45 protein-coding genes and 1 tRNA gene (2 of these 46 running past the window's edge) are annotated in these 57,671 nt (G+C 60.0%); 23 read left to right on the forward strand and 23 right to left on the reverse strand.

Annotated elements, in window-relative coordinates; all coding sequences use genetic code 11:
• A protein-coding gene (locus tag ACN0SY_RS02585; RefSeq protein ID WP_417684195.1) for a GcvT family protein crosses the window boundary here: on the reverse strand, positions 1-2,431 show its 5' portion. 131 nt of this gene lie to the left of the window's left edge; only the first 2,431 of its 2,562 coding nucleotides appear in the window; the start codon lies at positions 2,429-2,431; the stop codon falls past the left edge of the window.
• 302 nt (positions 2,432-2,733) lie between these two features.
• On the opposite strand from ACN0SY_RS02585, the gene ACN0SY_RS02590 reads away from it, so the two are divergent.
• The 5 genes from ACN0SY_RS02590 to ACN0SY_RS02610 all read left to right on the forward strand — a co-directional run bounded on the left by ACN0SY_RS02590 (position 2,734) and on the right by ACN0SY_RS02610 (position 13,429).
• Positions 2,734-4,305, forward strand: a complete 1,572-nt coding sequence (locus ACN0SY_RS02590; RefSeq protein ID WP_417684196.1) for a trimethylamine methyltransferase family protein — start codon at positions 2,734-2,736, stop codon at positions 4,303-4,305.
• A 211-nt stretch (positions 4,306-4,516) separates the two neighbouring features.
• Positions 4,517-5,626 carry an AGE family epimerase/isomerase gene (locus ACN0SY_RS02595; RefSeq protein ID WP_417684197.1) on the forward strand — a complete coding sequence of 370 codons (1,110 nt, stop codon included), beginning with the start codon at positions 4,517-4,519 and terminating at the stop codon, positions 5,624-5,626.
• A gap of 124 nt (positions 5,627-5,750) precedes the next feature.
• Positions 5,751-6,662 (forward strand): bifunctional methylenetetrahydrofolate dehydrogenase/methenyltetrahydrofolate cyclohydrolase FolD, encoded by a 912-nt coding sequence (folD, locus tag ACN0SY_RS02600; protein ID WP_417684198.1) that lies wholly within the window; start codon positions 5,751-5,753, stop codon positions 6,660-6,662.
• Between the two features lie 271 nt (positions 6,663-6,933).
• Positions 6,934-8,928, forward strand: coding sequence for an autotransporter assembly complex protein TamA (locus ACN0SY_RS02605; RefSeq protein WP_417684199.1), 1,995 nt, complete (start codon positions 6,934-6,936; stop codon positions 8,926-8,928).
• 142 nt (positions 8,929-9,070) lie between these two features.
• Positions 9,071-13,429 carry a translocation/assembly module TamB domain-containing protein gene (locus ACN0SY_RS02610; RefSeq protein ID WP_417684200.1) on the forward strand — a complete coding sequence of 1,453 codons (4,359 nt, stop codon included), beginning with the start codon at positions 9,071-9,073 and terminating at the stop codon, positions 13,427-13,429.
• 36 nt (positions 13,430-13,465) lie between these two features.
• Here the strand turns inward: ACN0SY_RS02610 and ACN0SY_RS02615 are convergent, their stop codons facing one another.
• Positions 13,466-14,470, reverse strand: coding sequence for an Ldh family oxidoreductase (locus tag ACN0SY_RS02615; protein WP_417684201.1), 1,005 nt, complete (start codon positions 14,468-14,470; stop codon positions 13,466-13,468).
• 410 nt (positions 14,471-14,880) lie between these two features.
• On the opposite strand from ACN0SY_RS02615, the gene ACN0SY_RS02620 reads away from it, so the two are divergent.
• Positions 14,881-16,338: an NAD-dependent succinate-semialdehyde dehydrogenase gene (locus ACN0SY_RS02620; RefSeq protein ID WP_417684202.1), complete on the forward strand. Its 1,458-nt coding sequence runs from the start codon at positions 14,881-14,883 to the stop codon at positions 16,336-16,338.
• 99 nt (positions 16,339-16,437) lie between these two features.
• Here the strand turns inward: ACN0SY_RS02620 and ACN0SY_RS02625 are convergent, their stop codons facing one another.
• The 3 genes from ACN0SY_RS02625 to ACN0SY_RS02635 all read right to left on the reverse strand — a co-directional run bounded on the left by ACN0SY_RS02625 (position 16,438) and on the right by ACN0SY_RS02635 (position 21,237).
• Entirely contained in the window at positions 16,438-19,272 is a 2,835-nt protein-coding gene (locus ACN0SY_RS02625; protein WP_417684203.1) for an EAL domain-containing protein, read from the reverse strand.
• Between the two features lie 41 nt (positions 19,273-19,313).
• Complete coding sequence (locus ACN0SY_RS02630) at positions 19,314-20,384, reverse strand: FecR domain-containing protein (RefSeq protein WP_417684204.1); 1,071 nt, start codon at positions 20,382-20,384, stop codon at positions 19,314-19,316.
• Between the two features lie 142 nt (positions 20,385-20,526).
• On the reverse strand, positions 20,527-21,237 hold the full coding sequence (locus ACN0SY_RS02635; RefSeq protein WP_417684205.1) for a glycerophosphodiester phosphodiesterase: 711 nt from the start codon (positions 21,235-21,237) through the stop codon (positions 20,527-20,529).
• Positions 21,238-21,637: 400 nt separating this feature from the next.
• Here ACN0SY_RS02635 and ACN0SY_RS02640 point away from each other — a divergent pair, with 400 nt between their 5' ends.
• From ACN0SY_RS02640 to ACN0SY_RS02660, 5 genes are all read left to right on the forward strand, one after another.
• Positions 21,638-22,222 (forward strand): YceI family protein, encoded by a 585-nt coding sequence (locus tag ACN0SY_RS02640; RefSeq protein ID WP_417684206.1) that lies wholly within the window; start codon positions 21,638-21,640, stop codon positions 22,220-22,222.
• Positions 22,223-22,368: 146 nt separating this feature from the next.
• On the forward strand, positions 22,369-22,953 hold the full coding sequence (locus tag ACN0SY_RS02645; RefSeq protein WP_417684207.1) for a cytochrome b: 585 nt from the start codon (positions 22,369-22,371) through the stop codon (positions 22,951-22,953).
• Between the two features lie 22 nt (positions 22,954-22,975).
• Positions 22,976-23,554 (forward strand): YceI family protein, encoded by a 579-nt coding sequence (locus tag ACN0SY_RS02650; RefSeq protein WP_417684208.1) that lies wholly within the window; start codon positions 22,976-22,978, stop codon positions 23,552-23,554.
• A gap of 297 nt (positions 23,555-23,851) precedes the next feature.
• Positions 23,852-25,489, forward strand: coding sequence for a fumarate hydratase (locus tag ACN0SY_RS02655; RefSeq protein WP_417684209.1), 1,638 nt, complete (start codon positions 23,852-23,854; stop codon positions 25,487-25,489).
• A 318-nt stretch (positions 25,490-25,807) separates the two neighbouring features.
• A complete protein-coding gene (locus tag ACN0SY_RS02660) occupies positions 25,808-26,512 on the forward strand; it encodes a VIT1/CCC1 transporter family protein (protein ID WP_417684210.1) in 705 nt (234 codons plus the stop codon).
• A gap of 142 nt (positions 26,513-26,654) precedes the next feature.
• Here ACN0SY_RS02660 and ACN0SY_RS02665 read toward each other — a convergent pair whose 3' ends face one another.
• From ACN0SY_RS02665 to ACN0SY_RS02680, 4 genes are all read right to left on the reverse strand, one after another.
• The gene (locus tag ACN0SY_RS02665) at positions 26,655-27,038 is read right to left on the reverse strand and encodes a hypothetical protein (protein WP_417684211.1); all 384 of its coding nucleotides are present in this window, start codon (positions 27,036-27,038) and stop codon (positions 26,655-26,657) included.
• 228 nt (positions 27,039-27,266) lie between these two features.
• Positions 27,267-27,503, reverse strand: a complete 237-nt coding sequence (locus ACN0SY_RS02670; protein ID WP_417684212.1) for a hypothetical protein — start codon at positions 27,501-27,503, stop codon at positions 27,267-27,269.
• A 117-nt stretch (positions 27,504-27,620) separates the two neighbouring features.
• Complete coding sequence (locus ACN0SY_RS02675; RefSeq protein WP_417684213.1) at positions 27,621-27,830, reverse strand: cold-shock protein; 210 nt, start codon at positions 27,828-27,830, stop codon at positions 27,621-27,623.
• A gap of 327 nt (positions 27,831-28,157) precedes the next feature.
• The gene (locus ACN0SY_RS02680; RefSeq protein ID WP_417684214.1) at positions 28,158-29,261 is read right to left on the reverse strand and encodes a COX15/CtaA family protein; all 1,104 of its coding nucleotides are present in this window, start codon (positions 29,259-29,261) and stop codon (positions 28,158-28,160) included.
• A 132-nt stretch (positions 29,262-29,393) separates the two neighbouring features.
• On the opposite strand from ACN0SY_RS02680, the gene ACN0SY_RS02685 reads away from it, so the two are divergent.
• Positions 29,394-29,609: a DUF2842 domain-containing protein gene (locus ACN0SY_RS02685; RefSeq protein ID WP_417684215.1), complete on the forward strand. Its 216-nt coding sequence runs from the start codon at positions 29,394-29,396 to the stop codon at positions 29,607-29,609.
• Here the strand turns inward: ACN0SY_RS02685 and ACN0SY_RS02690 are convergent.
• Positions 29,569-30,669, reverse strand: a complete 1,101-nt coding sequence (locus ACN0SY_RS02690; protein ID WP_417684216.1) for a polysaccharide deacetylase family protein — start codon at positions 30,667-30,669, stop codon at positions 29,569-29,571. The genes ACN0SY_RS02685 and ACN0SY_RS02690 overlap by 41 nt on opposite strands.
• Before the next feature lie 105 nt (positions 30,670-30,774).
• On the opposite strand from ACN0SY_RS02690, the gene ACN0SY_RS02695 reads away from it, so the two are divergent.
• Complete coding sequence (locus ACN0SY_RS02695; RefSeq protein WP_417684217.1) at positions 30,775-32,004, forward strand: GNAT family N-acetyltransferase; 1,230 nt, start codon at positions 30,775-30,777, stop codon at positions 32,002-32,004.
• Between the two features lie 54 nt (positions 32,005-32,058).
• Here the strand turns inward: ACN0SY_RS02695 and ACN0SY_RS02700 are convergent, their stop codons facing one another.
• Positions 32,059-34,350 (reverse strand): GumC family protein, encoded by a 2,292-nt coding sequence (locus ACN0SY_RS02700; RefSeq protein WP_417684218.1) that lies wholly within the window; start codon positions 34,348-34,350, stop codon positions 32,059-32,061.
• A 193-nt stretch (positions 34,351-34,543) separates the two neighbouring features.
• Between ACN0SY_RS02700 and ACN0SY_RS02705 the strand changes: the two genes are divergently transcribed.
• The 5 genes from ACN0SY_RS02705 (at position 34,544) to ACN0SY_RS02725 (ending at position 39,501) form a co-directional block, all read left to right on the forward strand.
• Positions 34,544-35,101 carry a polysaccharide biosynthesis/export family protein gene (locus ACN0SY_RS02705; protein ID WP_417684219.1) on the forward strand — a complete coding sequence of 186 codons (558 nt, stop codon included), beginning with the start codon at positions 34,544-34,546 and terminating at the stop codon, positions 35,099-35,101.
• 106 nt (positions 35,102-35,207) lie between these two features.
• Positions 35,208-36,446: a glycosyltransferase family 4 protein gene (locus ACN0SY_RS02710; protein WP_417684221.1), complete on the forward strand. Its 1,239-nt coding sequence runs from the start codon at positions 35,208-35,210 to the stop codon at positions 36,444-36,446.
• 164 nt (positions 36,447-36,610) lie between these two features.
• On the forward strand, positions 36,611-38,098 hold the full coding sequence (locus ACN0SY_RS02715) for an undecaprenyl-phosphate glucose phosphotransferase (RefSeq protein ID WP_417685853.1): 1,488 nt from the start codon (positions 36,611-36,613) through the stop codon (positions 38,096-38,098).
• On the forward strand, positions 38,095-39,351 hold the full coding sequence (locus tag ACN0SY_RS02720; protein ID WP_417684223.1) for an O-antigen ligase family protein: 1,257 nt from the start codon (positions 38,095-38,097) through the stop codon (positions 39,349-39,351). Before ACN0SY_RS02715 ends, ACN0SY_RS02720 begins: the two co-directional genes overlap by 4 nt.
• A gap of 73 nt (positions 39,352-39,424) precedes the next feature.
• Positions 39,425-39,501, forward strand: a tRNA-Pro gene (locus ACN0SY_RS02725).
• A gap of 336 nt (positions 39,502-39,837) precedes the next feature.
• Here ACN0SY_RS02725 and ACN0SY_RS02730 read toward each other — a convergent pair.
• From ACN0SY_RS02730 to ACN0SY_RS02740, 3 genes are all read right to left on the reverse strand, one after another.
• Positions 39,838-40,311 (reverse strand): hypothetical protein, encoded by a 474-nt coding sequence (locus ACN0SY_RS02730; RefSeq protein WP_417684224.1) that lies wholly within the window; start codon positions 40,309-40,311, stop codon positions 39,838-39,840.
• 191 nt (positions 40,312-40,502) lie between these two features.
• Positions 40,503-41,489: a hypothetical protein gene (locus ACN0SY_RS02735; RefSeq protein ID WP_417684226.1), complete on the reverse strand. Its 987-nt coding sequence runs from the start codon at positions 41,487-41,489 to the stop codon at positions 40,503-40,505.
• A gap of 827 nt (positions 41,490-42,316) precedes the next feature.
• A complete protein-coding gene (locus tag ACN0SY_RS02740; RefSeq protein ID WP_417684228.1) occupies positions 42,317-42,976 on the reverse strand; it encodes a hypothetical protein in 660 nt (219 codons plus the stop codon).
• Between the two features lie 281 nt (positions 42,977-43,257).
• Between ACN0SY_RS02740 and ACN0SY_RS02745 the strand changes: the two genes are divergently transcribed.
• The 4 genes from ACN0SY_RS02745 to ACN0SY_RS02760 all read left to right on the forward strand — a co-directional run bounded on the left by ACN0SY_RS02745 (position 43,258) and on the right by ACN0SY_RS02760 (position 48,086).
• Positions 43,258-45,003: a diguanylate cyclase gene (locus ACN0SY_RS02745; RefSeq protein ID WP_417684230.1), complete on the forward strand. Its 1,746-nt coding sequence runs from the start codon at positions 43,258-43,260 to the stop codon at positions 45,001-45,003.
• Between the two features lie 101 nt (positions 45,004-45,104).
• A complete protein-coding gene (locus ACN0SY_RS02750; protein ID WP_417684232.1) occupies positions 45,105-46,331 on the forward strand; it encodes a cytochrome P450 in 1,227 nt (408 codons plus the stop codon).
• A 51-nt stretch (positions 46,332-46,382) separates the two neighbouring features.
• On the forward strand, positions 46,383-47,612 hold the full coding sequence (locus ACN0SY_RS02755) for a glycerophosphodiester phosphodiesterase family protein (RefSeq protein WP_417684234.1): 1,230 nt from the start codon (positions 46,383-46,385) through the stop codon (positions 47,610-47,612).
• Between the two features lie 66 nt (positions 47,613-47,678).
• Complete coding sequence (locus ACN0SY_RS02760) at positions 47,679-48,086, forward strand: hypothetical protein (RefSeq protein WP_417684235.1); 408 nt, start codon at positions 47,679-47,681, stop codon at positions 48,084-48,086.
• 28 nt (positions 48,087-48,114) lie between these two features.
• Here ACN0SY_RS02760 and ACN0SY_RS02765 read toward each other — a convergent pair whose 3' ends face one another.
• The 6 genes from ACN0SY_RS02765 to ACN0SY_RS02790 form a co-directional block, all read right to left on the reverse strand.
• Entirely contained in the window at positions 48,115-48,717 is a 603-nt protein-coding gene (locus ACN0SY_RS02765; protein ID WP_417684237.1) for a MerR family transcriptional regulator, read from the reverse strand.
• A gap of 93 nt (positions 48,718-48,810) precedes the next feature.
• Positions 48,811-49,122: an integration host factor subunit alpha gene (locus ACN0SY_RS02770; RefSeq protein ID WP_417684239.1), complete on the reverse strand. Its 312-nt coding sequence runs from the start codon at positions 49,120-49,122 to the stop codon at positions 48,811-48,813.
• Positions 49,123-49,274: 152 nt separating this feature from the next.
• On the reverse strand, positions 49,275-50,252 hold the full coding sequence (locus ACN0SY_RS02775) for a beta-ketoacyl-ACP synthase III (protein ID WP_417684241.1): 978 nt from the start codon (positions 50,250-50,252) through the stop codon (positions 49,275-49,277).
• Positions 50,249-51,313, reverse strand: a complete 1,065-nt coding sequence (gene plsX / locus ACN0SY_RS02780) for a phosphate acyltransferase PlsX (RefSeq protein ID WP_417684242.1) — start codon at positions 51,311-51,313, stop codon at positions 50,249-50,251. The genes ACN0SY_RS02775 and plsX overlap by 4 nt, the downstream gene beginning before the upstream one ends.
• A gap of 198 nt (positions 51,314-51,511) precedes the next feature.
• On the reverse strand, positions 51,512-52,072 hold the full coding sequence (locus ACN0SY_RS02785; protein WP_417684244.1) for a YceD family protein: 561 nt from the start codon (positions 52,070-52,072) through the stop codon (positions 51,512-51,514).
• Entirely contained in the window at positions 52,062-52,652 is a 591-nt protein-coding gene (locus ACN0SY_RS02790) for a ubiquinol-cytochrome C chaperone family protein (protein WP_417684245.1), read from the reverse strand. The genes ACN0SY_RS02785 and ACN0SY_RS02790 overlap by 11 nt, the downstream gene beginning before the upstream one ends.
• Before the next feature lie 86 nt (positions 52,653-52,738).
• Here ACN0SY_RS02790 and ACN0SY_RS02795 point away from each other — a divergent pair, with 86 nt between their 5' ends.
• A complete protein-coding gene (locus ACN0SY_RS02795) occupies positions 52,739-53,176 on the forward strand; it encodes an outer membrane protein assembly factor BamE (RefSeq protein WP_417684247.1) in 438 nt (145 codons plus the stop codon).
• Between the two features lie 98 nt (positions 53,177-53,274).
• Here the strand turns inward: ACN0SY_RS02795 and ACN0SY_RS02800 are convergent, their stop codons facing one another.
• The 3 genes from ACN0SY_RS02800 to thiL all read right to left on the reverse strand — a co-directional run.
• Entirely contained in the window at positions 53,275-55,413 is a 2,139-nt protein-coding gene (locus ACN0SY_RS02800; protein ID WP_417684249.1) for a sodium-translocating pyrophosphatase, read from the reverse strand.
• A gap of 241 nt (positions 55,414-55,654) precedes the next feature.
• Positions 55,655-56,890, reverse strand: coding sequence for an MFS transporter (locus tag ACN0SY_RS02805; protein ID WP_417684250.1), 1,236 nt, complete (start codon positions 56,888-56,890; stop codon positions 55,655-55,657).
• Between the two features lie 211 nt (positions 56,891-57,101).
• Positions 57,102-57,671: the 3' portion of a thiamine-phosphate kinase gene (gene thiL, locus ACN0SY_RS02810; protein WP_417684251.1), read on the reverse strand. The gene runs 453 nt beyond the window's last position; 570 of the gene's 1,023 nt are visible here — the last part of the coding sequence; the start codon falls outside the window, past its right edge — the gene reads right to left on this strand; its stop codon occupies positions 57,102-57,104.

Below are 57,671 nucleotides of genomic sequence, written 5' to 3' on the forward strand. Positions count from 1 at the left end.
GATAGGCGAGCGCGATGTTTTTTCCAATCGAGGGACCGTAGGCGACCGAGGTGGTGTAGGAACGCCTGCCCAGCGCATCGACCAGGGTCTCTCCGGTGGCAGGATCCATGACCGGCATGGTCCCAACCGGGAAACGCTTCACGCCGGACGCATCCTCATTCTCAAGCATGACCAGCGTGCAGAGCATGGCGGGCTGGTGGTCGCGCGCACGGTATTCGAGGTGTTTCATCTTGCCTCGGAAATCGGCTTCCTTGACCTTCGGGCGCGCCAGATCGGCTTCATAGAGATTGTACTGGGTGAGCAGATCGGCATTCTGCAGACGCAGGCTCTTTTCCATGCGGCGCGAGTTGGCATAGGTCTCCACGCCGACAGCCATGACGCCCAGCGCCCTCAGCGCATCCCAGACGGCCAGCCCGTCCTCGTACTTCATGTGCAGTTCCCAGCCCTGCTCCCCGACATAGGAGAGCCTCAGGGCCGTGACCTTCCTGCCTGCGATCTCGATCTCGCGGATCGCGGCAAAGGGAAAGTTTTCAGGGTCGAGAGATTCCGGATCGGCAACTGCCTTCTTCAGGTTTTCTCTGGCGTTCGGGCCCCAGATGCCAATTGTGGTGAACTCTTCGCTGACGTCGGTGACGGTCACGTCGAAGCCCTTGTCCTGAGCAACGCGCCGCACATAGTGCAGATCTCGCGGACCGGCATCGGCGCCGTCGATGACGCGGCAGCGGTCGGCCATTCGGATGACGGTCAGATCGGAGCGGACCATGCCCTCGTCGTCGAGGAAGTGCGTGTAGATGCCCTTGCCGATCATGGTCTCGCCGCCAATCTTCGCGGCACAGAGCCATTCCATCAGTGCGACTTGATCAGGGCCTTCGACGTCGAACATGTAGAAGTGGGACAGGTTGATCAGGCCGCAGTCCTCGGACAGGGCCAGGTGTTCGGCGTTGGAGACGCGCCAGAAATGGCGGTTGTCCCACTCGTTCTCGCGGACCGGTACCCGGTCGGCGTATTTCTCAAGCAGGTGCTCATTTGCGGCATAGCCATGGGCGCGCTCCCAACCGCCAAGCTCCATGAAGTAGCCGCCGAGTTCGACCTCGCGCTCATAGAAGGGTGAGCGCTTGGCGTTCCGGCCGGACCCATAGGGCTCACGCGGGTGAACGGCCGGATAATAGATTTTCTGGGCCGCCTCGTAGCAGCGTCCCTCGATGAACTTTTCTTCCAGCTGATGAGGATAGAAGCGCGAATAGTCGATGGAGTTGTGGTCGATTTCAGTCCGCCCATCCGTGATCCAGTCGGCGATCAGCTTGCCGTAGCCCGGACCGTCCTTGACCCAGATCGCGACGCAATACCATAGGCCGCGCAGCTTCTGGCTTTCCCCGCAGGACGGCCCGCCGGCCGCAGATACCTGCAGCAGCCCGTTGAAGGAATGGCCCTCATTGTAGCCGAGTTCGCCGAGGATCGGTGTCAGCTCCATGGCCCGTTCCAGCGGCTCGATCACCTGCTCCATCTCAAGATCGCGCTGGGAGGGCGACAGGCGGGCCTCCTCCTTGGACTGGAGATCGCGCGGATGGCACATGCGCGGGTTGTCGGTCTCGTAGTAGCCCCACTCTATCTGGCCGCCCTCGGTGGTCTTCGGATCTCCTGTATCGCGCATGTAGGCCGAGTTGCCCTGATCGCGCAGGAGCGGGTAGCCGATTTCCTTGCCGGTGCCCTCGAACGCGTTGTACGGACCGAAAAACGTCAGCGGGTGATCGACTGGCATGACGGGCAGATCCTCGCCGACCATTTCGGCAATCTGCCGCCCCCACAGACCCGCACAGACGATGACGTGATCCGCCCGGATGGTGCCGCGATGTGTGACGACGCCTGCGATGCGTCCGTTCTCCACGACAAGCGATTGCGCCGGCGTATTTGCGAAGGCTTTCAATCTGCCGGTTTTTTCGGCTTCGTCGACCAGCTTGCCCGCCACGGTCTGCGAACGCGGAATGACCAGACCCGCATCGGGATCGAACATCCCGCCCATCACCTGATCTTCTTCGATGAGGGGAAACAGCTGCTTGATCTCGGACGGTGTCGCAAGACGAGCATTGGTGCCGAACGCTTTTGCAGAAGACACCTTGCGCCGGATCTCCTCCATCCAGGTTTCGTCACCGGCACGGGCAACCTCAAGCCCTCCGATGCGGGCGTAATGGCCCATCTTCTCGAAGAAATCGATGGAATATTGCGTGGTCCAGACCGAGAGGAAATCGTGGCTGGTCGTGTAGCAGAAGTCCGACGCATGGGCCGTCGAGCCGATGTCCGTCGGGATGCCTGACTTGTCGATCCCGACCACGTCGTCCCAACCGCGCTCAAGGAGATGGTGGGCGACCGAGGCTCCGACGATTCCACCCAGACCGACGATGACGATCCTTGCCTTGTCAGGAAACGCAGACATCTTCTCCCCTTCTCCTCAACACCCCGACACAGACCCTTGCACAAGGCTGCCGTCTTCCTGCCCCCCGCCGGAAGGACAGTGTTCCGTCAACAAGTTAGGCAGCCCCAAAGGCAGCAGAGTGCGGTGGACCGACATCCGTTGTTCTGGAGCCGCCATAAGGACATTCAAAGGCTCTGCGCAGCTCTCAAGCCACATGCCGTTTTTAGGTCAGCGCGCGACGTTTCGAGACGATGTGCAACGTGGCTTCCGCGCCACTATCGCGGTCTGATCATTGCCTGCTTGAGCATCCGGAACCTTGTGACATGACTGACCTTGGCGAAATCCAATTGTCCTCAGAGACCCCGGAACGTACCGGAGGCCGCCGTGGCCGCTCCGCGCGGCGCGAAAAACGGCAAGCCGGAGGCTCGGAGCTCGCCGCCCCGTATCTGACGCGGCAGATACCGGTCCTGGAGTATCTCGACGACGAGGGCTGTGAGAAAATCGAGGCACAGGCCGACCGCATCCTGGCCGAAATAGGTCTTGAGTTCCGCGATGATCCGGAAGTGCTCTCCATCTGGCGAAGTGCCGGGGCACAGGTTGACGGCGAGAGGGTCCGTTTTCCAAAAGGAATGTTGCAAGAGCTGGTGAAGACGGCCCCCAAAACCTTTACCCAGCACGCCCGCAATCCGGCGCGCAACGTCGAGATCGGCGGCAACAATACGATCTTCGCGCCTGTCTACGGCCCTCCCTTCGTCACCGATCTGGACCGTGGTCGCCGCTATGGAACGATCGAGGACTTTCGGAATTTCGTGAAGCTGGCCTATGTCTCGCCCTGGCTGCACCATTCCGGAGGGACGGTGTGCGAACCGGTCGACCTGCCCGTAAACAAGCGGCACTTCGACATGGTCCATGCGCACATGAAGTATTCCGACAAGCCGTTCATGGGCTCGGTGACGGCGCCGGAACGCGCAGAAGATTCCGTCGAGATGGCACGCATCCTGTTCGGCCGAGACTTCGTCGACCAGAACTGTGTCATGATCCAGCTGATCAACGCGAACTCGCCGCTGGTTTACGACGGAACGATGCTCGGGGCCCTGAAGGTCTATGCCAGAGCGAACCAGGCCTGCATCGTTTCTCCCTTCATCCTGGCAGGCGCCATGAGTCCGGTGACGGTCGCGGGCACACTGTCCCAGGTCCTGGCAGAAGCCCTTGCGGGATGTGCCCTGACGCAGCTGCTGCGGCCCGGCGCTCCAGTCGTCTTCGGCGCCTTTGTCAGCTCCATTTCCATGCAGTCGGGCGCTCCGACCTTCGGCAGCCCGGAAGGCACCTTGCTTCTGAACGGCGCGGCCAAGCTTGCCCGAAGGCTCGGCCTACCCTACCGGTCCGGGGGCTCCTTCACCTCTTCCAAGCTACCCGACTCACAATCGGCACAGGAATCGGCCCACACCATCACCGCAACCCTTCAGGCAGGCGTGAACTTCTGCCTTCATGCGGCCGGCTGGCTCGAGGGCGGGCTTTGCTCCTCGTATGAAAAGTTCATTCTGGACGCCGATCAGCTCGGGATGATGCATGTGCTGGCCAGGGGCATAGACCTTTCCGATGAGGCCATGGCGATGGACGCCCTGGAAGAGGTCGGGCCCGGCGGGCACTTCCTGGGGGCGGCGCACACCCAGCGAAATTTCGAAAGCGCCTTTTTCCGCTCCAAGGTCGCCGACAACAATTCCTTCGAGCAATGGCTGGCAGACGGTCAACTCGATGCGGCCCGCCGCGCGAATGCGATCTGGAAGAAGCAACTTCAGGACTATGTTGCTCCGGCACTCGATCCGTCGGTCGACGCAGCGCTTGAAGGCTACATTGCCGAACGCAAGGCCTCCTTCCCCGACAGCAACGTCTGATCCGGCTCCGAAACCGCGAAACTGCGTGTTTGCAAAGTTCGATCTTTGATCCGTCTCCACGAGCGTATTAATGTGGAACGGCACCAATATTCTCGATTCGACTTTCGCATTTTGGAGTTTGGCCTTGGCCGCCACGCAATTGCCCTCGGAACGGATTTCCGGGGCGTCCCCTCTTTGCCAAAAACTCAAGTCATGGCTTTTGAACGATGCCATGCCGGTGTGGTTTGAAAAGGGTATCGATCGTATTCATGGAGGCTTTCAGGAAGCCCTTGATCCAAAGACCGGTGAAGGTTTGGATCACGCCAAGCGCGGCCGGCTTTGCCCTCGGCAGGTGTACAGCTTTCTTGCAGCCGGAGCGCTGGGCTGGGATGGCCCGTGGAGAGGGGTCGCAACCGACGGCCTTGCATGGTTCCTCCGTCACTACCGCAAAGAGGACGGCACCTTTGCCGCGCTCGCTTCTGCAGACGGAACGATCCTCGACTCTTCCTTTGACCTGTATAATCAGGCCTTCGCGCTTTTTGCCTTCAGCCAGGTGGCCTCGGCCCTCCCGGAGCGCCACGGCGAGATGACCGGTGAAGCACGTCAGCTGCTTGCAGTCCTGCGCGAAAACTATGGTCATGACGAACGCGGGTTTCGGACCGACAATCCCGACCGCCTGCCACTCTGCTCGAACCCGCACATGCACCTGTTCGAGGCCTGCCTTGCCTGGGAGAGCGTTGACCAGGAAGGCCCTTGGCAGGCACTTGCCGACGAAATCGCAGAGCTTGCGATGGACCGTTTCATCGATCCGGTGACCGGAGGCATCCGGGAGTTTTTCGATCTGGACTGGTCGCCGATGCCCGGGGATCCGGGGCGGGTGATGGAACCGGGTCATCAGTTCGAATGGGCCTGGCTGCTTGTCAGGTGGGGACGCACACGCGATAGCGAGCGAGCGCTTGCCATGGCACGCCGCCTCTACGAGATCGGCGAAAGATACGGGCTTAATGACGATCGCACCGCCGCGATCATGGCCCTCAATGACGATTTCTCAAGGCGCGACCCGGTCGCCCGTCTCTGGGGCCAGACGGAATGGCTCAAAGCAGCACTCATTCTCGCACAGATCAGCGAGGGAGAGGAGCAGACAGCCTATTTGCGGGATTTGAATCGAGCTGGCGACGCGCTGCTTATCTATCTCGACGCTGCCCCCGCCGGGCTATGGCGCGACAGGCTCCTGCCGGACGGCAGCTTCGCGGTTGACCCGGTCCCGGCAAGCTCCCTTTACCACATCATCTGCGCCATCGCCGAGTTCGATGCCGCCGTATCAAGGCTCGATCACCGGTAAGGCCCACCGCCCACCAAAAAAGGCATCAACTGGCCCCTTGGGACGGAAAAATGTAGGTCGCGGGCTTTTCGGATGGCTCACCGCTTTTTATAGAGGGCGCAGCGACACCTCACGAGGATAACCTATGTCCCAAGCCCGCATCATCGATGGCAAGGCGATTGCCGCTTCCGTCCGCGACGAAATTGCCAGCCGGGCGGCTGCTCTGCTTGCCGAGAGCGGCGCTCGCCCCGGGCTTGCAGTCATTCTGGTCGGAGAAGACCCCGCCAGCCAGGTCTATGTGCGCAACAAGGACGCCACGGCGGAAGCCTGCGGTTTTCACTCGGTGAAGCACACTCTGCCCGAAAGCACTTCCGAAGCGGATTTGCTCAACCTGGTCGAGACGTTGAACAATGATGCCGCCATCCACGGCATCCTTGTGCAGCTGCCCCTGCCCGGCCATATCGACGAGAGCAAGGTGCTGCGCCTGATCAAGCCGGAAAAGGACGTCGACGGCTTTCATCCCGTCAATGTCGGGCTGCTCAACGCCGGTGAAATGAAAAGTGCCCTGGTTCCGTGTACGCCTGCCGGTAGCATGGTTCTTTTGAAGCGCACCCTTGGCGACAAGCTTTCCGGACAGAATGCCGTGGTTATCGGCCGGTCCAATATCGTCGGCAAGCCGATGGCGAGCCTGCTGCTGCAGGAAAGCTGTACGGTCACGATCGCCCATAGCCGCACGCGCGATCTTCCTTCTGTTGTCCGGGCAGCCGATATCGTGGTTGCTGCCGTTGGCCGTCCCGAAATGGTAAAGGGTGACTGGATCAAGCCGGGTGCAACCGTGATCGACGTCGGCATCAACCGTATCCCTGCGCCAGAACGCGGTGAAGGCAAGTCCCGTCTTGTCGGCGATGTCGCATTTGACGAAGCCGTTGGCCATGCGGGTGCGATCACCCCTGTGCCCGGCGGTGTCGGTCCCATGACCATTGCGATGCTCATGGCCAATACCCTGACCGCTGCCCGTCGCCAGCTTGGCCTCAAGGACGAAGCACCGCTATTCTGAACGCCTCGGTCCCATTACGGGCATGGTCACGCGGTAGCCGCTCGGCCAGGGGGATTGTGTTTCGTGTATCTACGTGGTCTACGAAGGGTCAGCTTCTCTTAACCAAGAGAGGCCTAGACTTCGCCCGGGTGGATTCATACCTGCGACACGTTCGGTAGCCTCGGCGCGGCCTTGCCCTTAGCGGCGGCAGCGATCGGGTCCGCCTGAAGGGCAGAACAACCGGGCGGAGTATTCAAGGTTCGGCAACGCACTCGTGCGGCGGTAACAAGTGGTGAGTAGACCGTCTGAAAGCAGCGAAGAGACCCTTCGCGAACGCGCAATCTGGCACGCTTCCGGCATCAGACCGCGAGGTGCGATCAAGCACGCGCTGATTTCAGGTGCATCCTTGATCGCGCTGGCTACCGCTTTCTCTCTTGCCCTGCCCCTGGCCACTGCTGCCCCTGCTGCGGCTTTCGAACTCTTCGGCTTCACGTTTTTCGAACCTGAGCAGCAGCAAGGCGAGGCCGTGCCGGATCCGCTCGCCTATAACCCGGTGCTGAATGTTGCCGGGGATGACAGCGATCTTGAGGCAAGCCTTGAGGCCAGCTCACTTCTGATCTCCCGCGAAGACCAGTCTCCCTCCGGCCAGTCGGGCTTGATATCCCGTGCCCTTGGAGACGTGGAGCGCCTCGTGGCCCGGCTGTATGCCAACGGCTATTACGGCGGCACGGTCGACATTTCTCTGAATGGCACGGGCCTGCAAACGGCGCTTGAAACCGGCCAGATCCCCGGACCTCGCCCGGTTGCGACCGTCATCCAGGTAACACCCGGATCGCGTTTCACCTTCGGACGCATAGAGCTGGACCTTGCCGATGGCGGCGAAAGCCTGGCGGAGAGTCCGTCCTTCTGGGGTCTGTCGTCCGGTGAAACGGCCGGCTCCGGCAAGATCCTGACCGCCGAAAGCCGCATCGTGCAGATGCTGCGCCAGCGCGGCTATCCAAAGGCGCGGATCGGCGAGCGTGTGATTGTAGCGGACCATGCGACGAAAACGCTGGATGTCCGCCTTGCCGTTTCAGCCGGCCCGAAGGCGAGCTTTGGCGCCGTCACCGTTTCGGGAACAGAAATAACAGACCCGGAATTCGTGGCCCGGCAAGCCATGTTGCCGGAAGGCGATACCTATTCACCCGAGGAACTCGAAAAGGCCCGCAAGCGCCTCAACGAACTCGGCATCTTCTCCTCCGTACGTCTCGTCGAGGGAGATGTCGCCGCCGATGGCGCATTGCCGATCACCATCGAGGTAAGCGAGCGCAAGCGCCACGTTCTTGGCGCCGGTGCGTCCTGGTCGAGCACAGAAGGGTTCGGCGTGGAGGCCTATTGGCGCCGGCGCAACCTGTTCGGCCGCGGCGAGTTGTTGTCGGTCGAGGGATCAGTGGGCCGGATCGGCAATGCCGAGCTGACGGACATGGAATATGCAGCCCGCATTGCCTTTGAAAAACCCGGTGTCTTCGGTCCCCTGACCAAGTTCACCACCAGCCTCGGCGCGAAGCAGGAAGCCCCGGATGCCTATACCAGCCGGACAGTGACGCTCGATGCCTACCTGTCTCGCCAGTTCTCCGATCAGCTGACCGGCCGGGCAGGCGCTGAAGTCTTTTACGCCAATGAAGAAGACGCGTTCGGCAATTCGGACTACCTGCTGGTGGGCCTGCCCGTCGACCTGACCTACGACAGCCGCGACAGCAAGCTCGATCCCTCAAGCGGCATCTATGCAGCAGCGGCCCTGGAACCGGCATACGATACGCTCAACAACACCGGCATGGTCTTCGCGAAAGCGACCGCATCGAGCTACGTCGCGCTGGACGAGGCAAAGCGCTTCATCCTGGCCGGGCGCATCTCTGCCGGCAGCATACTTGCGCCTTCCGTCGATGACGTTCCCGCCAGCCGCAGATTGATTGCCGGCGGTGGAGGTTCCATCCGCGGCTACGCCTACCGCAATGTCGGACCGCGCGTGAACGGTGAGGTTGTCGGCGGCCGCAGCCAGGTCGAATTTTCCGGCGAGGTGCGCATCAAGGCGACGGACACGATCGGTTTCGTCGCCTTCATCGATGGCGGTAATGCCTTCGAAGAGTCCATTCCCGACTTTTCCGAGCCGATCAAGCTCGGCGTAGGTGCGGGCGTGCGCTACTACACCCCCATCGGCCCCTTGCGTGTTGATGCGGCTATTCCGCTGGATCCGGGCAAGGATGACCCGGATTTTGCGCTCTATGTCGGCCTGAGCCAGGCCTTCTAACCGGCGTCGGCGCGCACCACGTCCTTTCTGCTCTCCCAGCGGCAAAAATGCACCGAAACCCAATTGCGCCCCATTTATCGGCTGATATCCAGGGCCATATAGTGCGTAAGGGGATTCGCCCGCTTAACTTCGGATTGATGGTTTGAAACGATTGCTCAAGGGCCTGATCGGCCTGATCCTTTTTCTGGCTGCCCTGCCCTTCCTTGCAGTTCTGTTTCTGCAAACGGAATTCGGCCGCGAATTTGCCGGACGCACCCTGGGCTCTCTTGCCAGTTCCGAAGACCTGACAATCGAAACGGAATCGCTCCGCGTCGGCTGGAACGGCGACGTGAGCCTTGGCTCCGTCACCTTGTCGGACCGGCAAGGGCCGTGGCTGAACGGGCGGGACATCAAGGTCGAGTGGTCGCCCCTGTCGCTTTTGAAGGGCCATGTCGATGTCGACCGGCTGCATGCTGGAGAACTCAGCCTGATCCGCAAACCTGCGCCCTCGGCATCGGTGCAGGATGCAGCGCCCCATGATGGCAACGGGGACAGTTTGAACCTGGTGCCGGTAGAGCTGCGTGACCTGGAAATCGGCTCCCTGCGCATCGGCTCTGCCATCGTCGGCGAGGATCTCGACTTCCAGGTGGACGGGTCCGCATCGCTTGCCGACGGTCCGAAGCGCCTCGCTGCGAGAATTGATCTCGTGCAGCTGGAGGGGGCTCATGGAGCACCGTCCGAGGGCACGATTTCGGCGAACCTGCTTTTTGCCCCTGCGGCCCAGACCCTTGCGTTCGGCTTGACTGCCCACGAGCCCCGCGGCGGCCTCTTGGCCCGCCTTATGGAAGTGCCCGATCTGCCCGCTCTCGACCTGGAATTGACCGGTCACGGGCCACTGTCGGACTGGGGCGCGGACCTTGCCGTCGCGCTGGATGGACGGCGTACGGTTTCGGGACGCGCAGGACTGCGCGAGGCAAATGGCGGTTACCTGCTGACGACCGATCTGGACGGCGCGCTGTCGCCGCTGATGCCCGGCGTTGCCTCCGCTTTTTTCCTCGGCAATACCAAGTTGACCGGCACCGCTGAACTTGATGCCAATTTTCTGCCGCACTCCGGCGACTTTTCCCTCAAGACAGAAACGCTCGATGCCACCACAACCGGCAGTTTCGAGCCTTCGTCCGGCGCGCTTTCGCTGGACACGACCGTCGAAATCAGCGCGGGCGCAGATCGGCTGATCGCGCTTGATCTTCCCGAGCGACGGCTCGCGTTCGGCCCACTGAACCTGAGGGCGAAACTGACCGGCAACATCGACAAGGCCGCAATCCGGATTGCCCTCGACGGGAAGAGCGTTTCTACGACCGAAGGGCGCCTCGGCCCCCTCGCCCTGTCTCTCGTCGCCGATGATGCGGTTCTCGATATCGATGCCCTCGCCATTCCCTTCCAAATGGCCTTGAGGGTCGATGACATTGAGCCTGTCGATGACAAGCTCAAGCCAATTGGCGGTGATCTGAACCTCAAGGGTGGCCTCACCTTGTCCCGCGAGGGAGAGGGCATTCTTCTCTCAGGGGTACGGCTGACCTCGCCTGTGGTCAGCATGGATGTGGCCAATGGCTTCATCTCAAAAGACCGGATCACGCTCGCCGGCAGCGCCGGAATCGGGAATCTTCAGGCCTTCTCACTGCTTGCGGGACAGTCCCTTTCCGGGGCTGTTGCCATGACCTTCGACGTCAAGGGCGATCCGGATGATCGCGATGCCATCGTCACACTTTCGGCCAACGGCCGCGACCTATCCTTCGGCAATCCCGATCTCGACAAGCTTCTGACCGGTGCTGCAACCCTGACCACCACGGTGCGCGTAGATGACCTGGAAGACATTTATGTCGAGAGTGCTGTCTTGAAGGCACATGGCGTTGAGGCCAACGGAACAGCGCAATATGGCGAAGGCGCCCTCGCCGCGGCCGTCACGGGCGCGTTTCCCGACATGACCCGTCTGCACGCTGATGCTGCCGGAGCCTTGTCGTTTTCAGCCAACGTCAAGGGCCCTCTCGGCAGTCCGGAAATCACGGCCGATCTTTCCTCGGCTCAGATGATTCTCCTCGGCACCGCTCTGGAAAAGCTGGCAGTCACCGCAAGCGGCACGGCATCACCAACGGCACCGACGGGCAGCCTGCGCGGCAGTGCGACGCTCGGAGGAGCTCCGGTCAATCTGAATGCCAATCTGTCCAGCGCCGATGGAGGCGCCTCGATCCGGGATCTCTCCGCCGTCATCGGAGGCAACACTCTGAGCGGTTCCTTCGACATTGCGGACCTGTCGGACGCGCTGGCGACGACGAGCGGCAAGCTCGTGGTTGATGCTCCCGACCTTTCGACCCTATCGCCGCTTCTTCTGCGTCCGGTTGCCGGGAGCCTGGAAGGATCGGTCCTTGCGACAACAGTCAATGGCCCGGCGCTTCAGATCGACCTGAAGGGCAACGCCCTTGCCGCCGAGGGCATCGAGGTCGGCGACCTGATCGCCGATATCGGTGTCAAAGGCCCGTTCGAGACGCCCAAACTTACGGCCGACGTGCTGGCATCCCGTATCGCGTCAGGCGAGACCGTCATCGAAACAGCTGCGGTGAAAGCGGAAACCGAGGGCAATCTGACGCGCTTTGCCTCGGACATCCGGCTGACCGCCGGAGAAACGGCAGACGGTGTGCGCGCTGAAGGCTCGCTTGAGCAGTCAGGCGACCAGATTGCCGTGACCCTGAACCGGCTCGACGGGCGTTACGCAGGCCTTCAGACCGACCTCAAGTCTCCCGCTGTCGTTACCCGCAAGGGAGAGCTGACGCGGATCGAGTCGCTCGTCCTCAACCTCGGCTCGGGTACCCTTTCCGTCTCTGGAACGGCCTCGGAAGAGCTGGCGATCTCTGCGGAGTTCAGCAACGTTCCCCTTGGCCTTGCCAACGCCTTTGCGCCTTCTGCTGCCCTTTCCGGAACGCTTTCCGGCTCGGCTGAGGTGAAAGGCCGTCCGGACGCGCCCCTTGCAAGCTGGTCGGTCACCATGAATTCCCTGTCGGCGGGACTGCTTGCGCAAAAGGGCCTGCCGGCGCTTGATGTCGCCAGCACCGGCAAGCTTGCGAATGAACTCATCACCCAGTCGACCACGATCACCGGCCCTGATGGACTGAAAGTCACATCTGACGGCAAGGTCGGCATCAACAGGCCGCAGTCGCTCGACATGACGGTGAATGGCTCGTTGCCGCTTGCATTCCTGCGCAGGCCACTGACAGAAGCCGGCCTCAGGGCAAAAGGCACGGTCTCCGTATCGGGTTCAGTCACCGGAACCGCGGCTGAACCCCAATATGCGCTGACAGCTGTCCCGAATGGCGTCACCGTAACCGAACTCAGCACATCCCTGACACTCACGGATGTGACAGGATCTGTGGACGTTTCGCCCGGATCCCTGCAACTCTCCGGCCTCAAGGCCAATCTTGCCAGCGGAGGCAATGTTTCGGCCGCAGGCGCGATCTCCTTGAATGAAACGCTGGATGCCGACATTACCATCAATGCCGACCAGGCTAGATATGTCGACCCCGGCCTGGTCACGGCTCTGGTCAGCGCGGATGTTACCGTCCGCGGACCCTTGGCGAGCCAGAGTTCGGCGGCACTCATCTCCGGGAATGTGGTCATCGGCAAGGCCGACATTTCCATTCCCGAAACACTTCCGGGGGCAGTTCCGCCCGTTGCCGTCACGCATGTGAACACACCTGCCCGCGTGCGCGAGCAACTGAAGGAACTCGGAGCGGGCAATGGCTCCGGCGGCGGACAAACAACCGCCAATCTGCCTCCCCGGCTCGACATAAAGGTCAGCGCTCCAGGTCAGATATTCGTGCGCGGGCGCGGTCTCGACGCCGAACTCTATGGCGACCTGACGATTGCCGGCACCACCGAAGCGCCACAGGCGGTTGGTGCGTTCACTCTAAAACGCGGCCAGATGGACATTCTCACGCGGCGGCTGCAGTTCTCGAAGGGACAGGCAACCTTCTACGGATCCTTGACGCCATCTCTCGACTTCCTTGCCACAACGTCAGCCAACAGCACCTCGATCAATGTAACCGTCGAGGGGCAGGCAGATGATCCGCTGATCGCCTTTTCCTCATCGCCCGAGTTGCCGCAGGACGAAGTCCTGGCGCTGCTGCTCTTCGGCAAGGACATGGGATCCCTCTCGCCGGCTCAGGTTGCGCAGCTGGCAGCCGCGATTGCCACCCTCACCGGCGGGGACGACAACGGCCCGCTTGCCCAGATCCGCAAGTCGCTCGGTCTCGACGCGATCGATATCAATACGAGCGGTGACGACGGACCGACGGTCGGTGTCGGCAAATACGTGAATGACAACATCTACCTTGGTGTCGAACAGGGCACCGGCGAAGCCGGAAGCCGGGTCAAGGTGGATATCGACCTTGACCGGGGCCTCAAGGTGCGCGGCGAGGTCGGAGCGGACGGCTCGTCAAAGGCAGGCATCTTCTTCGAGAAGGAATACTGACCGCCTGAAAGGCGCCCGCCATTGGGCAAGAGCCACTCAGGCCAACAGGTTCCGGATCTCTGCAAGGATCGCGGACGGGATTGCCAGCCCGTCGCGCTCGGCCCGCTCCCGCATCTCGATCCGCCGGCTTCCGGGAACACGCGCGCCCTCTGCGCCCTCGACAGCGGTCAACAGCGTTGCGATGCGCTCGGCGTAGGCGCCGCCGGAGCTCAAGCCGGGATCAATCGCAATGATCACCTGGCCGAGGTTCGGTGGGCTCCCCTCGCCGGAGAACAGGCTCGATGCCTCGAATGCGAGGCTTGCGCCAACCAGTGCCGCGGACAGCACCTCGATCATCATGGCAAGCGCGGCTCCCTTGGCCTCGCCGATCGGGAGCATGGTGCCTTGCATGGCCGCCGACGCGTCGGTTGTCGGGTTACCGTCCTTGTCGTGCGCCCAGCCCTCCGGGATGGCGCTGCCGGTCTTTTCCGCTGCCATGATCTTGCCCTTCGCCACACGCGAAACGGCAAGGTCAATGACGAGGGACGGCTTTCCCGGGACGGGCGCTGCAAAGGCAATCGGGTTCGTGCCGAAGAGAGGCTCCTTGCCGCCCCATGGCGCAATGGACTTGGGAGCATTTCCGAAGACCAGGGCAACATAGCCCTTGTCGGCCAGAGCCTCGCAATGGGCGCCGCCCTGACCGAAATGATGCGAGCGGGCAATTGCCGCCATCGCGATACCCTGGCGCGAAGCCATCGCGGGCAGGACGTCGAGCGCCCGCTCAATCGCAGGGTAGGCAAACCCGAGCGCCGCATCGACGCGAAGAAGCGACGGCGTCACCTCCTGAAGCGAGGGAACGGCCCTGCCATCCACCTTGCCACTTGCCGACTGGGCCGCATAACCCGGAACGCGGGACAGGCCATGCCCCGGCTGGCCTGACGCTTCTGCCGCGACCAGAGCGCGGGCGACGCAATCGGCATTCTCCGAGCTGGTTCCGCAGGCAACAAGCGCTGCAACGACGAGATCATGGGCTTGGGCAAGTGTCAGGATTTCAGAGGACATGGGGACCGTGACTGGGCAGGTGGGAAGGCGCGGCTGAGCATCGCCTTGAAACAACGGTCCACACCCGAGGGCGAGCGGACACGTGACATCCGCATAGCACCGGACGCAGAAGCTGGCCAGTGCCTGGCCGCACGCAGTTTCGTTCCACAGGCGCCAAACTGCTTGACCGCCAACAGACCCCATTTGAGCGGAGTGCCGCAGGCTGACGGGCTTGCCTTGGCAGCCGCGATCCCTTAGCTCTGAGGAGAACGGGTGGGTGCGCCTGCGAATGTCCGCCCTTTCGGACATCTCGCCTAGACCGCCCTTGCCGGACCATTACCAGCACGACCTTCTGCCGATCCGGCAGCCTCAGGTCGCCTCCAAACTCGCGACAGGAATGGCGGAGCTGGCTCCGCCGGGAGCATCATCAAATGAGTCTCGACACCACCTTCTTCAAACAGTCCGTTTTCATCAACGGCGGCTGGAGCGCAGCGGACGCCGGAGGCACCATCGACGTGGTCAACCCGGCAACCGGTGAGAGCATCGGCACCGTGCCGGATTGCGGGCGTACCGAGACCGCCCGCGCGATCGACGCGGCCCATGCCGCCCTTCCCGCATGGAAGGCGAAGACCGCTGCCGAACGCGCCGGACTGATGCAGAAGCTCGCCGACGTGATCATGGCCAATCTCGACACGCTGGCCGCGATCCTGACGACGGAAATGGGCAAACCCCTCGCCGAGGCCAAGGGAGAAATCACCGGCGGCGCCAACTACATCCGCTTCTTTGCCGAAGAGGCGCGGCGCGTCTATGGCGACGTCATCCCGTCCCCATGGGCTGGCAAGAAGATCCTTGTCACCAAGGAGCCCGTCGGCGTCGTGGGTGCGATCACGCCATGGAACTTCCCGAACTCGATGATAGCGCGCAAGCTGGGCGCCGCCCTTGCCGCCGGTTGCACCATGGTCATCAAGCCGTCCGAACTGACCCCCTTCTCGGCGCTGGCCTATGGCGTATTGGCAGAAAAGGCCGGGATTCCGGCTGGCGTGGTGAACGTCCTGACCGGCGATGCGCCCGCCATCGGCACGGAAATGTGCGAGAACCCGAAGCTGCGCAAGATCACCTTCACCGGTTCGACCCGGGTCGGCAAGCTGCTTGCCTCCAATGCAGCCGCGCACATGAAGAAGATCTCCATGGAACTCGGCGGCAACGCTCCGTTCATCGTCTTCGAAGATGCAGACCTCGATGCGGCAGTTGCCGGCGCCATCGCCTGCAAGTTCCGCAATTCCGGCCAGACCTGCGTCTGCGCCAACCGGATCTACGTGCAGGCGAGCGTCTATGATGCCTTCGCTGCAAAGCTGAAGGCAGCTGTCGAGGCCCAGCTCGTTCCCGGAAGCGGTTTCGATGCGTCCTCGACCCAAGGCCCGCTGATCGACGAGCGGGCCATCACCAAGGTCTCCGATCACCTGCAGGACGCGCTGTCCAAGGGTGCGACGCTGCAGACCGGCGGCGAGCGCTGCGGCAATGCCGGGACTTTCTTCAAGCCGACGGTCGTCACCGGTGCAACTGCACAGATGAAGCTTGCGCGCGAGGAAACCTTCGGCCCGCTGGCAGCCCTTTTCTCCTTCGAAACGGAGGAAGAAGTCGTGGATCTGGCAAACGCCACCGAATACGGCCTTGCCTGCTACTTCTACACCCGGGATCTGGGCCGCACGTTCCGCGTCATGGAAGCGCTCGAATATGGCCTGGTCGGTGTCAACGAGGGCGTCATCACGACGGAAGTCGCACCCTTCGGCGGCGTCAAGGACAGCGGCATGGGCAATGAGGGCTCCAAGTACGGCCTCGATGACTACCTGAACATCAAATACTCATGCATTGGCGGCCTGCAGCGCTAAACGCTCCAGTCGTACCTGCTTGACGAGAAAAGAGAACCCCGGCCTTCCAGCCGGGGTTTTCGTTTTTTCCACGGTCTTTCAAGGGCGCCGGGAGCGGCTCTAGACGACCTGTCTGAGCTTGCATTCACTTTGCGCGAGCCGCTCGGCTTCCGCCTGTCTGAGCCGTTCTGCGATGGCGATTGACTGCATCGGCCTGCCGAGCAGGTAGCCCTGCCCGATATCGCATCCGAGTTCACGCAGCTTGCGTTCCTGGTCCTCGGTCTCGATGCCTTCGGCCACCACGGTCATGCCGAAACTTTCTGCCAGATGGACGACCGAGGAAACGATGGCAGCGCTTGGCTCGTCGCTGCACACGTCATCCACGAAGCTCTTGTCGATCTTGATTTTCGAGAACGGGAACCGCGGAATATAGCCAAGGCTCGAGTAGCCCGTGCCGAAATCGTCAAGCGCGAGCGAGCAGCCCAGCGCCTTCAACGCAGAAATGGTGCCACCGATGTCCATTCGTTCATCGACGAAGAGCGACTCCGTCAGTTCCAGATCGAGCCTTGATGCCGGGAACCCTGTCTCCGACAAGGCGGTCCGGACGACGTCGATGAATCCGGGCGCCGCGAACTGGACCGCGGAAACATTGACCGCGAGCCGCAATTCCGCCGGCCAGGTCATGGCGTCGCGCATGGCCTGACGCAGGATCCAGCCGCCAAGTTCAAGGATACGCCCGCTTTCCTCGGCGATGGGAATGAATTCCGCTGGAGAGACGAAACCAAGCACGTTGTGCTCCCAGCGCATCAACGCCTCGACACCGATCATGGTGGAAGAGGAAAGGTCTACCAGAGGCTGATAGACGACATGGATTTCATGCTTCTGCAAGGCTCCGACGAGTTCGATTTCAAGGGTCCGGCGCCTTTCGAGGGCGGTGTGCATCACGTCCTCGAACCGAAGGACACGGTTGCCGCCTGAGCGCATTGCCAGCGAAAGCGCATTTCCGGCATCGCGTAGCGGTATTGAGCTGTCCCGGACATCTCCGCAGATCAGAGCATAGCCGATGCTTATGCTCACCGGAATCCGGCTTCCAGTCAGGGTATAGTCACCGGACAAGGCTTCGAAAACCTCGTGAACCTGATCGAGAATGTCTTCTTCCGATCGTGCTGAGATGAGGAGGCCGAGGCGGTTCTCACTGACCGATGCAATCACGGCATCCGTTTCTGCTGCATCGTCGAGGCGTTCCGCCAGGGCTTTGCGCAGATGATTGCGGATCGAAAAACCGAGGGACGCGATGATCCGGTCCATTCCGTCCACCGCGATCAGAGCGATACAGAACGTTCTGCCATTTTCCTTGGGAACCGCACATGCAGCGTCGACACATTCGCTGAAGCTTGCCTCGTTGATCAGACCGGTCACCCGGTCATGTCCCGCGAGATAGGCAAGACGCCGCGTGGCCTTGCGCTGGTCTGTCACATCGCGGCAGGTAACGGTGGCAAGACGCTCGGACGCTTGCGATCTTTGAAACCGGAGGTCCGTGGCAATCTGCCGGGATACAGTGACCACGAACTCGATGATCCGCTCGGTGCCATCGGCCGGCTTGAGGTGAACTTCGCGCGGCTTTGCCTGAAGGGTGTCGTCGTCGCAGCACGTCAACGCTTCCAGGATTTCATGGTAGATCTCGTCCGGAAGACACGTACGGGCCAGCTGACCTGCCTTGACCGGCGCGCAGAGGATCCGCGCGGCCGATCGGCTGGCGATCTGGATGACCGCCTTGGAATCAACGACCAGAATTCCGTCAAAACTGTCCTCGAAAACCCGGCCGAGGACCATGCGGGAATTCCGCGTCTGGATCTGGGAAACTCTCAGAAGAATTTTGACCAGTCCGATCTGCTTGGCCATCATCAGGCCGAACAGCAGAAGCAACGCGACCTGCGCACCTTCGGTTTGCAAAAGCACCGGGCGCGTTTCATGCAGAACCATTGCCCCGACTTCAAGGCCAGCCGAAAGTGCAACCATCAGGGCGGCCCGCAGTTTCCAGTCAAACCGACCGCAGAAAAGGATCGGGAACACCAGCAGCACCGTCAGGCCCAGCAGAAACTCGCCACCAGCTCGTTTCAGGTCGCGCCCCAAAATCAGGCTTTCCGCTGCCAGAGCCTGAATGACCGCTCCGGGAAGCACTTCGTGGACCGGCACCGAGAAAAGATCCCTCAGTTCCTGGGCGCTTGCTCCAATAAGAACCTTCTTACCCGCCACAACGCCGAGATTCGCCCGTTCGGCAAGAATGTCGACCGCAGAAATGCGTTTAAACCCAGCGGGGTCAATACCGTAGTCGATATAGAAGGGCTGTGTCAGATCCCCGCCCACACCGGCCAGCAAAGCGGCCAGGGCCATGACGGGTTCTCCCTCAAGCAAGTCACCACGCAAGCTGCGCCAAACCCGCCCGTCTTGCTCGATCGGGACACTGACCAGTGCCGGCCAGATATGCTGTGCGAAGTCATCGATCGGCTTGTTGACGATCAGTTCCGCCTCTCCATCGGCGGCGTCGATCGCATCCTGGTGGAAGGTGGCGAGAGATACCTTTCCTTCAGCCCGTTCAAGCGCAGACGCGAATACAGCGTCTTCATATGGCGTCGATCGCGTGCTGAAGTCGACATCGAAGGCGATTTCTTCGGCCCCGCCTTCAAGCAGGCGATCGATGATGTCGGCGTAATAGCTACGCGGCCAAGGCCAGACTCCGACTTCGTTCAGACTGCGGGCATCAATGTCGACAATCAGGATCTGTCCCGACGGGTCCTGTGGCGACAGGCCCAGGCGTATCTCGTCGAAGGTACGGGCGAACGGCGCCAACGCACCCATCGAGAACAGCTGCACAGACAGGAATACGATCGCGGCGAAGGCCAGCAACGGCAACGCGCCGAACCCTATCGCATGGCCCCGCCTCGATTTACCCACTTTCCGTACTCCGCTTCCCGAAAGATCAGACGGCCAGGCTTTTATTCGGCATTGCCATTGCCATTGCCATTGCCATTGCCATTGCCATTGCCGTTGCCGTTGCCACCGGCGTTCGAGTTGCCGGAATTGCCATTCCCGTTGCCGCCAGCGTTCGAGTTGCCGGAGTTGCCATTGCCGTTGCCGCCGGCGTTCGAGTTGCCGGAGTTGCCATTCCCGTTACCACCGGCGTTCGAGTTGCCGGAGTTGCCATTGCCGTTACCGCCAGCGTTGGAGTTGCCGGAGTTGCCATTGCCGTTGCCACCGGCGTTGGAGTTGCCGGAATTACCTTTGCCGTTGCCGCCGGAATTGGAATTCGCGGCTGCGTTTGCATTGGAACTGGTCTTCCCGGTGCTGGCTGCTGCCGGAACATTCTTGACCGCCGGTGTCTGGAAGCTTGGCGACTTTTTCGGGCCGGAGCGGACTGTCGGCTTGGTCTTGCCGCCAACCGTCAGACCGACCTTCTGTTCAGGAGCCGTGGATGCGCGCTGCCCGGGACCGAGGTCGGCCTGGTCGCCAGATGCATAGTCACTTACCGACACCAGGCCGCGGTCAACCGAAACCGAAGCGCCCTTGCCCGCCACCGTCACCTCAAAGCGGGTGCCCTTCACGACAGCTGCAAGGAAGGGCGTTTCAACGGTAAAATGAGGCCGGTCGCGTTTGGCGACATCGACGGTAAGCGAGCCCGTCTTCTGAAGGAGCGTGGTCTTTTCCCCGTCGCTGCGATAGCGCGACAGGGCGAAGGTCGTGCCCGGACCGACAAGAATGGTTTCCGTCCCGCGAGCAATCATGACGCGCGCTCCACCCCGGGTTGCCAGGGTCATGCCCTTCTGGAGGACCATTCCGGACTTGGCGCGAAATGCAGGCACCTGCGGAGCAACCAGATAGGCAACGCCCGTAACCCGCTTCAGGACCCACTCCGATGCAGCTGCCTTGAAGGGCATAAGCATGACCAGGCTGAGCCCGAATAGCACTGCCAGAGTTACGAGGAGCCGCCGGTGCGCGCCGCTCTTGTTGGCTTCTGCACCGCAATAGGTCCGGCCAGCACCGGCTGTTTTGGTTTGATTTGCGTCCACGTTGCACCAAATATCTGTGTCGAATAGACCCCAATACTTGGCAAAAACCCTTAATAGATCTGAAACTTCAGGAAACCCGAAAGTGTTTAAGGTAAACAGTCGACTACCGTGACCACATCGTTCTTAATGAACGGTTCGCAAGTCACTGATCCGACGCCATGACGCGTCGCAATGTGTCAACGTCGTCAATGTTATATTGATCAATGCCATAGGCGATGGCCGCCTTGAAGACGTCTGGATCCGAACCGGCATAGAAAATCTGCGTCACCAGCCCTGCCTCATGGGCTTCACTCACGCGTTCGGCGCTCATGGTATCGGGGTGAAATTCAAGAATCGACGCACCAAGTGCCACTGCCTCCGACACCTTGCCAACGTGCTCGAAGAGCACCATCAGCCGAAAATCAGGCACCCTGGCGCGCACATCGGCGCGAATGGCAGGGTCAAAGGAAAAGGTCCAGCCTGTCTCCAGAAGCCCGCGTTCCCGGAGCATGTCGCGTACCAGGGCGGGATCTGCCTGCTTGATCTCTGCATAAGTGGCGATCCGCCCCGCGCAGGCATCCAGAAAGGCATCGAGACGAGGCACCTTCTCGCCCGCGAACTGCGGAGAAAACCAGCTTCCCGCATCAAGGCAGTCAATCTCTTCCGACGTCATGTCGGCAACGCGGCCGCTGCCATCAGTCGTGCGGTCGACCGTTTCGTCGTGGATTACGTAAAGCACACCATCGCGGCTGGCGTGGATGTCGAACTCCACAGCGTGGGCACCAAGTGCGATCGCCTTTTCCAGAGCAGCGAGCGTGTTCTCCGGTGCGATCTTGTTGGCCCCACGGTGGCAGACGATTTTCAAGTCACGCAACAGTTGATCTCCCTGTGCCGTCGCCAAGACGGAATACAATAGCTGTCCTGCCTTGGTTCAAGTTGCAATTTCAAAGGCCGGACACGATGGCTTGCGGCTACCTGAATAAGAGGGTTGCACGATTCGCGTGATTGACCGATGACAGCGTGAAGCGGCTCGTCGCGGCGCCAGCACTCTTGCGGTTTTTTTCAACGAACGTGCTGCGATACCTGAGGATCAAGAAGTGGCGCGCCCCTCTCAAGCTCATGAGTTTGCGGCATTCTCGCGACCGGATCACGGTTTTTTGTTCATTCAGAGTGGACAGTAAGTCAAATTGTTTATCCCGCAAAAGCGACTAAATCGTCCTCCATGGCGCTCACGTCGAGGCCGCTGCATTTTCCTGACTTGAGGTAGTGAAAACATGATCCGTCTTGCAACTTCCGCTCTTGCCCTGTCCCTTCTTGCCGGTGCCGCAGTGGCAGAACCGGTCGCATACGACTTCGACAAGTCCCATGCGAACCTGTCCTTCTCCTACAACCACCTTGGCTACTCCACCACCGAAGGCCGTTTCGGCGAGTGGGAAGGCACGCTGCTGATCGACCAGGACGCTCCGGAAAATTCCTCGATCGAATTTGTCATCGACGTCAACTCGCTCGACACCTTCTGGGCCGACCGTGACAAGCACTTCCTCTCCGCTGATTTCTTCGACGCCGAGAAGTTCCCGCAGGCATCCTTCAAGAGCACCGCAGTCGAAAAGACCGGCGACAATGCGCTGAAGGTGACCGGCGACCTGACCATCAAGGACATCACCAAGCCGGTGACCCTTGACGTCGTCGTTGCTGCAATCGGCGAACATCCGATGGCCAAGAAGCCGGCAGCCGGCTTTGCCGTCACCACCACGCTGAAGCGTTCCGACTTCGGCATGGACATGTATGTGCCTTACGTCAGCGACGAAGTTCAGGTGACCTTCCACGCCGAAACGATCGAAGCTGCGGTTTCCAACTAAGACCGTGACCCGGCCTTGCGGCCCTCCTCCTCCCGGGAACGCAAGGCCGCACAATGCGCTTTCGGACAGCTCCGCCGCCAAGTAGCAGAGGTGGCAGAGCCGTCCGGAGGTTTCTCCTTACACCCGGAGCGAGAAAAGGACGCCCAATGGTGCGCAACACCCGTCTTGGCTACGGCCTCGTGGCAATCGTCTTTCACTGGACGATGGCGGCACTTATCCTCATCCTGCTTGCCCTGGGTCTTTACATGACCTCGCAGCCGCCCACTGCTGCGGCGACCTTTCAGCTCTACCAGCTTCACAAATCAATCGGTTTCGTCGTCCTGACGCTTGCAGTGCTGCGGCTTGGCTGGCGTCTGATCAATCCGTCACCGACCTTGCCCGAGGGCATGGGCACCATCGAGCGCCTTGCCGCCCATGCCGGTCATGCCGGGCTCTACGCGCTGATGTTCGCGCTGCCGATTTCCGGCTGGCTGATGGTTTCCGCCTCGCCCTGGAACATTCCGACTGTCGTCTTTGACGTATTGCACGTGCCGCACCTGCCCGTGCCGGCCTTTCTCGGAGACAAGCCGGCAGCCGAGGCGACGCTGAAGCTCGTCCACGAATACGGAGCATGGCTGCTCATTGCGCTTCTGGCCGGCCATGTTGGCGCTGCGCTCAAACATCATTTCATCGCCCGGGACACGACCCTGAAACGGATGATCTCGACCGGCCCGTCAAAGTCGGCTGTCTGACGACATAACAAGGACAATTGCCATGACGCTTCATTCACTTGCACAAAAGTCCATCGCCGCCGCAGCATTCGGCCTCGGCCTGGCCGCTCTCACGGCCCCCGCCCTGGCCGCCGACTGGACCGTCGACAAGGACAAGAGCCGCCTCGGCTTCACCGTGAAGCAGGCAGACGGCGAGGTCGTCGGCCAGTTCGATGCCTGGTCAGCGGACATCGACTTCGATCCGGCCGCTCCGGAAAAGGCCGTGATCAAGGCCTCCATCGAAACCGGCAGCGTTGTCACCGGCAATCGCCAGTATGACGACATGCTGCAGCAGCCGGACTATTTCAGCATCTCCGCCTTTCCTGCCGCCACTTTCGAAACCACGCAGGTGATCCCGCTGGGCGAAGACGCCTACAAGGCGGAGGGAACGCTGGCCATCAAGGGTGTCTCCCAACCGGTCGTTCTCGACTTCACCTTGAAGATCGACGGAGACACCGCGAAGGCGGAAGGAACGGCAACCGTCCAGCGCCTGGCCTATGGAATGGGCACCAGCGTTGCCACCGGCACCTTGGAAGACACCGTCACGGTCACCCTCGACCTGACCGCCACACGCGCGCAGTAGGCACGGCACCGGCGAACCGCCGGCCGGCTTCAAACGATTGAAGTGCCCGCCCCCGACCAAAGCACGAGGGCGGGCACTTCCGTTCAGGCCCTGCAAACCGGTCCGCTGCGCCCTTTGCAGGCGAATTTATCCCAATACAGACAGTGACTTACTCGCGCCGTGGTCATCACTGCCACGCCAGTGCGGCGGGTTTTGCTCTGTTAGGATTTTTGGCGTAAAGAGGGCGCTGAAATCGTCATCCAGCAGCTGCCCGCCGTTTCCCGGGTTCAGCCAGACAAATGAAGAGAGCCATCGACCATGAACGCTCCCACCACACCGCCGGCCTACAAGCACAGCGCCCTGTTTCCAATGGGCGAGGACAAGACGCCTTACCGCAAGCTGACGTCCGACTATGTGAAAACGGCCGAGTTCAACGGCGAGGAAGTTCTGGTGGTTGAAAAGGAAGGCCTGCGCCTTCTGGCGGAAGAAGCCTTCAAGGACATCAATCACTTCCTGCGTCCCGGCCATCTGGAGCAGTTGAAGAAGATCCTCGACGATCCGGAAGCGACCGAGAACGACAAGTTCGTCGCCTTCGACCTCTTGAAAAACGCCAACATCGCCTCCCACGGCGTCCTGCCCATGTGCCAGGACACTGGAACGGCGATCATCATGGGCAAGAAAGGCCGGCGCGTGTGGACCGACGGCTCCGATGAAGCTGCCCTCGGCGAAGGCTCGCGCGACGCCTATTTCAAGAAGAACCTGCGTTATTCGCAGCTGGCGCCGATCTCCATGTTCGAGGAAAAGAACACCGCCAACAACATGCCGGCGCAGATCGAGCTCTATTCCGAAGGTGAGGACGCCTACAAGTTCCTGTTCATGGCCAAGGGCGGCGGTTCGGCCAACAAGACCTTCCTGTTCCAGGGCACGCCTTCGCTCCTGACCCATGACCGCATGATCGATTTCCTGAAGGAAAAGATCCTGACGCTCGGTACCGCGGCCTGCCCGCCCTATCACCTTGCCATCGTCATTGGCGGCACCTCGGCGGAAATGAACCTGAAGACCGCGAAGCTCGCCTCCGCGCGCTATCTCGACAGCCTGCCGACCTCAGGCTCCGAAGACGGCCATGCCTTCCGCGATCTGGCCATGGAAGAAGAGATCCACAAGCTGACCCAGGCAACCGGCGTCGGCGCCCAGTTCGGCGGCAAGTACTTCTGTCATGATGTCCGCGTCATCCGCCTGCCGCGCCACGGTGCATCGCTGCCGATAGGCCTTGCGGTTTCCTGCTCTGCCGACCGTCAGGCGGTGGGCAAGATCACCAAGGACGGCATCTTCCTGGAACAGCTGGAAATGCATCCGGAGAAGTATCTGCCGGAAGTCACCGACGAGCACCTGTCCGACAACGTGGTCAAGATCGACCTGACGAAGCCGATGAGCGAGATCCTGGCCGAGCTGACCAGGCACCCGATCAAGACCCGCCTGTCGCTGACCGGCCCGCTGATCGTTGCCCGCGACCTTGCGCACTCCAAGCTGCGCGATCGCCTTGAAAGCGGCCAGCCGCTGCCGGACTACTTCAAGAACCACCCGATCTACTATGCAGGCCCGGCCAAGACCCCGGACGGCATGCCGTCGGGCTCCTTCGGCCCGACCACGGCCGGCCGCATGGACGCCTATGTCGACCAGTTCCAGGCTGCCGGCGGCTCCATGGTCATGCTGGCCAAGGGCAACCGCTCGCCGCAGGTCCGCCGCGCCTGCCAGGCCCACGGCGGCTTCTACCTCGGCTCCATCGGCGGCCCTGCCGCGCGTCTGGCTCAGGACTGCATCAAGAAGGTCGAAGTGGTCGAGTTCGAGGAACTGGGCATGGAAGCCATCTGGAAGATCGAGGTCGAGGACTTCCCTGCCTTCATCGTCGTCGACGACAAGGGCAACGACTTCTTCAAGGAACTGAACCTGGGCTGATTTTCGGCTGTTTCAGGTTTTGAAAGCACGAAACCCGCTGGCTGAGAGGCTGGTGGGTTCTTGTTTGCCTCCGACGCCGGTCGTCCCCGCCTCGTTGTTCAGTCTTGAAACATGATTGGCACCCTGCCTGTCAGGTAAGGCACCGCCTCACTCGCAATGCATTCGCGGGCGAAGCGAAGACCGGACGCGGGAACCGGTTCGCCGCAGTGCCGCAAAGACGATCTGGCGGACGCCTATGGTTTCCACATAAGATATCGGCTGATTACAAAAATTGCCCTCCCGCTGCCCACCCGCAATCGCTGCCCCAGGAGAGATCCGATGCCTGAGACTTCCGCCCATCCGGACGACCCGCACTACGTATCGCGTAGCGGCTGGCTGCGTGCCGCGGTTCTTGGTGCCAACGACGGTATCGTCTCCGTCTCGTCCCTGATCGTCGGGGTCGCGGCGGCCAATCCAAGCCCGGGCACGGTTGTCATCGCCGGGATTGCCGGACTCACGGCTGGGGCCATGTCGATGGCTGCCGGGGAATATGTTTCGGTCTCGTCGCAATCCGATATCGAGCGCGCCGACATCGCACGCGAGACACAAGCGCTGGAGGAAGCGCCAGAGGAGGAACTGGCCGAACTCGCCGCCATCTACCGCGAGCGGGGTCTTAGCGAGCAGACTGCGCTTCTTGTGGCCAAGGAACTGTCCGAGCACGATGCGCTCGGTGCGCATATACGGGACGAACTCGGATTGTCGGAGGTTCATGCCGCCAATCCCCTGCAGGCTGCCTTTACCTCCGGGGTAACATTCAGCGTTGCCGCCGCAGTCCCGCTGCTGGCGGCGATTGCGGCGCCGGAAGGTTCCATAATTCAGGTCGTCCTTGTCGTCACTGTCATAACGCTTGCCATTCTCGGAGCGCTCGGGGCGAAAGCCGGTGCTGCCCCTGTCTTGCGTGCAACCCTCAGGGTCGTGTTCTGGGGGCTGTTCGCGATGGCAGTCACGGCCGGAATAGGCTGGATCTTTGGCGTCAGTGTGTGAAGACGGCGGCAGAGCCCAGGTCTACTGGTTCGGCCAAAGAGTGTGACTGAACGGAACAAACGGCTCGGCCCCGTCGTCCCGGAAGCTCAAAGACAGATTCATTTTCTGCAGACAAGCTATTGACGAAATTTGCTTATTCGTTTCACGAGCGCACAAACCCGGCAGCGAACCGGTTTCCGGAATGGACCCTGGCCTTCAGGGAGGAACGATCGATCCAGTCCTGTATCTCCGGCGTGAGATCGCCCAGGAATGTGACGTCGGTCAGGCTGGCAACGGAATGGAGCGCCTTCATTTCCGGCCACGCCATGGCAATGTCGTGGTGACCGATCCAGGCATTCGCATCGCGGTAATCGACCACCGCCCGCGCCGTCTTCTCGTGACCATTGACGAAGAAGCGATAGCCCAGAACGCCGGGATGGCCTTCCCTCTCGACCCGTTTGCTCAGCGCCGTGATCGCACGGGTGAACTCGGACGCACCGAGGGTGAGGCGGTAAAGGTTCAGGATTGTCAGCGACGGAAAGGGCATATCAGCTCCGCGAAAGTAAAAACCGGGCGGCTTGGGATCCTGTCACCATTACCTTCGGCTTTCCAGTAGTTCCGGCTCCGACACGCCCAACGGTTCAGGGCGCGGTTCATTTGCCCTTACCCTCTCGTCACTGAGAGCTGTACCGGGATGGAAACAGAAAATGAGTGCGGGCTTTTCGCGATGGTCTTGTTTGCATTCCCGATTGGACAAGCTGTTGAAAGCTCGCATCTAAACCTTGGAAGCGGGGCGCCTCGCCTTTTTGACCGCGCCTGCAGCCGAGGCCTCCTTGGCCTGCCGGGCCTCCATCTCGAGGCGCGCCGTTCGCAGCCTCAGGGTCTTGGCGTTGCGGACATCCGCCTCGTTGCGCGCGATTTCCTCGGCGACCCGCTTGGTCACCTCCGCCTTGGTGAAGGCTTTCGAATTGACCGGCTTGAACAGTGTGTCCTTGGTCAGTTTCTCAGTCATTTGGGCTTCCTTTCTTGATGAGCCTCAAACAAAAAAGGCCAGGCAAATTGCCCGGCCTTTTCATTTCTGGTGCGGCTTCGTCCAAGCTGTTCGCCATCACGAACCGCGGAGCTGTCTTCAGGCAGCCTGCAGGTTGTCAGCAGCGGACTTGCCCGAACGGCGGTCCTGGACAACGTCGAAGGAGACCTTGTCACCTTCGTTGAGGCCGAACATGCCAGCGCGCTCAACTGCGGAGATGTGAACGAACACATCAGCGCTGCCGTCTTCCGGCTGAATGAAGCCAAAGCCCTTGGTGGAGTTGAAGAATTTTACGGTACCAATAGCCATTACGATTTCCTTTCAATCGATCAGTAGCAGATGCCCACGCAGGACAAGCGTCCAGCGGGGCGGTTAGGTCGAGATTGTGTAGGAAGATCGTAGAGGTCGCGAAAAATCGCGTAGTACAAAGTTCAACAAGCAAAATCGATAAACCCTATTTAGAGTGTGACATTGTAATTATCAAGGGTTATCTTCTGCCTATTCAAATTTATTTTCGAAAGCGGAAATATTTCCCGTAATTTTTATTTTTGCCCTTCAAGTTTTCCCGCCATCCGAATTTATCGGACTAAGTCCGCTCCCCCCGACAGGATGTTCCGGCCGGGGGACGTTCCGCCCTTACCTCCTGACCGGGTAAGGTCCCTTCAGGGCAGCGAGATAGTCGACGGCGGCGCCCAGGACGATGACGGCGAAGGCCTGGTGCCACAGCGCCAGATGCAGCGGCACATTCATGACCAGCGTGGCAATACCGAAGATCACCTGCAGCAGCACGAAACCGGCAATGTGGCGCGCGGGCATCATCACCGGCTTTCGGCCGCTGACCTTCTTCGAACGGATCACCAGGAGCACGGCGACGGCAACCAGAACATAGGCAGTCATGCGGTGCTGGAACTGAACGGTCATGACGTTTTCGAAGAAATTCGCCCAGGCCGGATCCATGACCAGCAGGCCGCGCGGAATGACCTGGCCGTCCATGAGCGGCCATGTGTTGAAGGTGAAGCCGGCATTGAGACCAGCGACCAGACCGCCCATGAAGATCTGCAGGAAAACCAGCCAGAGGAAGATCTGGCCGATGCGGTTCAAACCCTCGGCCTCTTCCGCGGTAGCCGCTTCGCGCGGGACAAGGCGTCGGGCGATCCAGAACAGATAGGCGAAGATGACACAGGCGAGTGTCAGGTGCGCAGCCAGCCGGTACTGGCTGACGTCGATCCGGTCTACGAGACCGGAGGCGACCATGTACCAGCCGAGCGCCCCTTGCAGGCCGCCAAGGATCAGGCCGATGACCAGCTTCGGTTTCAGCCAGGGCTCGATACGCCCCTGGATCCAGAACACGGCCATCGGCACGAAGAAGGCGACGCCGATGAAACGGCCGAGCAGGCGATGGCCCCACTCCCACCAGAAGATGAACTTGAACTCGTCAAGGGTCATGCCCTTGTTGATCGCCTCATACTGCGGGATCTCGCGGTACTTGGCGAATTCCTCCTCCCACTCTTCGACCGAGAGCGGCGGGATTGCGCCGTGGATCGGCTTCCATTCGGTGATGGACAAACCGGATTCGGTCAACCGCGTCGCGCCGCCAACGACGACCATCGCCAGCACCAGAAGGCAGATACCGTAAAGCCACCAGCGGATCAGTGCACGGTTGCGCCAAAGCTGGCGGGTTTCAGCGTCGTTCAGCGGCATCTGGGAAGCTGCGGATCCAAGCGAGGAGGACACGGACATCGGCTGACTTTCAATCGTGAATTTGACCTTTGACCGGGGGAGATATAGGTGCAGGGCAAAAGCGGCAAGTGACAGACGGCTTTTTGCGACACTTCACCGCTCTCGCGCTTCGATCAAAGGACAGAAATCCAGATGGTTCCCTCCTTCCGCAAGTTCGTCGGCATGGTCGTGCTGGTCGTATTCGTGATCGTTTACGCCCTCGTCGCCATGGTGATCGGCGACATGACGCTTCAGCAATCCAGTACGCTGGTCCGGGTGATCTACTTCGCGATTGCCGGCCTGGTGTGGGTAATTCCGGCGGGAGCCATCATCTGGTGGATGGAAAAAGGCGGGAAACGCCAGTCCTGAGGCCGAAGCCACCGCGTGCCCAGCAGGCAGCACGGTAGAGCGCGAAAGGTGCGCCGGTCAGATACTGGTCGATGACGTAGGCATCCTGGAAGCGCCCATTGAGTGACACACGCGGCAGCAGCATCGGGCTGCGTGCGTTGACCGACTTCAGGACACCCGGGAATGTGGTCACGGCAGAATTGAAGCCGATGTCCGCCAGAAGGCGCGCATCGCGCTCGCTCACCGCGACCTGATTGCCGTAAGGGTAGGCAAAGTGTTTCGGCTTGCGGCCAAGCTCTGCCTGCATCCGGTAGACACCGGTCATGATATCCTTGCGCGCGTCCTCCTCGGACAGACGGGCCAAAGCGTGGTGCCCGTGGGTATGGGCACCCAATGTCACCAGCGGCTCTGAAGCCAGCTGGCGCAAGTCGTCCCAGGTCATCATCAACCGGTCGACCAGCGCGGCCAGATCGAAATCATAGCGCTCGGCGAGACGCTGAATGATCTGACGTTGTTCAAGTTCGCCGACCTCGTGCGTCAGCCACTGGGTAAGCTGGTGATAGCAGGCATTCTTTTCCTGCAGCGTCCGGCACGAAATGCCCGTGCCCGATCCATCCTCGGACAGAACCAGTTCGTCATTTGCGGCAATCATATGCTCCAGTGCGATCCACCACAGATCGGACTGGCGGTCGATCAGACCGGTGGCAACATAGATGGTGAAAGGAGCCCCGAGTTCCTTCAGCACCGGATAAGCGACTTCAAGATTGTCACGATAGCCGTCATCGAAGGTCAGGACCGCGTAGCGCTTGCGTCCGTAGCCGCTCTTGAGCAGATCCACGGCCTCGTCCATCGCGAGTATCTCGTAACCGTTGCGGCGGATCCGGTCGACGCATTCACGCAGGAATTCAGGGGTGATTTCCAGGTGCTGGTTTGGGCGAAACGACCGTTCCTGATCGGCCCGAACGTGGTGCATCATGAAGATCGCACCGCAGCCCTGGGTGAACGGAGCCAGCAGGCGAGAGAGGCCACTGCCATGCAAGACCTTGAAGGATTTCTGGAAAAACGTCTGCCTTGCAGTCATCACACGACAAATTCACCCCTGTTCACGTGGCAAATCTAAGCACGTTTTCTTTAATATTTATTGCTATTTCTCCCTAGAGTTGAATGAGCGAGCTGAAGGGCGAGGATGGGGCAGAGCCAAGACATTGGCGTGAGCATGAGGGGGGCTGCGTCATCCGACGCGGACGAGACTATCGCCCACCGGAATGCCGGCATCCAGGAAGCGGCCAGCCTTTCCGTCAAACGCCTGGCCGATTTCAAGGCAGCGGAAGAGTTCATCTCCCGTCTCGAAAATCCCGTCGGGCTCCTGCCCTATCACACACCTGCCTGGATGAAGGCATATGCAAGCACTCTTGGCAGCGAGAGGGCCGCGGTGCTGGCAAGTCTGTGGCTCGGCGACCAACCGGCGGCCCTTCTGCCTTTGGAACAGGTTTCCCGAGGGCAGGTCAGCTGGCTACGTTTTCTTGGACAGGATCGCGGGAACCAGTTCACCGGTGTGTGGGACAGAACGGCACTGGAGAAGATTAGCCCCAGCGACCTTTCGAACCAGCTGCTAGATCTGGGGCGCTCGATCAATGCCGACATGATCCAGCTGGCCAACACGCCGGAACGGCTTGACGGGTTGCCCCTGCCCTTCGCCCTTTGCAGGCGGGTGGCAAGTCCGAGCCCGGTCTACCAGGGAAAACTTTCCGACGACTTCGACAGCCTGTTTCGCTCGGCCGTCAAAAAGGACAGCCGCAAGAAACTGCTGAAGAAGCAGAAAGCGCTCGAGGCTGCGGGTGAGTACGAGATCGTTCGCGCCCAAACAGATGAACAGATTGCCCGTGGACTTGCCACCTTCATTCTGCAACGGACGTCCCGCGCTGCGCAGACCGGTATTCCGAATGTCTTTTGCGACGGCGAAAACACCGCATTTCTCGAGCAGTTGCTGAAGCCTTCCGAAGACGATGCCCAACCCTGCCTGGAACTCTGGTGGCTCGAATGCGGCGGTAAAATCAGGGCGACATATCTTTGCGCTCGCAGCGAAGGAACGCTCTACGGCTATTCCAACTCGATCGCCCATGACGAGATGATGGCGCATAGCCCCGGTGTCGTGCTTTTGAAGGAGATCATTGCCATTAGCTGTGCCGACCCGGCCATGACGGATATCGACCTTGGGCTGGGGGATGAACGCTACAAACACGCCTGGGCCCAACCGGTCCCCCTCTGCGAGCACCTCAAGGCGGTGACCTTCAAGGGCCGTGTTGCAGCCCTTGCACAAAGAACGCGGCAAGACATTAAGGGACGGATCCGCAGCTCAAGAACCTTGTGGCAACTGGTACGCCGGCTTCGGAAGGTTCTCGCACAGAAGGGTTGATGCTTCGTCCGCCCCCCAAAAAATGAGGGCCAGGCTTACTGCCGTCGATTGACCTCAGGCAGCCCGCCCGGACTTCTTCTTCTTGCCCGTGTCCGACCCGGCATGGATAACCTCCACTTCGGCCCCTGTATTGTGGGCGAGCAGACGGGCCGCACTCTCAAGCTCTCGCCCCTGCCCCTTGCCCTTGGACATGAGAAGCACCCTATCGGCTTCGCGCAGGAAGGCGGCGCTTGCGAGCGAGCCGTCAATGACGCCAAGGTCGATGACGACCGTGTCGTAGATCGAGCAGATGGCCCCGACAACACGATCAAAACGCTCCGAGGCAGCGGCTTCGTCGTCAATGGACCCGGTACCTGCCTCTATGATGTGGATGTCGGAATGCGCGTCAGCATAGACCACTTCGGAAAACTGCACCGCGCCCTCGACAAGATCGGAAAATCCTTCTGCCGCCTCAGGTGTCTCGATCTCAGGGAAGACTTCCATCAGCAGCGTCTTGCTGCCGGTCTTGGCAGCACCACGCGCAAGGGCAAAGGCCCGTTCGTGTGACAGTGCGGGCTCGTCAATGCTCAAGACGACGATCAGTCCTTCAGGGTCTGTGGTTTCAGCAGCGGGTCCGGAGCCGGAGTGCGGGTGTCCGACCGGCATCTCACTCCGCTCCGCTGCAAGGTTCCCATCATGGAGATCGCCATGAGACCTTGCGTGTTCGACCGGTGCGGCACGGCGCGGCGAAGGCGCTGTTTCTGGGTCGGCTCCCGCCGCAACATCATTGACATAGCGGGCTGCAGCTTCGCGATACCCGCCGAAGGAATAGGACGACGTCATTGAAACACCCGCCGCCGCGCCCCAGGCTTCGCCCGCCGGCATGTTTCGGTGCGGAGCTGGCTGCCTCTCAATGTTGCCGGCTGCCTGTGCACGGGAAACGCCCGAGCCGTGGTTGACGGCATAAAGAACATTGCCGCTCAGGAACTCCCGCATGATCACGTAGCCGGAACCGAGCAGGAACGTGACCAGCGCCGCGATTATCGTGACGGCCAGAACCTTCGGAGAATGAGGCTCGATCGGTATTGCCGCACGGGAAATGATGCGCGCGTCCGCCGGCAGCGCCTGCGCCCTCAACCGGGTATCGGCATCGCGAAAGCTTGAGATCATCTCGTCAAGTTGCCGTGCTTTTGCATTGGCTTCGCGCTCCAGCTCGACGAGCCGAACCTGATCCGAGTTGGTTTGCGCGGCGGCGGTCTTCAACTCGCCAAGGCGGGTCTTGAGCGCTTCGGCCTGCTGGGCCGCTACCTTTGCGTCGTTCTCAAGCCCGACAAGAACCTTGCGGACTTCCGAGCGGATCTGGCGATCATAGTCGGCGAGCTGGGACTGAAGCGCCTTCAGCTGCGGATGGTTCGGCAGCAAGGTGATCGACAGCTCGGCAATATTCGACTGCAGTTCCACCTGGCGCTCGCGAAGGCGCTGGATCAGGAGAGAATCGAGCACATCGCTGGCCGTTTCGATCGCGCCGCCGGAGTTGAGCAACTCACGGATCAGGTCAGCCTTGGCCTGAGCCTCCGCCTTTGATGCCTGGGCCTCGGAGTAGCTGCTCGAGATCTCGGCCAGCTGCTGCTGGTTCAGCGTGAGATTGTCGGTGCCCACGAAGAGATCTGCTCGGGCGCGAAAGTCCTCAACAGCCTTGCGCGCGGCCTGCACCTCGGCCTTCATCCGTTCGATCTGGGGCTGCAAGGAGGTCGTCGCGATCTCGGTGGTTTCGCGTTTGGCGCTCGACTGAAGGGCGATGTACTCGTCAACGATGGTATTTGCGACGGCCGCTGCAAGTTCCGGGTCCTGGGCGGAATACTCCACGGCGATGACACGGGAGTCCTCGATCCGATAGATATCGACATTCTTATAGAAGACCTTGAGCACCCGCTCCTCGGGCGAGATCCGGTTCGGATCGCGGGCAATGCCGAGCAGGACCAGCGCATCGTTCACCAGGCTATCGCCCCCGCCGGCCTTGAATTCCGGAATAGCGGCAAGTTCAAGCCGTTTGGCGACCCGGCGCGCCAGGTCTGCAGACATAAGGAGCTGAACCTGACTGGCAACACCTTCACTGTCCAGCAGCGCCCTTTCTTCCTCGACGCCCCTGGTCGCGCCCGGATAGTCGCCGTCCTTGCTTTCGATGAGCACCCTCGCCTCGCCCTTGTATTTGGCGGGAACGAACTGGAGCGCCAGGAACGTGGCAACGGTGACCGCTACAACAAGTGGCACCAACCACCGCATGGCAGCGCCAAGCGCCCTCAGAAGACCGACAAGATCGAGGGCCATATCGTCATCATGGATTGCGCTGCGGGGTGAACTCATCATCGAAACTCCAACGGATTGGGGGAACTATGACGAATTAGGGTAAGCGATCGGTTAAGCGCTCCATCTTCGGAGCGTCGGCCGCGTTAATAATCGCATTCGTAGTTTTTACGATCCATTTTGCCCGGGTGAAATGCCTTCACCTGACATTAACCATGTCTTGCGATGGTTGGCCCGATCTATTGGAGAGTAGTGAATGTCGACCCGATTGGTACTGACACTGGCAATCTGCGCCGGCCTTGCAGGCTGCAGCGGCTACAGGCAGCCGCCAACCGCATTTCATGAGACGCTGACCCAGCCTTACCGCCTTGATTCCAGCGACAAGCTTCGTGTGATCGTGTTTGGACAGGATGACCTCTCCAACACCTATACCATTGATCAGGCAGGATATATTTCATTTCCGCTGATCGGCACCGTTCCGGCCCGCGGCAAGACCCAGCAGGAACTTTCCGTCGCAATCGCCCAGAAGCTTCGTCAGGGGTACCTGCGGGATCCGGACGTTTCCGTCGAGGTCGACACCTACCGGCCGGTCTTCGTCATGGGCGAAGTGCAAAACGCAGGCCAGTACAACTACGTGGCCGGCATGACTGTCCAGAACGCCATCGCGACTGCAGGGGGTTTTTCCACCCGGGCGCAGCAGCAGGACGTCGACATCACCCGCCAGATCAATGGTGAAATCCTAAACGGACGTGTTCCCATTTCGGACCCATTGCGTCCTGGCGACACGATTTACGTCCGGGAACGTTATTTCTGATCCCGTCGCAGGTTAACCGCGGACTCACCTCCTCTGTGTAATGTGCAGGCCATCGGCTTCATGGATCCACCAAGAGATCCGGGAGACGCAACAGGGAGCCTGTACCATGACGAAGGATCCGCTCAGGATCATCCATTGCGTGCGCTCGCCCATCGGCGGGATCTTCAGGCATATCAAGGACCTTGCGACCAGCCAGGCAGCGGCAGGTCATGAGGTCGGCCTGATCTGCGACAGCACAAGCGGCAGCAGCTTCGACAACGCCATTGTCGATGAACTGCGCCCCAGCCTGTCGCTCGGCATCGCACGCTTTCCGATGAAGCGTCAGCTTACCATTCAGGATCTGCGATCGACCCACGAGCTATATCGTCATATCCGTGACCTGAAGCCCGATGTCCTGCACGGTCACGGAGCCAAGGGCGGCGCCTATGTTCGCACGATCGGCACCATTCTTCGCATGAAGGGCCAGGACGTGACGCGCGTCTACTGCCCTCACGGCGGCAGCCTGCATTATGACCCGAACCGGCGGGAAGGCCGTGTCTATCACTCCATCGAACGCCTGTTGTCCCGGTTCACCGATGCCCTGGTATTCGTTTCCGACTACGAGTATGCGGCTTTCGAGACCAAGGTCTGCCATCCGAAGGCACCGGCGCGCGTAGTCTATAACGGGCTGCAGCCAAGCGAATTCGCACCGGTCAACGTTGATGATGACGCTGCGGACTTCCTCTATATCGGCATGCTGCGCGACCTGAAGGGAACCGACCTCTTCATCGACGCGCTCCACAATATCAAGCTGAAGACGGGCATTGCCCCAAGTGCCCATATCGTTGGCGAGGGGCCTGATGAAGACCGCTACCGCAAGATGGTGCGCGACTACGGCCTGACCGACAGGGTCACCTTTCACGGCGCCCTGCCCACCCGAAAGGCCTTCCGCATGGCCAAATGCGTGGTGGTTCCCTCGCGGGCCGAGGCCATGCCCTATATCATCCTGGAAACGGTGGCCGCTCAGCGTCCGTTGCTGGCAACACGCGTCGGTGGCATTCCGGAGATTTTCGGCCGCTACGCTTCACGCCTGATCGAGCCGGGTCATATCGACAAGCTGACCCGCGCGATGGAACAGGCGATGGCGGACCCGCAAACCATGGACGAGCATGCCCGTGAGCTGCGCGGCTGTCTGGCGGAGACGTTCTCGATCGAACTGATGAGCGACCGGATCACGACACTCTACAAACAGGTTCGCGGCCAGACGGCAATCGACATCGATGCTCCGGCCACGTCGGCAACCGCAAGCCGCACCTCGGCAGCGGCTTCACCCGCCGTTTATGCAAGATCGAGCAACCGGCAATGAACAAGGCTGCACACACATCCGTCAAGCAATCGTCCTTGCAGCATTCGCTGAGCGGTGCGCCGGATCTGCGGCAACGCCTGACCAGCGGTTTGCGTCGCTCGGGTCCGGAACCGTCCGGCCCCATGGCTTACGAGCCGACTGGTACTGAGGCGGCCGCAGAGCTTATGCCGGAACTGACCGGCCAGGGAAATCTCTCAGGCGAAGCGCTGGAGATCGCCTACACGCTTGATGATAACGGCGTCTCGGTTCCGGTCCTGACCGGGTCGATCCGACTGATCGACATGGGCCTGATCGCATTTGCCGGCCTGGGCGCGGCATTTGCCAATCTGTCCCCGGACGCCGGTCCGGTGGTTTCGCTCGGAATACCGCACCTGATCGCGATCATGGTCACAATGGTCTTCTCGCTGGCGTTCTTTCAGGCGGCCGACGCTTACCAGGTCTCGGTCATGCGCAGCGGTCTTGCCCAGATCGGCCGCGTGGTCGCTGGCTGGACCCTTGTATTCGCCATGCTATTCCTGATCCGGACAATGACCGGCGTCGGCACGGGCCTGAACCAGCAGTGGCTCGGCGCCTGGTTCGTGCTCGGCATGACCGCCCTGATCTGCTCGCGCCTCGTCGTCTATCGCCTCGTGCGCCACTGGATGGACACCGGACGACTGGAACGGCGCGCGATCATCGTGGGCGGCGGAACGGCTGCTGCCGAACTGATCCACGAACTGGAATCGAATTCGGACAATGATATCCGCATTTGCGGGATCTTCGATGACCGCGCCAACGACCGCTCCCCGCCGGTTGTCGCCGGTTACCCGAAGCTTGGCGACGTTTCCGCCCTGGTGGAGTTTGCGCGGCTTGCCCGCATCGACATGCTGATCGTGTGCATTCCGCTGCGCGCCGAACAGCGCGTGCTTCAGCTCCTGCGCCGTCTTTGGGTTCTGCCGGTCGACATCCGCCTCTCCGCCCATACCGACAAGGTGCGCTTCCGCAATCGCGGAGCCTCCTTCATCGGCACGGTTCCCTTCGTCGACGTGGTCGAGAAGCCGATCACCGACTGGGACATGGTTGCCAAGCGCGTGTTCGACATCGTCTTTGCATCCCTTGCCATCGTCGCCCTGTTCCCGGTGATGATCGGCGCTGCGATCGCGATCCGCATGGACAGCAAGGGACCGGTCCTCTTCCGCCAGAAGCGGTACGGCTTCAACAACGAGATCATCGACGTATTGAAGTTCCGGTCCATGTACCACGAGATGTCCGACCCGGATGCCAGGAAGGTCGTGACCAAGGGCGACAGCCGCGTCACCAAGGTCGGACGCTTCATCCGCAAGACGTCGATCGACGAACTGCCGCAGCTGTTCAACGTCCTGCGCGGTGAGCTGTCCCTCGTCGGGCCCCGCCCGCACGCGGTCAATGCCCACACCGACAACCACACCTGGGACGAGGTCGTGGACGGTTACTTCGCCCGCCACAAGGTCAAGCCGGGCGTAACCGGCTGGGCGCAGATCAACGGCTGGCGCGGCGAAGTCGACACGCCGGAGAAGATCCAGAAGCGCGTCGAATGCGACGTCTATTACATCGAGAACTGGTCGATCCTGTTCGACCTGAAGATCCTGGTCATGACGCCGCTGTCGCTTCTGAATACGGAGAACGCCTATTGAGCCAGGAGACGGCCGACCCACGGCCGGGCTCCACCGTCCGGCCTCCAGTCACGATCCGCGTTGCCAGCATCGGCGACGGCGCCCTGTGGCTTGCCGCCTTTCTCTCCGGTTTCGTCATCCGCGAACCGGCTCCCTATGAGCTCTATCTTGCCGGCCTGACCGTTGTCTGGCTCGCCTTCGGTCTCAAGCTCCGGCGCGAGATCGGGCCGCTGATCATCTGCCTGATGCTTTATATTTCGGGTGGAATTGCTTCCATCCCCTTGGCGAGCGAGATGGGCGACGCCGTCATCTACATCGCCGTTTCGGGCTTTCTCGCAGTGACCGCCATCTTTTACGCGGCCATTCTGGCAGAGCGACCGGAGCGATATTCGGTCATCGAGAAGGGCTATCTCGCGGGCTCGGTCCTTGTCGCGCTGATCGGGATTGCCGGCTACTTCAACCTTTTCCCCGGCGCGGACTTCTTCACCCGCTACGGCCGCGCACGCGGTACCTTCGAGGATCCGAACGTCTTCGGCCCCTTCCTGGCCTTGCCGACGGTCCTGTTCATGCACCGGCTGCTGAACAAGCCGATGCGTGAGGTTCTCGCCTACGGCCCTGCCCTGGCGATCCTCGTGCTCGCCATCTTCCTGAGTTTCTCGCGCGGAGCCTGGGGCGTGATCGCCATCGCGACGCTGGTGGTTTACCTCCTGTCGCTCATCACAGAGCGCAAGGCGGCCCGGCGGCTTCGCCTTGTTGCGCTGGGAGCGGCGGGTATCCTTGCCGTGATCGCGCTTCTTGGCGTCGTGCTGACGATCGACAGCGTGTCGGAGATGTTCGTGGAACGCGCCAAACTGGTGCAGGAATACGACGGCGCGCGGCTCGGGCGATTTGCGCGATACGCGCTCGGTTTCCAGATGGTGATGGAGAATCCACTCGGCATCGGCGCGCTCGAATTCAACAAGCACTTTCCCGAGGACGAGCACAACGTCTACCTGAAGGGGTTCACGACCTACGGCTGGATCGGCGGGCTTGCCTATATCGTCCTTGCCGGCTGGACCATGAAGCGGCTCGTACCGCTGCTGTTCAAGCACCGGCCGTGGACGCCGTTTCTGCATTGCGTCTTCGCGGTCTTCACCGCGCATCTGATCTTGTCCGTGATCATCGACACCGATCACTGGCGGCACATGTACATGCTCTACGGCATTTCCTGGGGCCTGATCGGCGCCGACATGATCGAGCAGAAGCGTCTGTCTCGAATGCGCGCGCCGGCCTGAGAACACAAACTGTGGAGCAAGGGGCATCTACTGCCTTGCGCTCGGACAGCGAAACGGATAGGTAGGTCGCGTTCGGGCAGTAGCGCAGCCTGGTAGCGCACTTCACTGGGGGTGAAGGGGTCGTCGGTTCAAATCCGGCCTGCCCGACCATTTTTCCGACATTACCGCCTGCCGCGAGGCACTCCGGGGCTTCAGCCTTGCCAAGATCGTTGGTAAGCTGGACAAGCCGGACGTGTTGTGTAGGGCGCAACTTCGTTTGGCAAAACGCGCAACTTCACATGGCATCCAATTGAAATAACTTTTCAGGGTATTATCGGCCGCAAGCCGTCAATTGGACCAGGTGGAGGAATGTCTGAAAGCATCTCACAGTGTGAGATACTACGCATTGAATAAATGCCAGCGTAGGCAGACCGTTCAGACATGCCCCCACTTAGACAACATGAGCCCAAATTTCTTGTAAAAAATTGAGGTCATAAATTCGGAGTGTTAGCTAATAATGCCAAGGCCCGAGAGAAGTTTTCCGATTTTCTCCGCGAAAGCCCATAGTGTATTCACGGATTTCACGCGGTCTTCGATCCCTTTTAGTATGCTTTCGATTACAGGTTTTGAGCGCTTGCCTGCTATTTGCTCGGAAAGTGTGCCGAGCAATTCGCCTATGTCGTGCTTGTCCTCTTTCGTGACTTCATCAGAGTCCAGCACTGCCTGCGCGAAGTCTTTAATATTTTGACCCAGCTCCTCTACATCGCTACCTTCAGTGATCGTTATCACCGCGTTGATTTTGGCCAAGTCGCCTGTGTTCAGGACACCTACGGACGAATTTGAGATGGTGATGTGGTTGTTGGTCATGGGGCGGCTCATCGCTTGGGCTAGTTGACTAACTGGTATTCTATCGCCGCCGAGACGAATGCCGGTCACCATATCCATTTCGTCCATCGCATGATTCATCATGGAAGCGTTCATTAGGAAGCTGCGGAAGTTGTTTTCCTGCAGGATTGCATTGCATTTAAGGCAAAGGACTAGCCCATGGTCATACTGATAGAGACCGGGCCTTTCGCATTGATGACACTTCATCAGCCTACCTTCGCTATGAAACTCACGACCCTCTTCGCTTTGAATACTCATAAAACGTAGCAGATGAAGGTGACCGAATCCTAGAGCCCGGGAAATTGGAGCGGCATATCTGTACGATTGACGTAGCCCTGGTTAAAAATAAGGGTTCCCTTCCGTGTGATTGTTAAGTACTTGAACTGCCTCGCTGATCGATTACCTATAGCATCAGCAGTCAAGTAAGCGAAAATAAGCGCTTTCACTTCGCGATCACCAACGCCTTTATTTGAGGCGATTTCCCGCCACAGCTGCGCTGTCCTTTTTGCATTACCCGCCTGTCGCTGCTTCCACGGCAGGTCAGTCTCGAGATAGTCTAGGACGTTGTTAAATGCGGCTTCAGTACCACCTTTCTCTTCGATAAACTTGGCAACTTTAGCTGGCGTTGAGGTACGGCGCCAAAAGTCACTGTGAAAAGTCAGTGTATCAATAAATATAGCCGTCTCCCGTACGGAGGGCGTTTCAGGCGCCCACCATTCGACGGCACAATCCCATGCTCGGCCTGCTTTCGAGAGAACCAGCTCATCCTGTTTTTGCACCCCAACCGGGCTAGACAGCAGCTGCCCAAGCCGCTTGGCTAGTTCTTCCCCTTTTCCCTTTTTCCAAGAAGCCTTACGTTCTCCCTCCAGCGCCTTCGGGTTTGGGATATCCTGGTAGGATCTAATCCATTGAAGCTGTTTTTTCGTCGAGATCCGCCTAAACATCCGCGTGACCTCGTCGTAAAAATCGTCAAGTATAACCTTTGCGGCCTCCGGGTCTTCGCTGATAATGCTGCGAACCAACGGCTGTAAGCTTCCCTTTCCAATATTCCATTGAAGCTTTCCTGCCGACAGGCCCTGGGTATCAAAGTCCGGGGTAACTGTATCGTAGCCCTGCCCCTCGAAGGAGCTTGTTTCATAATAAACAACTGTTGGCGTAATTCTCTCGGCATAATCGGCAGGAAGTGGAACCGCGGCTTTTGGACAGGTAGCTGCGACAACCGATGTAAAAGTTATTGGCATCATCATCGAAGTTACAAATAGAAGAAATCTCATTTTGCTTCCCCTCAATACGAAACGCACTGCAGAACTACTATAAATGTTGATTTTAACAGATAGACTCCGCAAGTTGCAATGGCAGATGCTTTGGAAGAAATCGGCTAGGGGGCTTTTTCCTTGCCCTTGTCTAGTTAGGAAAGTAAGCGAATGAATAACCGTTGAATTTGTAGACGCCTTCTTTCCTCAAATTGAAGCAAGGAGACCGACGCCAATTTGAGTGACGTGGCATACGGAACGTCTGCATTCTCCGGTTCCCAGCTTAGCTGCCAGGAGGCCTTATCCTTTTGCAGCAAACCGCAGACAGTCCGGAAAACGCAAGATCAGAAAAGGTAACCGCGGGGACTCGTCCAGTTCTTGCTTCAAACCTGAACAAATACAGATTTTATTCGGCATTTTCAGATGGCCGTTTTGAGAGTGTCCTCGCCCCCTACTCTTTGAGCCAAATAAAGTTACGCACTGACTTCCGTTGGCTTCTTTCAGCTCCCAAACAAAACGCCGAAATTGCCAACTCTCAAATATTCCCACTTATTCCCAGAATTGCCCTAAGTACCATCCGTTCTTGCGCGGTACAATTCCGCTCAAATGCAGAACTCATGGCACATTCGTTAGCGCGGTGCTTTCTTTAGTTGATTGAAGCTGGAACGCCCAATTTCAGCCTTAAACCCTGCCCCAAAAAGCGCGTGGGGAGCTCACATTTCATGCAGTATGCAATTCTGTACAGCGCCGCCTTCAAGTAACCAGAATGGCCTTTTTGCGCCTGCGTGAGTGTTCTCCAAGGCAGCACCTCAGTACGGCCCACCTAATTTGTACCAGGCCAGACAAAATCACACGCTTTTCCTAAGCATGACAATCTGTTGACGGTAATATTGGTCCAACCCTTCTCTAATCCAGGACGTCCTGAAGCCTTCACCAATTAAGCCCCCATTAAGGACCATTTCTTCAATCAATGAATGAAACACTCCGAAAGGCTCTTTGTCATCCTGATAAATCTTTCTTTTCCGAGATACTTCATTGACTGTGATCGCCCATTTGCAGACGCCATCAACGTACCACTGTCGAACCTTTTCTCGTTCAGCTGTTGAAATTCCTTCGTTTTGAAAAAAGAGGTGGGCGATATTTGTCTGCTTCCAAAACGATGCCCTCAAGGCAGATAGCTTTTCTTCTACTAACCTGCCATCTCTGTTCCTCTCCTCAATCAGACTGTCAAAAAGCTCAGTCATTTTTGCCTGAACGAAGTCTGGGTCACTTGACCGAGGTCCAGTAATACCGTGCAAGCCGTGAAAATCATTTACGTCAGCAAAATGGCCGGTCATTTGCTGCCAGAATGCAGCTCTGTTCTGAATAGCCTGGCGCCGCATTCCTTTGAAGAAAAACCAGAAAGATAGGCTGGCCGCGAGAAACGAGCCAAGTGCTGAAATTGCCGAAATCCATTGATGATCAACAGAGAACCCCAGCAACACTAATCCACTCTCTTCAGGCGACATTTTGGTTCCCTTACTGATCACACAAATCCTACAACATACACATTCAATACACTCAACTTTACGGCGCAGGTCCATTCTATTTGGGCGAACGTGACAGCGATGGAGTTCGTCAGAAATGCTGATACCCCCGGCACTGGGGCATATCCCGGAAGTAGAAGAGCGGGAAATCACACCGGGATTTCGCGGAAATCCGCCGCTTTCTCGACCCCGCCCAAGCAATCGTCAACCTTTTCCGGCTAACAATCCGACCACGTTAGGCAGATGCTGTTCGGGAGGAACGGTTGACCTCAGTCAGCGACAGGCACACACACACATCAGAGCGCGCAGAAAAGCGGTCCTTGCGCATTCCGGCGATGATCTCGCTCGCGATCGCGGCCGTCCTGATCGCGACGGTCCTGTTCGCGGTGTTCATAGACCGGGTGATCGGAAGGTACCTGCTCGACGACGCCCGTCATCTGGCTCTCGATGCGGCGACTTCGACCGCGCGTATCGTCCAGCTCATGCCCGGCCCATTTCCCGAGCTGGAGGGACAGGACAAGGCAACGGGCACCATTCCTTCGCTGCTGCAGAAGGAAATCGCGGACCTGGCGAAGACCTACGGCAACCGGCTGACGATCATTGACGACGAGGGGTTGGTTGTTGCCGACAGCGGCATGACCCGCAGCCAGCTGGAAACGGCGCAAAACCACAAGTCGCGGCCGGAGATTCTGGAGGCAAGGGAAAATGGCCATGGCTTTTCCATTCGCCACAGCGCCACTTTGAACGTCGACTTTCTCTACGCCGCCAGCCTGCACTACAAGCACACCACGCCCTTTGTCGTGCGAGCGGCTCTTCCGCTAAAGGGTCTGGTCGAACAAACCAGCCACATCCGAATGCTGCTGGTCTTCGGCGTGACCGGAAGCATCTTGATGGTTGCAGTGGTCGCGATCCTGCTGGGACGCCTGCTGCTCGGTTCAATTCGGGCGGAACGCGCCCATCTGGAGGAGAAGGTTTCAGAACGAACCGCGACGCTGCGATCCTTGCAGGAACTTGGTTCGCTCCTGTCCGTCACCAAGAACGTGAGGGAGGCGGGAGAAGTCCTGTGCGCAGGCTTGCCGGCGCTCCTGCCCGCTCAGGCAGGTGCTCTGGCGCTGATCAACAACTCGCGTGACCTTATGATCATCGAGCAGGAATGGGGCAGCTTCTGGAAGAAGGGCGATTTCGTTCCGCCTGACGCCTGCTGGGCCCTGCGCAAGAATGCCGTGCATCATTCGGTGCAGGAAAACCTTCCATGCGCGCACCTGGCCAAGCACCAGGAGCACAATGTGGTGTGCATTCCGCTCCTGGCGCAGGGCGAGGTTCTGGGTGTCATTCATCTCAAGGAAGCGGAGCAACGTCCGTTCAGCCCGATGGAGCTCGAGGTTGCCAAGGCAATCGGCAAGGAAACCGCGATTGCCATTTCCAATCTGAAGCTGCGCGAGACGCTGGAACAGCAGGCGCTTCATGACCCGCTGACCGGCCTGTACAATCGCCGCTATCTCGAAGAGCGCTTCGAGAGCCTCGTCGCCCAGTCCAAGCGCGACAGCCTGCCGTTCTGGATCCTTGTGATCGATGTCGACCACTTCAAGAACTACAATGACCAGCATGGTCATGATGCCGGTGACTTCGTCCTGATCCAGCTTGCCAAACTGCTCAAGCGCAAGGCATCCAAGGCGAATATCGCCTGCCGTCTCGGCGGTGAGGAGTTCGCCGTGGTGCTTCCCGGATACGGGCATGAGGAGGCCGCTGCCTTGGCAGAGGATATCCGTAGCGAGACCGAGGGGCTCAGCATGATGTTCGAAGGACGGCATCTGGGCTGTGTCACCATCTCCGGAGGACTGTCCACATACCCAAGTGACGGCGAGCAGCTTGCCAACCTTCTCAAGGTCGCAGACGAACATCTCTATCTGGCAAAACGCTCTGGACGGAACCGGATCTGCTGCTCACAGACGGCGGCCACAAGTTCGATCACGGTTACGGAAATGCATGCGCGCTACGACGCGGTGTAGGGCATAGCATCGATAGCTCCCCGGACCCTTTCCGGCCGGAGCCAGATCCAATAACGTCGCGGGTCTGACCTTGTTCGCGATTCCCAGCCAGTGCGCCAGCCATGATCCAAGACCTTGCCTTTCAGCCGTTGTCGGCCGACTTTGCCCGCGATCCCTACCCCTTCTATGCAGCCCTTCGCGAGAAGCCGGGCCTGACCTATTTCGAGCAGTTCGACGTCTGGCTGGCGTCCCGTTTCGATGATGTCCAGACAATCGTCATGGATCCGCGCATGGTGCGCTCGATGGAGCATGTCGCCTCCCCGGATGAGATTGCCGCTCAAAAAGAGGCTGGCAACTGGCATGACATGCCGCATCACTCCCGCTTCGTGCAGTTTTCACTCCTCGACAGCGACGGCGCGGTGCACGACCGGTTGCGCAAGCAGGTGTTCAAGCTGTTCACGCCCAAGATGGTCAATGGGCTGCGCGATGAAATTCAGGCCTATGTGGACCGGCTGTTCGACACTCTTGCCGACCGCGAGGGGATCGATTTCATCGAAGACCTGGCCGCCCATGTGCCGGGCCATATCATCGGCCGCATCCTCGGCGTTCCCGACGAAGACTGCCCACAGCTCAGGGTCTGGTCGGAAAATATCGTCCAGTTTTTCGATATCGACCGCTCGGATGAGCGTAAGGAACTGGCCGAGCGGAACACGACCGCGTTCTATCACTACCTGCAGGACCTGAAGGCAAGACGGGAGAAGACGCCTGAAGACGATCTCATGTCGGCGATGATCGCGTCAGAGCAGGCCGGACTGATGAACGAGGACGAGTTCTTTTCCACCGCCATGCTTATCCTGATGGCCGGTCATGGCTCTACGATCGATGTTCTGGGAAGCGGGCTGCATGCGCTGCTGCGCTTTCCGGCCGAAATGCAGCGCCTGCGCGATGAACCGGGCCTGATGAAGACTGCCGTGCAGGAGATGTTCCGCTTCGAGAGCCCCCTGCCCTTCTTCCATCGCTACTGCATGGAAGATGTCGAGATCGCCCGACAGGAGTTCAAACGCGGCACCAAGTTCGGCGTCCTGTACGGCTCGGCAAACCGGGACCCTTCGCAATTCCCCGATCCGGACCGGTTCGACGTGGGACGCTCGCCGAACTGGCATGTGGCGTTTGGCCGGGGCGCCCACTTCTGCCTCGGAAACCATCTGGCACGCCTCGACATGGACATCATATTCTCCACCCTGCTCGGCAGGTTCAAAAGTATCGAGTTGATCGAAACGCCCGACTACAAGAAAGGCCTGTCGGTCCGAGGTCCCGGGAGCTTGAAGATTGAATGGCAGCCCGCTTAACCTGAAACGTGAGAAATGATGATCAGAACGGCGAGGGAGGGCCGGAAAAACATGTCATGGAATACTTGCAACCTGCGCCGTATATGCGTCGCACTCGGCCTGTTGCTTGCGGCCCCTGAAGGGGCAATTGCCTCTCATGTCAGTCTGGGGCCACGTCCGCCGTATCTGGTTGACGGTATGGAAGATGGCCCGCTGAAGGAGAAGCTGACAGCATGTATCGGGACGCCCGCACGCCATTCCGATTTTTCCATAGGCCACCGCGGCGCAGCGCTTCAGTTTCCCGAGCACTCCGCCGAGGGCTATCGGGCAGCCGCACTCATGGGCGCGGGGATCATAGAGTGTGATGTCACCTTCACAAAGGACAAGGAACTCGTCTGCCGGCATTCCCAGAACGACCTGCACCAGACGACCAATATCCTGGCGACCGATCTGGCCGGAACCTGCAAGGTGCCGTTTTCTCCCGCTGAAGGCGAACAGACCGCCCGTGCGGAGTGCCTGACCTCCGATATCACGCGCGAGGAGTTCCTGTCGCTGAAGGCGAAAATGGACGGCGCCGACAAGACGGCGACGAGCGTCGAGGACTATATCGCCGGCACACCCGGCTGGCAGACCGACCTTTATGCCTCGGGTGGAACCGTCGTCACTCATGCCCAGTCGATAGACTTGATCCGCTCGCTTGATGCCAAGTTCATGCCGGAGCTGAAGGCACCGAAGGTGGCAATGCCCTTTGACGGGTTTTCCCGCGAGGACTACGCCCAGAAGCTGATCGATGAATACAAGGCCGCCGGGATACCGCCCGAGAACGTCTGGCCGCAATCTTTCGACCTGCAGGACATCCGCTACTGGATCGAGAACGAGCCCGAATTCGGGGCGCAGGCGGTGTACCTGGATGGCCGTTTCGGTCGCGACGGAGTGGATTCGCAGGATCCATCGACCTTCTCACCGAGCATGAAAGAGCTGAAGGCAATGGGCGTGAACTACATTGCCCCCCCGATCTGGATGCTGCTCACCCTAAGTCCGGAAGGACGCATCCTCCCCTCTGCCTATGCTGTCGAGGCCCGCGGGGCAGGGCTGAAAATGATTGCGTGGACGCTCGAACGATCCGGTCCATTGAACTCCGGCGGAGGGTGGTACTACCAGAGCATTGCCGATGCCATCGATGGCGATGGCCGGCTCTACGAAGTCCTCAATGTCCTGGCGCAAGACGTTGGCGTATCGGGCATTTTTTCAGACTGGCCAGCGACCGTGACTTTCTATGCAAACTGCATGGGGTTGGATTAAGGTTTGCGAAAAATTAACGCCAAAAGGAGGAGAAGAGACCGGAAAAACAACCCATGAGGGCAATTAATGGCGAAGGCAAAAGCCTACTCTGATTTCCTTGGATTTCATGTTCGGGCATTCTTCTGTTTTTTAATCGCACAAGTCCTCATCATACGAGACGTAGAACGCGTGATCGCAACAATGCGCCAAGGCGGCTGTGCGACCTTTCAAGACGCTCCGTTGGATTGGATCGTCGCCGCGATTTTCTACTCTTACGGCATTGCGATGTTCATCTTCATATTGGTGATCACCGCCACGTTCTTCAAAGGCAGAGCCGTGCGAGTGGTTTGGTTTCCCATCTCGTTATTGTGGGTAGGGTTGGTCTTTCTGGCCGTGAACCAGGCTGCATTGTTCGCGGCTGCGGGACGGCTGGATTACAACATCGATCAACTTGCGGACCTTCTAGGCACTGCGCCGTTTGCCGCTTGCAGCTAGCACGATAACCGTTACAGGCAATCTTGGCTCAGCGGGCCTGATCGAGCAGCCGCTTGCACTCGAGCAATTCGAACAAGGTCGACTGGAGGCGGCGGACATCGTCCTTGGACAGCGTGTCGGCAGTCACCGGGTCAGTGTCTGCGTCACCGTCCTTGTCGCCGCGCAGACGCGCCATGAATCCTCGTGACCCATGAGCCTTTTCGAGCGGCTTTTTCTCTGTCCCTTCAGGAAGAACATCCCGCGGCGTTCTGTCCTCATCGGCCACGCTATCGGCGGCGGCGGAAACAGCGGACATGTCGACAGCGACGGCGTGAGGTTCGGCTTGCTGCGTCACCGGAACCGGCAAGGCATCTTCCCGCCAGATCTGCATGACGAAGCGGGCGCCCTGCTCCTTCAGGATGCGCTGCACCCCCTTGATGGTATAGCCTTCGCCGTAAAGCAGATGGCGGATCCCGCGCAGCAACTCGACGTCATCGGGACGGTAGTAGCGGCGCCCCCCGCCACGCTTGAGCGGTTTGATATGGGTAAAGCGGGTTTCCCAGAAACGCAGGACGTGTTGCGGCAGATCCAGATCTTCTGCCACCTCGCTGATGGTCCGGAAAGCGTCCGGGCTCTTGTCCTGAAGACTCATGCTGGGCGTCTTGCAATCAGTTTAAACAAAAGGCGCGTTCGACCACGCAGGCCGACCTGGCCGGCGACCCGTGAAGACCCGTCCCGAAGCGGTTCAGGCCGGTGAGCCGGTCAGTGCATCGTTGATGCGCTGCTTCAAGACGTTGCTCGGCTTGAAGACCATGACACGGCGGGGGGAAATCGGAACTTCCTCGCCGGTCTTCGGATTGCGTCCGATCCGTTCGCCCTTTGAGCGAACGACGAAAGATCCGAAGGAAGACAGCTTGACCGATTCTCCGGTGAGGAGACATTCGGAAATCTCCGAAAGTACGCGCTCTACCAGTTCGGACGACTCCGTGCGTGACAGGCCGACCTTCTGATAGACCGCCTCGCACAAGTCCGCGCGCGTGATAGTTCTGCTGCCCATGACCACTCCCCGGCGATGCCAACGATCTGGCTGATTTTGCTATAGAACTTACCGAATTGACCTACGGTATTGCGTCGAGCAACACCGGTCAACAGGAAGAACGCGGTTCAGCAAAATTTACGACTAGTCCTTTTGGAGAGGTTTTATTGCAACTACCAGCGCAGGAGCACCGATCCCCAGGTGAAGCCGCCACCCATCGCTTCCAGGAGCACGAGATTGCCCGGCTGAACACGGCCATCGCGCACAGCGGTATCAAGCGCCAGCGGGATGGAGGCCGCCGACGTATTGCCGTGGAGCTGAACCGTCGTGACCACCTTTTCCGGGGCAATGCCCAGCTTCTTGGCGCTGGCATCGATGATGCGCTTGTTCGCCTGGTGCGGGATGAACCAGTCGAGGTCGTCGGAGCTGAGACCTGTCGCAGCATAGGCGTCTTCGATCACGTCGGTGATCATGCCGACTGCATGCTTGAAGACTTCCTTGCCTTCCATGCGCAGATGACCCGTCGTCTGTGTCGAGGACGGACCGCCGTCGACATAGAGCTTTTCCTTGTGTTCACCATCGGACCGCAGATGCGAGGTCAGGATGCCCCGATCGGCGACATTTCCCTCGCCTTCCCGAGCTTCGACGACAACCGCGCCCGCGCCATCCCCGAAAAGAACGCAGGTCGTGCGATCTTCCCAATCGAGAATCCGGGAGAATGTTTCCGCGCCGATGACAAGCGCACGCTTGGCCATGCCGGAACGAAGATAGGCGTCGGCCGTGGTCAGCGCATAGACGAAGCCGGAGCAGACCGCGTGAACATCGAAGGCAAAGCCATGATGGATGCCCAGTCCCTTTTGAACCGTGACCGCACTGGCCGGGAACGTGTTGTCCGGGGTCGCGGTCGCCAGAATGATCAGGTCGATGTCCTTTGCCTCGACCTTGGCGCTTTCAAGCGCAGCCTTGGCGGCCTTGAGCGCCAGGTCGGAGGTGACCTCGCCTTCTGCCGCAATGTGGCGCTGCTTGATACCGGTCCGCTGAACGATCCATTCGTCGGATGTGTCAACCATCTTGGATAGGTCGTCGTTGGTCACGCACTTGGCCGGCAAGTAGCTTCCGGTGCCAAGAATGGTTGAACGGATCACGCTCACAAATCACCTTCCGGGGTAGTCGCGGCTTCGGCAAACCGGCCGCGATGATAATGCACAAGGTCCTGGGCGATCTTGTCGGTCAGCCCGTTCTTGACCATGTCGTAGGCCAGATCGATGGCCGCTGCATAACCTTCGGCGTCGGTGCCGCCGTGGCTCTTGATAACAATGCCGTTGAGGCCAAGGAAGACCCCGCCATTGACCTTGCGCGGATCCATTTTCTCACGCAGCAGATCAAAGGCGCTCTTGGCGAAGAGGTAACCGAGCTTGGACATGAAGGTCCGGCTCATAGCCGAGCGGAGGTAGCCGCCGATCTGCTTGGCCGTTCCTTCCGCGGTCTTGAGCGCGATATTGCCGGCAAAGCCTTCAGTCACAACAACGTCAACGGATCCCTTGCCGATGTCATCGCCCTCGACGAAACCGGCATAGGAAAGTGAGCGCAGCGGCGTTTCGCGCAGCAGACGCCCAGCGGTGCGAACCTCTTCAAGGCCCTTGACCTCTTCGACGCCGATATTGAGGAGGCCGACAGTCGGCTTTTCGACGCCAAACAGGGCGCGGGCCATGGCGCCACCGAGAATTGCAAAGTCGATCAGCTGCTGCGCATCGGCGCCGATGGTGGCCCCGACATCAAGCACGACGGACTCGCCTCGTGCCGTCGGCCAGATTGCAGCAATGGCAGGACGCTCGATGTTCGCCATGGTGCGCAGGCAGAACTTTGACATTGCCATCAGCGCACCGGTATTGCCCGCCGACACGGCAACAGCCGCATCGCCGGTCTTCACCGCTTCGATCGCCCGCCACATGGACGAGCGCCAGCGGCCCTGACGAAGCGCCTGGCTCGGCTTTGCATCCATCGCAACCGAGACATCGCAGTGTTCGAAGACGGAGGCGTCGCGCACTCGCGGATATTTCTCGAGAAGCGGCCGCACCACCTGCTCGTTCCCGTAAAGGAGGAAACGAATGTCGGGGTGCCGGACGAGAGCGATTTCAGCGCCCGGAAGAACAACTTCCGCGCCGTGATCACCGCCCATGACGTCGAGAGATATTGGAATGGTTTTCGCCATATTGGTCTTTAGATAGTGCCTTTTTCGCCCAGCCTAGGGCGAATCTCACGTTCACCCTGCCCAGAACACATGCCCTTGCCTGCCGTCAGGCTAGGCCTTTCGACGGTCGCCGAACATAACGTTTTCCGTCGCCGAAACAACCGTTTTCACAAGTTCGTCCTGAGGTTTCGCCCGCAAAGCCTCGTCACTCGGCTCCCCTCAGTTCTTCGGATCCTCCTTCAACTTGGCCAAAGCTGCAAAGGGTGACGGCGCGGGCTCATCCTCTTCCTCATCGCCCGAGACAGCGGCCTCGAAGGTGACACCCGGCTTCTTCGGGAAGGGATCAATAACCAGTGCCAGCTGCTCGCAGATCACGGCGCCAAGATCGAGAATTCCGTCGACTATCACATCTGGCGGATCCAGGGTTTCCAGGTCGATCTCGATCTCGCCGTCATCGTTGAGATCGCGCGGCTTGCGCGAGCGGCTGGAGACCGGCTCGAAGGTGCGGTCTATTTCCTCGTCAATCTCGCTTACAAAGCTCTCGAGCGAGACGACACAGGTCTGTTCGAGGCCTGCCTTCAACCGTCCGCTGACCCGGATACCGGCCTTGTGCCAGGGCTTGAGCGCGAGCTCTGCCCGGAGAAAGCGTATGCCGTCGAGTTCATAGGCTTTTGCGATCCTGTCCAACTCGGCCTTGTTGGGTTCCAGAACGACTTCCTGCCCCGATCCGATCTTGTCGCCGGAGATCTTGTGGGAATAGGGAAATGTCTCACGCATCATCTGTCTTGTCCTCTGGAGCGAAGGGTGCCGGATCCGGGAAGGCGACCTCACCGGCAAGGATCCGGTCGACCTGCTGCCCGTCCATCTCGCTGGCCGCTGCAATCATGTAGGCAGCCAGCGCCCGGTCTGCGACCTCTCCCTCGGCATCGGGAAAGACGTTGCGCCTCAACGCCTGCGCAAGCGCATCGACATCGCCGCCTTCGATGGCCGGCATGTAGGCATCGGCGCGGCCATAGAAGGCCTCGCCCATCACCTTGATCTTCTTCGGCACCCTTACATCCGTCACGCCGAGCTCACGCAGACTTGCATCCATGTCGTGAAAGAACAGGTCGAAGACGTTCTGGGCGAAGCGACCGACCGCCTTGCCTTCTCCGCGCAGGCGGCGGAAAAGCAGGACGGCGTGCACGATGATCATGTCAAAACGCCCGTCGATCGTATCGGGTACGCCAAAGCGGGAATAGAACACCGGTTGCCGTGCTTGAGCCACGATCTGGCAATACACCTTGTGCTCTGCGTCACGGGTTTTGCGGCGAAAAAGGCCGAAGAGCATTATGGTCTCCGTGATAACTGATGTTGCCATGTGGCCTATCCCACGATAGGGACTTTGCCAAGCATCGAAAAACTGACACCGTCCGGCGTTGCGGACGGCCCTACAGGAAGACACGTATGAATATCAAGGCCCAAGCCGTTCTCATCCCGCTTCTTGTCGCATTGCCGCTCGCCGGGTGCTTCACGCAAACCTATACCCATGGCCACGTGATCTCGAACGACATGCTGTCCCAGGTGCAGGTCGGCTCTTCCAAGGAACAGGTGGAACTGGTGCTCGGGTCTCCGTCAACGACGTCGAGCCTCGATGGTGACGCCTACTACTACATCTCCCAGATCTCCGAGACGACAGCCTTCCTGGCGCCGGACATCGTCGAGCAGCGCGTCGTCGCCGTCTATTTCGATGAAGACGGGTTTGTCCGCGATCTGGCGAACTACGGCCTGCAGGACGGCAAGGTCGTCGACTTCATTTCCCGTACGACCCGCACAGGCGGTTCGGACTACGGCTTCCTGACCCAGATACTGCGCGGCGCGGCAACGCCGAGTGTCGGGCTCTAAGACGCCGGTCCCGAAAACCCCCATTCGAAATGATGAAAGCCCCGGCCGATTGGCCGGGGCTTTCCTTTTTCAGGTCCGCCGCAAAGCTGGGTCCTTCATCAATGGGCCAGGATCGCCAACAGCAGCAGGGCCACGATGTTGGTGATCTTGATCATCGGGTTCACCGCCGGGCCGGCCGTATCCTTGTATGGATCGCCAACCGTGTCGCCCGTGACCGAAGCCTTGTGAGCCTCGCTGCCCTTCTGGTGGGTGACGCCGTCCTTGTCGGTAAAGCCATCCTCGAAGGACTTCTTGGCGTTGTCCCATGCGCCGCCGCCGGCGGTCATGGAAATGGCCACGAAGAGACCGGTCACGATCACGCCGAGCAGCATTGCCCCGACCGCCGCGAAGGCATCGGACGGGGTCGCCACCGCACGGACGATGAAGAACACCACGATCGGCGACAGCACAGGCAGCAGCGAGGGAACGATCATTTCCCGGATCGCGGCTCTGGTGAGCATGTCCACCGCGCGGCCATAGTCCGGACGCTCGGTGCCCTGCATGATGCCCGGCTTTTCCTTGAACTGGCGCCGCACTTCCTCGACCACGGAGCCCGCTGCGCGGCCAACGGCCGTCATCGAGATACCGCCGAAGAGGTAGGGCAACAAGCCGCCAAAGAGGAGCCCGGCCACCACATAGGGGTTGGACAGGGTGAACAGCGTGTCGACGTTGATGCCTTCGAAGATGGAGCCCGCTTCCGCCTTGGAGGCGAAGAAGCGCAGATCCTCGGTATAGGCAGCAAAGAGCACGAGGGCCCCAAGACCAGCCGAGCCAATGGCATAGCCCTTGGTCACCGCCTTGGTGGTGTTACCGACGGCGTCCAGCGCGTCGGTTGTCGAGCGCACCTCGGCAGGCAGTTCCGCCATTTCCGCGATCCCACCGGCATTATCCGTGACCGGACCGAAGGCGTCGAGCGCAACGACCATACCGGCCAGCGCCAGCATCGTCGTCACCGCGATGGCAATGCCGAAGAGACCTGCAAAGGCGTAGGTCACCAGGATACCTGCAATGATGATGATCGCAGGCAATGCCGTTGCCTCAAGCGACACCGCAAGGCCCTGAATGACGTTGGTGCCATGACCGGTGACCGAAGCCTGGGCGATGGAGCGGACCGGACGATAGTCCGTACCCGTGTAGTATTCCGTCACCCAGATGATCAGGCCGGTCACGATCAGGCCGACGATGCCACAGTAGAATAGATCCAGCCCGGTAAAGCTGTTCCCGGTGGACGTGGTGAAGACCTTGTCCGCCCCGAGCCAGCCGAAAATGACCCCGGCAAGGGCCACGGCCGAGAGGACCGCGGTTGCGATGAAGCCCTTGTAGAGCGCTCCCATGATCGAGTTGTTGGCGCCGAGCTTGACGAAGAAGGTGCCGAGAATCGATGTGACCACGCAGACCGCACCGATCATCATCGGAAGCAGCATGAGCGGCACGACATCCGCACCTGCAAAGAAGATCGAGGCAAGCACCATGGTGGCAACAACGGTCACCGCATAGGTCTCGAACAGGTCGGCCGCCATGCCGGCACAGTCGCCCACATTGTCGCCGACGTTGTCGGCGATGGTGGCCGGGTTGCGCGGATCGTCTTCCGGAATACCGGCTTCGACCTTGCCGACGAGATCGCCGCCGACATCCGCACCCTTTGTGAAGATACCGCCACCGAGACGGGCGAAGATGGAAATGAGCGAGGCGCCGAAGCCAAGTGCAACGAGCGCGTCAATGACCACGCGGTCGGTCGGTGCATGTCCCATCGGCCCCGTGAGGATGGCGTAGTAGACCGCGACGCCCAGAAGTGCGAGGCCGGCCACCAGAAGGCCGGTGACAGCGCCGGACTTGAACGCAATCTCAAGACCGGCGGCCAGGCTCTGGCTTGCTGCCTGGGCCGTGCGCACGTTGGCGCGGACCGAGACCATCATGCCGATGAAACCGGCCAGTCCCGACAGGACCGCCCCGATCAGAAAGCCGATGGCAGCTGTTCCTGACAGCAACACCCAGGCCAAAACAAAAACGACCGCCCCGACGATGGCGATCGTTGTGTACTGACGCGTCAGATAGGCGGTTGCCCCTTCCTGGATCGCCCCGGCAATTTCCCGCATGCGCGGGGTACCGGCGTCGGCGGCCATGACGGACTGGATCGCCCAGCCCCCGTAGGCCACCGACAGCAGCCCGCAGACAATGATGACGACTAACTCGCTCATATTTCCTCCCAGAATTGTCGCGAGCCTATTTCGATTTACATTGTGCTTTTCTTATTCTGAACAGACCCGCCTCGGGCAGCCGCGGTCCCCCACTGCTGCCACCACGTGGCCACGATAGCAGGAGAGAACCAAGTGGCGTCAAGTTACTCTTAGGAATAACTCACAGGTGACGCTAAGATAACTTATAGTGCGTCGCAATATTTTTAATTGCACACCTTGCAATGCAACAAGCAATTGAAACTCAAGGTGTCTGTTTATTTCGCTCGTGCGAAAGAAGCCACCAGAGCAGTACAAGGCTGAGCGCGACGAACGGGAAGACAATCCAGTTGACCGTGCTCCAGCCGTAAATGTCGAGCAGCTGACCTGACGAGAACGACGCAAAGGCGACGAAGCCGAAGACGAGGAAATCGTTGGACGCCTGGACCATGTTGCGCTCCTCCGGCCGATAGGTGTCGGTCAGCATGGCGGTTGCGCCGATGAAGCCGAAGTTCCAGCCAAGACCCAAGAGGATCAGCGCGGTCCAGAAGTGCGACAGTTCCACCCCCATCAGGGCGACAATGGCGCAGCCTGCGAGCAGAGCCAGACCGACGGCAACGATGCGCTCCTTGCCGAAGCGGGCGATCAGGTTGCCGGTGAAGAAGCTCGGGCCGAACATGGCCAGAACGTGCCACTGGATGCCAAGCGCCGCGTCGGTTTGCGTCAGGCCGCAGGCAATCATGGCGAGCGGCGTTGCCGTCATGACGAGGCTCATGAGCGCGTAAGAGGTAACGCCGCAGGCTGCGGAGACGATGAACCGTGGCTGGCGCACGATCTCCATGATCGGCCGCCCTTCCCTGACGCCCTTGACCCGTCTCGGCGGTGTCGGGATCTTCAGGAACAGCACGAAACACAGTGCGACGACGGCAAGTCCCGCCTGGGCCAGAAATGTCCCGGCAAAAAGAATCGGGTCGAACAGGTCCTTGGTCCAGATAACCGTCTGTGGACCGACCACGCCTGCCAGTACGCCGCCGGCCAGAACCCAGGAAATTGCCTTCGGCTTGAACGCGTCACTGGCCGTATCCGCGGCCGCAAATCGGTATTGCTGGACGAAGGCGCCGGTGAAGCCGCTGAGGGAACAGGCAAGACAGAACAAAAGGAAGCTGTTCTGGAAAATGGCGTAGGCGGCCAAAAGGCCCGCGACGATGGCAACCACACTCGACCCGGCAAAGCCCGCCCGGCGCCCGAAGCGCCGCATGATCATCCCGGCAGGCAAAGTGCCGATGGCGGTTCCCAGGACCATGGCCGAGACGGGCACCGTCGCCAGCGACTTGTTCTCGTCCAGCATCATGTAGCCGACCAGCGACCCGGTCGCGATGACGATGGAGGCAGAGGCACCTCCCACAGACTGGGCCATTGCCAGCAGCAGGGCGTTGCGCTTGGCAAGACGGTCGTCGACGGAAACGGGGTTCGGCGCGGAAGCGGCTGAAACAGAAGACATGGGATTTCCGGGGTTCACGCGGCCGAAAGATCGCCAGCTGCGTCAATATCGTCAGAAGAGGTCTCTAGTCCTACACCAGCTTTGAAGGTGATGGCAGTCCCTGTTTCACAAATGTGAAAATATCGCAGCTACGCTCCAGCTCGGGCGCAAACGCTCCCCGCATATGCCCAAAGACCGGTTCGACCGGAGATGGCGAACACGGTACGCCTGATCAAAAGTGCCGGAACCCGGGGAAGTGAGAATTCGAGAGGCGGCCGGACGTCGAATGAGGCACCACCCTGCCCTCACCGGCGACAACACGGCCGATGGCCGTCACGTCACAGCCTGCTTCGGATGCAGCGCGCTCGAAGGCATCGGAGGCGCTTTCAGGAACAGCAGAGAGGATCTCGTAATCGTCGCCGCCGTTCAGGCAAGCGGCGAAAATCTTCCCATCCTTCGCCGCGATGGTTTTCATGGCGTCAGACAGGGGCACCCGGTCCAGTTCGATTTCCAGATCGACGCAAGATGACCTGGCCAGATGTGCAGCATCTGCCAGAAGCCCATCGGATACATCCATTGCCGCCGAAGCATGGGCGCGAATGGCCGCGGCCAGCTTCACCCTTGGCCTGGGAAGGAGGTATCGGTCGAGAATGTGCCGTTCTTCCTCGGAGGAGAACCCCATGCGACGCTTGAAATCGGGGTCGAGCCGGTCCTTGAGGCCTGCGGCGGCATCGCCAATGGTCCCGGAAACATAAAGAATATCGCCAGGCGCCGCCCCCTTTCGGCGAACAGCGGTACCTTC

It is taken from the genome of Roseibium sp., assembly GCF_048261595.1.
Taxonomy (GTDB): domain Bacteria; phylum Pseudomonadota; class Alphaproteobacteria; order Rhizobiales; family Stappiaceae; genus Roseibium.

Excerpts from the sequence above, each read along its gene's own strand:
- ACN0SY_RS02590 (WP_417684196.1), top strand. The coding sequence starts at position 2,734 with ATGACTGACCTTGGCGAAATCCAATTGTCCTCAGAGACCCCGGAACGT.
- ACN0SY_RS02595 (WP_417684197.1), top strand. The coding sequence starts at position 4,517 with ATGCCGGTGTGGTTTGAAAAGGGTATCGATCGTATTCATGGAGGCTTT.
- folD (WP_417684198.1), top strand. The coding sequence starts at position 5,751 with ATGTCCCAAGCCCGCATCATCGATGGCAAGGCGATTGCCGCTTCCGTC.
- ACN0SY_RS02615 (WP_417684201.1), bottom strand. The coding sequence starts at position 14,470 with ATGTCCTCTGAAATCCTGACACTTGCCCAAGCCCATGATCTCGTCGTT.
- ACN0SY_RS02620 (WP_417684202.1), top strand. The coding sequence starts at position 14,881 with ATGAGTCTCGACACCACCTTCTTCAAACAGTCCGTTTTCATCAACGGC.
- ACN0SY_RS02640 (WP_417684206.1), top strand. The coding sequence starts at position 21,638 with ATGATCCGTCTTGCAACTTCCGCTCTTGCCCTGTCCCTTCTTGCCGGT.
- ACN0SY_RS02645 (WP_417684207.1), top strand. The coding sequence starts at position 22,369 with ATGGTGCGCAACACCCGTCTTGGCTACGGCCTCGTGGCAATCGTCTTT.
- ACN0SY_RS02650 (WP_417684208.1), top strand. The coding sequence starts at position 22,976 with ATGACGCTTCATTCACTTGCACAAAAGTCCATCGCCGCCGCAGCATTC.
- ACN0SY_RS02655 (WP_417684209.1), top strand. The coding sequence starts at position 23,852 with ATGAACGCTCCCACCACACCGCCGGCCTACAAGCACAGCGCCCTGTTT.
- ACN0SY_RS02660 (WP_417684210.1), top strand. The coding sequence starts at position 25,808 with ATGCCTGAGACTTCCGCCCATCCGGACGACCCGCACTACGTATCGCGT.
- ACN0SY_RS02665 (WP_417684211.1), bottom strand. The coding sequence starts at position 27,038 with ATGCCCTTTCCGTCGCTGACAATCCTGAACCTTTACCGCCTCACCCTC.
- ACN0SY_RS02670 (WP_417684212.1), bottom strand. The coding sequence starts at position 27,503 with ATGACTGAGAAACTGACCAAGGACACACTGTTCAAGCCGGTCAATTCG.
- ACN0SY_RS02675 (WP_417684213.1), bottom strand. The coding sequence starts at position 27,830 with ATGGCTATTGGTACCGTAAAATTCTTCAACTCCACCAAGGGCTTTGGC.
- ACN0SY_RS02680 (WP_417684214.1), bottom strand. The coding sequence starts at position 29,261 with ATGTCCGTGTCCTCCTCGCTTGGATCCGCAGCTTCCCAGATGCCGCTG.
- ACN0SY_RS02685 (WP_417684215.1), top strand. The coding sequence starts at position 29,394 with ATGGTTCCCTCCTTCCGCAAGTTCGTCGGCATGGTCGTGCTGGTCGTA.
- ACN0SY_RS02690 (WP_417684216.1), bottom strand. The coding sequence starts at position 30,669 with ATGACTGCAAGGCAGACGTTTTTCCAGAAATCCTTCAAGGTCTTGCAT.
- ACN0SY_RS02695 (WP_417684217.1), top strand. The coding sequence starts at position 30,775 with ATGGGGCAGAGCCAAGACATTGGCGTGAGCATGAGGGGGGCTGCGTCA.
- ACN0SY_RS02700 (WP_417684218.1), bottom strand. The coding sequence starts at position 34,350 with ATGATGAGTTCACCCCGCAGCGCAATCCATGATGACGATATGGCCCTC.
- ACN0SY_RS02705 (WP_417684219.1), top strand. The coding sequence starts at position 34,544 with ATGTCGACCCGATTGGTACTGACACTGGCAATCTGCGCCGGCCTTGCA.
- ACN0SY_RS02710 (WP_417684221.1), top strand. The coding sequence starts at position 35,208 with ATGACGAAGGATCCGCTCAGGATCATCCATTGCGTGCGCTCGCCCATC.
- ACN0SY_RS02715 (WP_417685853.1), top strand. The coding sequence starts at position 36,611 with ATGCCGGAACTGACCGGCCAGGGAAATCTCTCAGGCGAAGCGCTGGAG.
- ACN0SY_RS02730 (WP_417684224.1), bottom strand. The coding sequence starts at position 40,311 with ATGAACGCTTCCATGATGAATCATGCGATGGACGAAATGGATATGGTG.
- ACN0SY_RS02735 (WP_417684226.1), bottom strand. The coding sequence starts at position 41,489 with ATGAGATTTCTTCTATTTGTAACTTCGATGATGATGCCAATAACTTTT.
- ACN0SY_RS02740 (WP_417684228.1), bottom strand. The coding sequence starts at position 42,976 with ATGTCGCCTGAAGAGAGTGGATTAGTGTTGCTGGGGTTCTCTGTTGAT.
- ACN0SY_RS02750 (WP_417684232.1), top strand. The coding sequence starts at position 45,105 with ATGATCCAAGACCTTGCCTTTCAGCCGTTGTCGGCCGACTTTGCCCGC.
- ACN0SY_RS02755 (WP_417684234.1), top strand. The coding sequence starts at position 46,383 with ATGTCATGGAATACTTGCAACCTGCGCCGTATATGCGTCGCACTCGGC.
- ACN0SY_RS02760 (WP_417684235.1), top strand. The coding sequence starts at position 47,679 with ATGGCGAAGGCAAAAGCCTACTCTGATTTCCTTGGATTTCATGTTCGG.
- ACN0SY_RS02765 (WP_417684237.1), bottom strand. The coding sequence starts at position 48,717 with ATGAGTCTTCAGGACAAGAGCCCGGACGCTTTCCGGACCATCAGCGAG.
- ACN0SY_RS02770 (WP_417684239.1), bottom strand. The coding sequence starts at position 49,122 with ATGGGCAGCAGAACTATCACGCGCGCGGACTTGTGCGAGGCGGTCTAT.
- plsX (WP_417684242.1), bottom strand. The coding sequence starts at position 51,313 with ATGGCGAAAACCATTCCAATATCTCTCGACGTCATGGGCGGTGATCAC.
- ACN0SY_RS02785 (WP_417684244.1), bottom strand. The coding sequence starts at position 52,072 with ATGATGCGTGAGACATTTCCCTATTCCCACAAGATCTCCGGCGACAAG.
- ACN0SY_RS02790 (WP_417684245.1), bottom strand. The coding sequence starts at position 52,652 with ATGGCAACATCAGTTATCACGGAGACCATAATGCTCTTCGGCCTTTTT.
- ACN0SY_RS02795 (WP_417684247.1), top strand. The coding sequence starts at position 52,739 with ATGAATATCAAGGCCCAAGCCGTTCTCATCCCGCTTCTTGTCGCATTG.
- ACN0SY_RS02800 (WP_417684249.1), bottom strand. The coding sequence starts at position 55,413 with ATGAGCGAGTTAGTCGTCATCATTGTCTGCGGGCTGCTGTCGGTGGCC.
- ACN0SY_RS02805 (WP_417684250.1), bottom strand. The coding sequence starts at position 56,890 with ATGTCTTCTGTTTCAGCCGCTTCCGCGCCGAACCCCGTTTCCGTCGAC.